58 protein-coding genes (1 of these 58 cut by a window edge) are annotated in these 55,757 nt (G+C 69.1%); 34 read left to right on the top strand and 24 right to left on the bottom strand.

The window, feature by feature from the left end:
• Window positions 1-491, bottom strand: the 5' portion of a protein-coding gene (locus C8K38_RS01410) for a dipeptidase (protein ID WP_097209887.1). The gene continues 700 nt to the left of window position 1, outside the view; 491 of the gene's 1,191 nt are visible here — the first part of the coding sequence; the start codon lies at window positions 489-491; the stop codon falls past the left edge of the window.
• A 314-nt stretch (window positions 492-805) separates the two neighbouring features.
• Here C8K38_RS01410 and def point away from each other — a divergent pair, with 314 nt between their 5' ends.
• The 3 genes from def to C8K38_RS01395 are packed head-to-tail and all read left to right on the top strand — an operon-like array spanning window position 806 to window position 3,733.
• On the top strand, window positions 806-1,345 hold the full coding sequence (gene def / locus C8K38_RS01405; RefSeq protein ID WP_097209886.1) for a peptide deformylase: 540 nt from the start codon (window positions 806-808) through the stop codon (window positions 1,343-1,345).
• Window position 1,346: 1 nt separating this feature from the next.
• Complete coding sequence (fmt, locus tag C8K38_RS01400; protein ID WP_097209885.1) at window positions 1,347-2,270, top strand: methionyl-tRNA formyltransferase; 924 nt, start codon at window positions 1,347-1,349, stop codon at window positions 2,268-2,270.
• Window positions 2,267-3,733 carry an RsmB/NOP family class I SAM-dependent RNA methyltransferase gene (locus tag C8K38_RS01395; RefSeq protein WP_097209884.1) on the top strand — a complete coding sequence of 489 codons (1,467 nt, stop codon included), beginning with the start codon at window positions 2,267-2,269 and terminating at the stop codon, window positions 3,731-3,733. Before fmt ends, C8K38_RS01395 begins: the two co-directional genes overlap by 4 nt.
• Window positions 3,734-3,742: 9 nt before the next feature.
• On the opposite strand, the gene C8K38_RS01390 is transcribed toward C8K38_RS01395, so the two are convergent.
• A complete protein-coding gene (locus C8K38_RS01390; RefSeq protein ID WP_097209980.1) occupies window positions 3,743-4,099 on the bottom strand; it encodes an Rv2640c family ArsR-like transcriptional regulator in 357 nt (118 codons plus the stop codon).
• 90 nt (window positions 4,100-4,189) lie between these two features.
• Between C8K38_RS01390 and C8K38_RS01385 the strand changes: the two genes are divergently transcribed.
• Window positions 4,190-4,675: an ArsI/CadI family heavy metal resistance metalloenzyme gene (locus C8K38_RS01385; protein ID WP_097209883.1), complete on the top strand. Its 486-nt coding sequence runs from the start codon at window positions 4,190-4,192 to the stop codon at window positions 4,673-4,675.
• Between the two features lie 15 nt (window positions 4,676-4,690).
• Here the strand turns inward: C8K38_RS01385 and C8K38_RS01380 are convergent, their stop codons facing one another.
• Entirely contained in the window at window positions 4,691-5,341 is a 651-nt protein-coding gene (locus tag C8K38_RS01380) for a hypothetical protein (protein ID WP_097209882.1), read from the bottom strand.
• Between the two features lie 62 nt (window positions 5,342-5,403).
• Here C8K38_RS01380 and C8K38_RS01375 point away from each other — a divergent pair, with 62 nt between their 5' ends.
• From C8K38_RS01375 to C8K38_RS01340, 8 genes are all read left to right on the top strand, one after another.
• Complete coding sequence (locus C8K38_RS01375) at window positions 5,404-5,760, top strand: MmcQ/YjbR family DNA-binding protein (RefSeq protein WP_097209881.1); 357 nt, start codon at window positions 5,404-5,406, stop codon at window positions 5,758-5,760.
• Between the two features lie 11 nt (window positions 5,761-5,771).
• Window positions 5,772-6,455: a ribulose-phosphate 3-epimerase gene (rpe, locus tag C8K38_RS01370; RefSeq protein ID WP_097209880.1), complete on the top strand. Its 684-nt coding sequence runs from the start codon at window positions 5,772-5,774 to the stop codon at window positions 6,453-6,455.
• Between the two features lies 1 nt (window position 6,456).
• The gene (gene ribD, locus C8K38_RS01365) at window positions 6,457-7,548 is read left to right on the top strand and encodes a bifunctional diaminohydroxyphosphoribosylaminopyrimidine deaminase/5-amino-6-(5-phosphoribosylamino)uracil reductase RibD (protein ID WP_097209879.1); all 1,092 of its coding nucleotides are present in this window, start codon (window positions 6,457-6,459) and stop codon (window positions 7,546-7,548) included.
• Between the two features lie 13 nt (window positions 7,549-7,561).
• A complete protein-coding gene (locus tag C8K38_RS01360) occupies window positions 7,562-8,173 on the top strand; it encodes a riboflavin synthase (RefSeq protein WP_097209878.1) in 612 nt (203 codons plus the stop codon).
• A 93-nt stretch (window positions 8,174-8,266) separates the two neighbouring features.
• Complete coding sequence (locus C8K38_RS01355; protein WP_097209877.1) at window positions 8,267-9,520, top strand: bifunctional 3,4-dihydroxy-2-butanone-4-phosphate synthase/GTP cyclohydrolase II; 1,254 nt, start codon at window positions 8,267-8,269, stop codon at window positions 9,518-9,520.
• Window positions 9,517-10,014 carry a 6,7-dimethyl-8-ribityllumazine synthase gene (ribH, locus tag C8K38_RS01350; protein WP_097209876.1) on the top strand — a complete coding sequence of 166 codons (498 nt, stop codon included), beginning with the start codon at window positions 9,517-9,519 and terminating at the stop codon, window positions 10,012-10,014. The genes C8K38_RS01355 and ribH overlap by 4 nt, the downstream gene beginning before the upstream one ends.
• Complete coding sequence (locus C8K38_RS01345; RefSeq protein WP_097209875.1) at window positions 10,011-10,460, top strand: PH domain-containing protein; 450 nt, start codon at window positions 10,011-10,013, stop codon at window positions 10,458-10,460. The genes ribH and C8K38_RS01345 overlap by 4 nt, the downstream gene beginning before the upstream one ends.
• Before the next feature lie 224 nt (window positions 10,461-10,684).
• Window positions 10,685-10,945 (top strand): hypothetical protein, encoded by a 261-nt coding sequence (locus tag C8K38_RS01340; protein WP_143548365.1) that lies wholly within the window; start codon window positions 10,685-10,687, stop codon window positions 10,943-10,945.
• 24 nt (window positions 10,946-10,969) lie between these two features.
• Here C8K38_RS01340 and ggt read toward each other — a convergent pair whose 3' ends face one another.
• Entirely contained in the window at window positions 10,970-12,895 is a 1,926-nt protein-coding gene (ggt, locus tag C8K38_RS01335; RefSeq protein WP_097209979.1) for a gamma-glutamyltransferase, read from the bottom strand.
• 131 nt (window positions 12,896-13,026) lie between these two features.
• On the opposite strand from ggt, the gene uvrC reads away from it, so the two are divergent.
• The 8 genes from uvrC (at window position 13,027) to C8K38_RS01295 (ending at window position 21,826) form a co-directional block, all read left to right on the top strand.
• Window positions 13,027-15,168: an excinuclease ABC subunit UvrC gene (uvrC, locus tag C8K38_RS01330; protein WP_097209873.1), complete on the top strand. Its 2,142-nt coding sequence runs from the start codon at window positions 13,027-13,029 to the stop codon at window positions 15,166-15,168.
• 29 nt (window positions 15,169-15,197) lie between these two features.
• Window positions 15,198-16,064 carry an RNase adapter RapZ gene (gene rapZ / locus C8K38_RS01325; protein WP_077041525.1) on the top strand — a complete coding sequence of 289 codons (867 nt, stop codon included), beginning with the start codon at window positions 15,198-15,200 and terminating at the stop codon, window positions 16,062-16,064.
• Entirely contained in the window at window positions 16,061-17,077 is a 1,017-nt protein-coding gene (locus C8K38_RS01320) for a gluconeogenesis factor YvcK family protein (RefSeq protein ID WP_097209872.1), read from the top strand. Before rapZ ends, C8K38_RS01320 begins: the two co-directional genes overlap by 4 nt.
• Complete coding sequence (gene whiA, locus C8K38_RS01315) at window positions 17,068-18,051, top strand: DNA-binding protein WhiA (RefSeq protein WP_077041526.1); 984 nt, start codon at window positions 17,068-17,070, stop codon at window positions 18,049-18,051. Before C8K38_RS01320 ends, whiA begins: the two co-directional genes overlap by 10 nt.
• A gap of 184 nt (window positions 18,052-18,235) precedes the next feature.
• Window positions 18,236-19,255, top strand: a complete 1,020-nt coding sequence (gene gap, locus C8K38_RS01310; protein ID WP_077041527.1) for a type I glyceraldehyde-3-phosphate dehydrogenase — start codon at window positions 18,236-18,238, stop codon at window positions 19,253-19,255.
• Window positions 19,256-19,261: 6 nt separating this feature from the next.
• Window positions 19,262-20,473, top strand: coding sequence for a phosphoglycerate kinase (locus C8K38_RS01305; RefSeq protein WP_097209871.1), 1,212 nt, complete (start codon window positions 19,262-19,264; stop codon window positions 20,471-20,473).
• 3 nt (window positions 20,474-20,476) lie between these two features.
• A complete protein-coding gene (gene tpiA / locus C8K38_RS01300; protein WP_097209870.1) occupies window positions 20,477-21,262 on the top strand; it encodes a triose-phosphate isomerase in 786 nt (261 codons plus the stop codon).
• Window positions 21,263-21,376: 114 nt separating this feature from the next.
• Window positions 21,377-21,826: a nitroreductase family deazaflavin-dependent oxidoreductase gene (locus tag C8K38_RS01295; protein WP_257016976.1), complete on the top strand. Its 450-nt coding sequence runs from the start codon at window positions 21,377-21,379 to the stop codon at window positions 21,824-21,826.
• Between the two features lie 69 nt (window positions 21,827-21,895).
• Here the strand turns inward: C8K38_RS01295 and C8K38_RS01290 are convergent, their stop codons facing one another.
• Entirely contained in the window at window positions 21,896-22,786 is an 891-nt protein-coding gene (locus C8K38_RS01290; protein ID WP_257016975.1) for a tyrosine-protein phosphatase, read from the bottom strand.
• A 251-nt stretch (window positions 22,787-23,037) separates the two neighbouring features.
• Here C8K38_RS01290 and secG point away from each other — a divergent pair, with 251 nt between their 5' ends.
• The 5 genes from secG (at window position 23,038) to C8K38_RS01265 (ending at window position 27,983) form a co-directional block, all read left to right on the top strand.
• Window positions 23,038-23,271: a preprotein translocase subunit SecG gene (secG, locus tag C8K38_RS01285; RefSeq protein WP_097209867.1), complete on the top strand. Its 234-nt coding sequence runs from the start codon at window positions 23,038-23,040 to the stop codon at window positions 23,269-23,271.
• A gap of 64 nt (window positions 23,272-23,335) precedes the next feature.
• The gene (gene ppc / locus C8K38_RS01280) at window positions 23,336-26,152 is read left to right on the top strand and encodes a phosphoenolpyruvate carboxylase (RefSeq protein WP_097209866.1); all 2,817 of its coding nucleotides are present in this window, start codon (window positions 23,336-23,338) and stop codon (window positions 26,150-26,152) included.
• A 38-nt stretch (window positions 26,153-26,190) separates the two neighbouring features.
• On the top strand, window positions 26,191-26,811 hold the full coding sequence (locus C8K38_RS01275; RefSeq protein WP_097209865.1) for an isochorismatase family protein: 621 nt from the start codon (window positions 26,191-26,193) through the stop codon (window positions 26,809-26,811).
• A 72-nt stretch (window positions 26,812-26,883) separates the two neighbouring features.
• The gene (locus tag C8K38_RS01270; RefSeq protein ID WP_143548364.1) at window positions 26,884-27,396 is read left to right on the top strand and encodes a hypothetical protein; all 513 of its coding nucleotides are present in this window, start codon (window positions 26,884-26,886) and stop codon (window positions 27,394-27,396) included.
• A 41-nt stretch (window positions 27,397-27,437) separates the two neighbouring features.
• Window positions 27,438-27,983, top strand: a complete 546-nt coding sequence (locus tag C8K38_RS01265; RefSeq protein ID WP_097209863.1) for a DUF2716 domain-containing protein — start codon at window positions 27,438-27,440, stop codon at window positions 27,981-27,983.
• A 52-nt stretch (window positions 27,984-28,035) separates the two neighbouring features.
• Here C8K38_RS01265 and C8K38_RS27465 read toward each other — a convergent pair whose 3' ends face one another.
• From C8K38_RS27465 to tkt, 6 genes are all read right to left on the bottom strand, one after another.
• Window positions 28,036-28,455: a cold-shock protein gene (locus C8K38_RS27465; protein ID WP_257016974.1), complete on the bottom strand. Its 420-nt coding sequence runs from the start codon at window positions 28,453-28,455 to the stop codon at window positions 28,036-28,038.
• Window positions 28,456-28,728: 273 nt separating this feature from the next.
• Window positions 28,729-29,478, bottom strand: a complete 750-nt coding sequence (gene pgl / locus C8K38_RS01255; RefSeq protein WP_097209862.1) for a 6-phosphogluconolactonase — start codon at window positions 29,476-29,478, stop codon at window positions 28,729-28,731.
• The gene (gene opcA / locus C8K38_RS01250; RefSeq protein ID WP_097209861.1) at window positions 29,471-30,379 is read right to left on the bottom strand and encodes a glucose-6-phosphate dehydrogenase assembly protein OpcA; all 909 of its coding nucleotides are present in this window, start codon (window positions 30,377-30,379) and stop codon (window positions 29,471-29,473) included. The genes pgl and opcA overlap by 8 nt, the downstream gene beginning before the upstream one ends.
• A gap of 19 nt (window positions 30,380-30,398) precedes the next feature.
• Window positions 30,399-32,003, bottom strand: a complete 1,605-nt coding sequence (zwf, locus tag C8K38_RS01245; protein ID WP_257016973.1) for a glucose-6-phosphate dehydrogenase — start codon at window positions 32,001-32,003, stop codon at window positions 30,399-30,401.
• The gene (gene tal / locus C8K38_RS01240; protein ID WP_097209977.1) at window positions 31,948-33,081 is read right to left on the bottom strand and encodes a transaldolase; all 1,134 of its coding nucleotides are present in this window, start codon (window positions 33,079-33,081) and stop codon (window positions 31,948-31,950) included. The genes zwf and tal overlap by 56 nt, the downstream gene beginning before the upstream one ends.
• Window positions 33,082-33,086: 5 nt before the next feature.
• Window positions 33,087-35,189 carry a transketolase gene (gene tkt / locus C8K38_RS01235; protein WP_097209859.1) on the bottom strand — a complete coding sequence of 701 codons (2,103 nt, stop codon included), beginning with the start codon at window positions 35,187-35,189 and terminating at the stop codon, window positions 33,087-33,089.
• 265 nt (window positions 35,190-35,454) lie between these two features.
• Here tkt and C8K38_RS01230 point away from each other — a divergent pair, with 265 nt between their 5' ends.
• A complete protein-coding gene (locus tag C8K38_RS01230; protein WP_097209858.1) occupies window positions 35,455-36,438 on the top strand; it encodes a heme o synthase in 984 nt (327 codons plus the stop codon).
• Window positions 36,439-36,960: 522 nt separating this feature from the next.
• On the opposite strand, the gene C8K38_RS01225 is transcribed toward C8K38_RS01230, so the two are convergent.
• Window positions 36,961-37,926, bottom strand: a complete 966-nt coding sequence (locus C8K38_RS01225; RefSeq protein WP_097209857.1) for a quinone oxidoreductase family protein — start codon at window positions 37,924-37,926, stop codon at window positions 36,961-36,963.
• A 33-nt stretch (window positions 37,927-37,959) separates the two neighbouring features.
• On the opposite strand from C8K38_RS01225, the gene C8K38_RS01220 reads away from it, so the two are divergent.
• Window positions 37,960-38,325 (top strand): hypothetical protein, encoded by a 366-nt coding sequence (locus C8K38_RS01220; RefSeq protein WP_097209856.1) that lies wholly within the window; start codon window positions 37,960-37,962, stop codon window positions 38,323-38,325.
• Window positions 38,326-38,407: 82 nt separating this feature from the next.
• Here C8K38_RS01220 and C8K38_RS01215 read toward each other — a convergent pair whose 3' ends face one another.
• The 6 genes from C8K38_RS01215 to mptB all read right to left on the bottom strand — a co-directional run bounded on the left by C8K38_RS01215 (window position 38,408) and on the right by mptB (window position 44,906).
• Window positions 38,408-38,815 (bottom strand): hypothetical protein, encoded by a 408-nt coding sequence (locus tag C8K38_RS01215; RefSeq protein WP_245220919.1) that lies wholly within the window; start codon window positions 38,813-38,815, stop codon window positions 38,408-38,410.
• 52 nt (window positions 38,816-38,867) lie between these two features.
• Entirely contained in the window at window positions 38,868-39,842 is a 975-nt protein-coding gene (locus C8K38_RS01210) for a COX15/CtaA family protein (protein WP_097209855.1), read from the bottom strand.
• 63 nt (window positions 39,843-39,905) lie between these two features.
• Window positions 39,906-41,324, bottom strand: a complete 1,419-nt coding sequence (locus tag C8K38_RS01205) for a hypothetical protein (RefSeq protein WP_097209854.1) — start codon at window positions 41,322-41,324, stop codon at window positions 39,906-39,908.
• Window positions 41,325-41,410: 86 nt separating this feature from the next.
• Window positions 41,411-42,202 carry an ABC transporter permease gene (locus C8K38_RS01200; RefSeq protein WP_097209853.1) on the bottom strand — a complete coding sequence of 264 codons (792 nt, stop codon included), beginning with the start codon at window positions 42,200-42,202 and terminating at the stop codon, window positions 41,411-41,413.
• Window positions 42,199-43,143 carry an ABC transporter ATP-binding protein gene (locus C8K38_RS01195; RefSeq protein WP_097209852.1) on the bottom strand — a complete coding sequence of 315 codons (945 nt, stop codon included), beginning with the start codon at window positions 43,141-43,143 and terminating at the stop codon, window positions 42,199-42,201. Before C8K38_RS01195 ends, C8K38_RS01200 begins: the two co-directional genes overlap by 4 nt.
• On the bottom strand, window positions 43,140-44,906 hold the full coding sequence (mptB, locus tag C8K38_RS01190) for a polyprenol phosphomannose-dependent alpha 1,6 mannosyltransferase MptB (RefSeq protein WP_179800408.1): 1,767 nt from the start codon (window positions 44,904-44,906) through the stop codon (window positions 43,140-43,142). The genes C8K38_RS01195 and mptB overlap by 4 nt, the downstream gene beginning before the upstream one ends.
• Window positions 44,907-44,979: 73 nt before the next feature.
• On the opposite strand from mptB, the gene C8K38_RS01185 reads away from it, so the two are divergent.
• From C8K38_RS01185 to C8K38_RS01155, 7 genes are all read left to right on the top strand, one after another.
• A complete protein-coding gene (locus C8K38_RS01185) occupies window positions 44,980-45,753 on the top strand; it encodes a helix-turn-helix transcriptional regulator (RefSeq protein ID WP_097209851.1) in 774 nt (257 codons plus the stop codon).
• A 62-nt stretch (window positions 45,754-45,815) separates the two neighbouring features.
• Window positions 45,816-47,273 carry a Fe-S cluster assembly protein SufB gene (sufB, locus tag C8K38_RS01180; RefSeq protein ID WP_097209850.1) on the top strand — a complete coding sequence of 486 codons (1,458 nt, stop codon included), beginning with the start codon at window positions 45,816-45,818 and terminating at the stop codon, window positions 47,271-47,273.
• Window positions 47,273-48,472, top strand: a complete 1,200-nt coding sequence (gene sufD / locus C8K38_RS01175; protein WP_077041546.1) for a Fe-S cluster assembly protein SufD — start codon at window positions 47,273-47,275, stop codon at window positions 48,470-48,472. The genes sufB and sufD overlap by 1 nt, the downstream gene beginning before the upstream one ends.
• Before the next feature lie 35 nt (window positions 48,473-48,507).
• Window positions 48,508-49,299 (top strand): Fe-S cluster assembly ATPase SufC, encoded by a 792-nt coding sequence (sufC, locus tag C8K38_RS01170; RefSeq protein ID WP_097209849.1) that lies wholly within the window; start codon window positions 48,508-48,510, stop codon window positions 49,297-49,299.
• Window positions 49,300-49,303: 4 nt separating this feature from the next.
• Window positions 49,304-50,599 carry a cysteine desulfurase gene (locus C8K38_RS01165; RefSeq protein ID WP_097209848.1) on the top strand — a complete coding sequence of 432 codons (1,296 nt, stop codon included), beginning with the start codon at window positions 49,304-49,306 and terminating at the stop codon, window positions 50,597-50,599.
• 2 nt (window positions 50,600-50,601) lie between these two features.
• The gene (sufU, locus tag C8K38_RS01160; RefSeq protein WP_097209847.1) at window positions 50,602-51,111 is read left to right on the top strand and encodes a Fe-S cluster assembly sulfur transfer protein SufU; all 510 of its coding nucleotides are present in this window, start codon (window positions 50,602-50,604) and stop codon (window positions 51,109-51,111) included.
• The gene (locus C8K38_RS01155) at window positions 51,108-51,527 is read left to right on the top strand and encodes a metal-sulfur cluster assembly factor (RefSeq protein WP_097209846.1); all 420 of its coding nucleotides are present in this window, start codon (window positions 51,108-51,110) and stop codon (window positions 51,525-51,527) included. The genes sufU and C8K38_RS01155 overlap by 4 nt, the downstream gene beginning before the upstream one ends.
• Before the next feature lie 71 nt (window positions 51,528-51,598).
• Here C8K38_RS01155 and C8K38_RS01150 read toward each other — a convergent pair whose 3' ends face one another.
• The 6 genes from C8K38_RS01150 to C8K38_RS01125 form a co-directional block, all read right to left on the bottom strand.
• The gene (locus C8K38_RS01150; protein WP_245220920.1) at window positions 51,599-51,952 is read right to left on the bottom strand and encodes a hypothetical protein; all 354 of its coding nucleotides are present in this window, start codon (window positions 51,950-51,952) and stop codon (window positions 51,599-51,601) included.
• Between the two features lie 268 nt (window positions 51,953-52,220).
• Entirely contained in the window at window positions 52,221-52,604 is a 384-nt protein-coding gene (frdD, locus tag C8K38_RS01145) for a fumarate reductase subunit FrdD (RefSeq protein ID WP_097209845.1), read from the bottom strand.
• Window positions 52,601-53,011 (bottom strand): fumarate reductase subunit C, encoded by a 411-nt coding sequence (locus C8K38_RS01140; protein ID WP_097209844.1) that lies wholly within the window; start codon window positions 53,009-53,011, stop codon window positions 52,601-52,603. The genes frdD and C8K38_RS01140 overlap by 4 nt, the downstream gene beginning before the upstream one ends.
• Window positions 53,008-53,757 (bottom strand): succinate dehydrogenase iron-sulfur subunit, encoded by a 750-nt coding sequence (gene sdhB, locus C8K38_RS01135; protein WP_097209843.1) that lies wholly within the window; start codon window positions 53,755-53,757, stop codon window positions 53,008-53,010. The genes C8K38_RS01140 and sdhB overlap by 4 nt, the downstream gene beginning before the upstream one ends.
• A gap of 3 nt (window positions 53,758-53,760) precedes the next feature.
• Window positions 53,761-55,518 (bottom strand): fumarate reductase (quinol) flavoprotein subunit, encoded by a 1,758-nt coding sequence (gene frdA / locus C8K38_RS01130; protein WP_097209842.1) that lies wholly within the window; start codon window positions 55,516-55,518, stop codon window positions 53,761-53,763.
• Window positions 55,519-55,521: 3 nt separating this feature from the next.
• Window positions 55,522-55,755 (bottom strand): hypothetical protein, encoded by a 234-nt coding sequence (locus C8K38_RS01125; protein WP_097209841.1) that lies wholly within the window; start codon window positions 55,753-55,755, stop codon window positions 55,522-55,524.
• Between the last annotated feature and the right edge of the window lie 2 nt (window positions 55,756-55,757).

The raw sequence follows: 55,757 nt of genomic DNA, 5'->3' as shown, positions 1-55,757 counted from the left end.
AACCGGAGCTGACCGTCCGAATCCGCTGCCGCGTTCTCGAGCTTCTCCGCGTGATAGAGCGATCGCTGGAGAAGCGAGCCCCAGGTCCGCGGCGGCTGCAGCTGGGCGATCGTGAGGAGCTCGATGTTGTCGGTCTCGTCCGAGTTGGCGTCGTAGTTCTGGCCCTTCGGCGACTTGGAGACGGACGAGAAGACCTGCAATGCCACGTTGCCGTCCTGGAGGCGAGGCAGGTCCATGTGGCCCCGGCCGGAACGCTTGAGGAGGTCGCGATCCCACATCAGGGTGTCCGAGTGCATGTCCGCGATCTGCAGGCTGTCGTGGAGGCTCCGCGTCTGCGCGGTCACCTCAGGAAGATCGGCGGGCACCACCTTGTTCATGCTCCGCTCGATGGCGCCCGGCGCGATGGTGAAGAAACCGACGAGTGCCACGACGATCAGGACCAGGGAACCGAGCAGGACACGACGGGGCCACTTGCGCTTCGGGGACGACATGCCGCGAATCCTAAGGTGCGCGAACCAGTTTTGATCGAGTGTTGTGGGAACCCGAACGGATGCCGAGATCGGCCACGGTGGTTCCCGCCACTGTGACCTCCATCTGAGTTGGAACTTCACGGTCGGCGCACCGAAGTTCGGCACTCGGATTGCGCCAGGGCCCAGTCAATACCCCTTCGGGTGCGGTGTACATCACCGCGGCCGGAGTGTTTCTCGTGGTCGTGGAGCGCGCGGGTGTCATGGGGGACCCGCGGGCTTCCCTAGACTGTTCGTGACGTCGGACCAGACATGACGAGAACCGTGGGAGCAGATTCGTGAGTATTCAGCCCGTTCGCCTGTTCGGCGATCCCGTTCTGCGAACCCGCGCGGACGAGGTGGTCGACTTCGACCGGGAACTGCACAAGCTCGTCGCGGACCTCGAGGACACCATGGACGATGAGGGCGGGGCAGGTATCGCGGCACCTCAGATCGGCGTGAGCCTGCGGGTGTTCGCCTACAACTGCGGGGGCGCCGCGGGACACCTGATCAACCCGACCGTTCGCGTGATCGGTGACGAGGTCCAGACCGGGGTCGAGGGATGCCTGTCGATTCCGGGCGTGCGCGCCGAGTGCACCAGGGCGATGAACGCCGTCGCCACGGGCTTCTCGAAGTACGGCGAGCCGATCACGATCGACGGCACCGGGATCCTGGCCAGGTGTTTCCAGCATGAAACCGATCATCTCGACGGGGTCCTGTTCCTGGACCGGCTGGACCAGGAGGCCAGGAAGGACGCCATGCGCACCATCCGTCAGTCGCAGTGGTTCGGTACCCCGGAGCCGGCGCAGGCCGGTCCGTTCGGCAGGACGGTGCGCTGACATGCGGATCGTCTTTGCCGGTACCCCCGAGCCCGCCGTGCCGTCATTGGCACGGCTGCTGAAGTCCTCCCGGCACGAGGTGGTCGCGGTCGTGACCAGGCCGGACGCCGTCGCCGGTCGGGGCAGGAAGGTCGCCCGATCGCCGATCGGGCAGCTCGCAGACGAGCACGGCATCGAGGTGCTCACGCCAGCGCGAGCCTCCGACTCGCAGTTCCTGGATCGGCTGCGCGCACTCGAGCCGGACTGCTGCCCGGTGGTCGCCTACGGCGCGCTGCTGCCGCGACCGGTGCTTGACGTGCCGCGGCACGGTTGGGTGAACCTGCACTTCTCCCTGCTGCCCGCGTGGCGCGGAGCCGCGCCCGTGCAGGCGGCGATCGCCGCGGGCGACGACATGACCGGCGCGAGCGCCTTCCTGTTGGAAGAGGGTCTCGACACCGGGCCGGTGTTCGGGGTGATGACCGAGCGAATCCGCGACACCGACACCGCGGGCGAGTTGCTCGGCCGCCTCGCGGAGGGCGGCGCGGTGCTGCTCGAGTCCGTGCTCGACGGCATCGAGGACGGCGCGACGACGCCGGTGCCCCAGCCGACCGAGGGCGTGTCGCACGCGCCGAAGGTGACCGTCGAATCGGCCCGGATCCGGTGGGATCAGCCTGCGCAGGCGGTCGATCGGCTGGTCCGGTCGGTAACCCCAGCGCCCGGTGCGTGGACGCAGGTGGGGGAGCTGCGGCTCAAGGTCGGTCCGGTGCAGGTCACCGACGAGACCCTGGAGCCGGGACAATTCCTGGTCCGCAAGGACGGCTGCTATGTCGGAACCGCGACGACCGCGGTCCGGCTGAGTCAGGTTCAGCCACAAGGTAAGAAGGCCATGGCGGCCGCCGATTGGGCGCGGGGAGCGCGCCTCGAACCCGAGGTGCGTGCACTGTGACCGAATCCCGTAGGCCCGCACGAGGAAAGCGCGATCAGTCGCGCGGCGGCGACAAGCAGGGCGCGAAGGGCGGCCCGAACACCCGGCCGCGCCAGGCCGGCAGGCCCGACCCGTCCGCGAGCGGGGTCGATCGGCCCCGGGTCGCGGCCCGCGACGTGCTGCGCGCGGTGCGCGAGCGCGACGCCTACGCAAACCTGGTGCTGCCCGGTCTGCTTCGCGACCGGAAGATGGACGGCCGGGACGCGGCCCTGGCGACCGAGCTCGCCTACGGGGCCTGCCGCGCGCAGGGCCTGCTCGACGCCGTCATCGCCAGCGGCGCGGGACGGCCGATCGACGAGATCGACGGACCTCTGCTCGATGTGTTGCGCCTTGGCACCTACCAGCTGCTGCGCACCCGGGTCGCCCCGCACGCGGCGGTGGCCACCTCGGTGGACCTGGTCCGCAGCGAATTCGGTGGCGGCAAGGCAGGTTTCGTGAACGCGGTGCTGCGCCGGGTGGCCGAGAAGAGCGAGGAGCAGTGGGTGTCCGAGCTGGCGCCCGATGCGAGCTCGGACCCGGTGGGACACCTGGCCTTCGAGTACGCGCATCCGGTCTGGATCGCGCAGGCGTTCGCCGATGCGCTCGGCCCTGACGCGGGCGAGATCGAGCGGGTGCTGGCGGCGGACGACGCCCGGCCGTCGGTGCATCTGGTGGCGCGACCGGGGGAGATCTCGGCGGAGGAGCTCGCCCTGGTGACCGGGGGCGAGATCGGCCCCTACTCGCCGTACGCGGTGCACCTCGACGGCGGCGACCCCGGCCAGCTCGACGCGGTCCGCGAGGGCCTCGCGGGTGTGCAGGACGAGGGCAGCCAGCTCGTGGCCAGGGCGCTGGCGCTGGCGCCGCTGCTCGGTGCCGACGGTGGACGCTGGCTCGATCTGTGCGCTGGACCGGGCGGCAAGGCGGCGCTGCTCGGCGCCCTCGCCGATATCGAGGGCGCGCGGCTGGATGCCGTCGAGCCGGCCGAGCACCGGGCGGACCTGGTCCGCAAGACGACCAAGGGCCTGCCGGTGGACGTACACGTCGCGGACGGTCGGGAACCCGGCCTCGCACCCGGATTCGACCGGGTGCTGGTGGACGCGCCGTGCACCGGCCTCGGCGCGCTGCGGCGTCGCCCCGAGGCGCGCTGGCGCCGTCAGCCCACCGATGTGGCTGCGCTGGTCAAGCTGCAGCGCGAGCTCCTGGCGTCGGCGATCTCGCTGGTCCGGCCCGGTGGGGTCGTCCTGTACTCGACGTGTTCCCCGCACCTGTCGGAGACCGTCGGCGTGGTCGCCGACGCGGTCCGTAGGCACGGCGTCGTGGCGCTGGACACCAGGGAACTGGTGCCGGGCGTGCCCGAGCTGGGTGACGGTCCCGGTGTGCAGCTGTGGCCGCACCGGCACGGCACCGACGCGATGTTCATGGCGGCGCTGCGCAAGCCGGAGTAACCGGACCGGTCAGCAGCAGTTCGGGTCGAGCACGAGGCGCAGCGCCTCGAGCGAGTCGGCGCGGGCGCGGTAGTAGACGTTCATGCCGCGCCTCGTCGACTCGACCATGCCCGCCTTCTTCAGCTGGGCGAGGTGGTGGCTGGCCGTGGACTCGGTCAGCTCGATCGCCGCGGCGAGGTCGCAGGTGCAGGCCTCGCCGTCGGGGTTGGTGAGCAGGATCGACATCAGCTTGATCCGGGTCGGGTCGGCGAGCGCCTTGAGTCGCAGCGCCACGTGCAGCGCGGCCTCGTCCGTCATCGGGCCCGCCGCCACCGGGGCGCAGCAGATCGGTGCGGACACATCCAGCAATGGCAGGGCCTTGGGCATGCCGTCCATCATGCCAGTCTGTTGACATATGTCAAAAAGGTGCCATAGTTGGCGGTATCTAATTCGATATATGTCTCACTGGAGGTTCTCATGTCCCGAGTACAGCTCGCCCTCAACGTCGACGACCTGACCGAATCGGTCGCGTTCTACTCGAAGTTGTTCAACACCGAACCGGCCAAGCTGCGCGAGGGCTACGCGAACTTCGCCATCGCCGAGCCGCCGCTGAAGCTGGTGCTGCTGCAGAACCCAGGCAAGGGCGGCAGCATCAATCACCTTGGCGTGGAGGTGGAATCGAGCGAGGTGGTGCACGAGGAGATCGCCCGGCTGACCGGCGAGGGCTTGTTCACCGACGAGGAGATCGGCACCACCTGTTGCTTCGCGACCCAGGACAAGGTGTGGGTCACCGGCCCCGCGGGCGAGAAGTGGGAGGTGTACACGGTGCTCGCCGACAGCGAGACCTTCGGCACCGGACCGTCCTCGCTCGAGTTGGCCGCGAGCGCGGCACCCGCTGGCGGAGTGTGCTGCGCCTCGACGTCGGCGGAGGAAGCCGCGCCCGCGCAGGGCTCCTGCTGCTGAACCGGCCCGGCCGGGTCAGGACACCGGGGCCGGCGCTCCATCCGCGTGGATGGAACGCCGGCTCAGCAGCGCCGCGGCGAGGAAGCACAGCGCGCCGAGGAAGGTGCCCAGGTTCGCCCAGAACAGGCTGAGGAGGTCGCCGGTCGTGGGAAGCGCGTACGCGCCGACCGCCGACAGCCCGAAGAAGACCGAGCCGAGCATGTTGAGCCAGGTGCCGTGCCAGGTGCGGGCGTGGGTGTCCCACAGGGTGTGGCGATCCCTGGTGGCCACGACGGCGAGTCCGCTGGAAACCAGGAAGCAGATCGATCCGAAGGCATCTGGGCGCCAGCCGTCCGACAGGTGCGCATCGGCATCCATGACCGTGAGCAGGGCCTCCGTCGTGCTCACGTTGAAGCAGAGCGTGCCTGCGAACTGGATGGCGGCGGCCCACCAGTCCGCCCGGTCGGCGGGGTTCGTGCCGCGCCGAGGCGGCTGCCTGCCGCTGAGGACGAGCTGGATCAGGGCGGCGAGGGTGAAGAAGATGGCGCCGACGAAGAACGTGAGGTTGGTGGCCACCACGCCGACCGCCTCGGCGTACTGCGGTACCGCCCCGACGGCGAAGAAGATCGATCCGATGGCGAATCCCCACGCCTCGCGCCGGAGGCGGATGATGCGGTCGCGCGTCACCGTTCGAGCGTAACTGCCCATACGTCCAAGCCCGGGGATGCTGGCGGGTGCAATCTGAACTCATGCACACCTGGGAAGACGTCGTCGACATCGCGGAGCGCCTGCCGGAGGTCGAGGTGTCCACCTCGTACAACACCCCCGCGCTCAAGGTCGGCGGCAAGGGGTTCGCGCGGCTGCGCAGCGAGGCTGAGGGCGGGCTGATGCTGCTGTGCGCACTGGAGGAGAAGGAGGCGCTGCTGGCCTCCGGCGACCCCGCGTTCTTCACGACGCCGCATTACGACGGCTACGGCGCGATCCTGGTCGACCTAGAACGGGTGGATCGGCAACAGCTGATCGAACTCGTGGCCGAGGCCTGGCGGATCAGGGCGCCCGCGAGGTTGCGCAAGCGCCACGTCGAAGAGGCTTCGCGCACCAACTAAGCTGGCGACTTGTGGCTCACCCGATGATCGCTCCGTCCATTCTTTCCGCAGACTTCGCCCGGCTCGCCGAGGAGGCCGCCGCCGTGGCCGGTTCCGACTGGCTGCACGTCGATGTCATGGATGCGCACTTCGTGCCGAACCTGACGCTCGGGCTCCCCGTCGTGCAGAGCCTGCTCAAGGCGACCGACATCCCGCTCGACTGCCACCTGATGATCGACAACCCCGGCCGCTGGGCGCCGCCGTACGCGGAGGCGGGCGCACACAACGTCACCTTCCACGCCGAGGCCACCGACGATCCGATCGCGGTCGCGCGCGACATCAGGGCGGCGGGCGCGAAGGCGGGCCTCAGCGTCAAGCCCGGCACCCCGATCGAGCCCTACCTGGAGATCCTCAAGGAGTTCGACACCCTGCTCGTGATGAGCGTCGAGCCCGGCTTCGGCGGGCAGTCCTTCATGGCCGAGGTGCTGAGCAAGGCGCGCGCGGTGCGCAAGCTGGTCGATTCGGGTGAGCTGACCCTGCTGGTCGAGATCGACGGCGGGATCAACACCGACACCGTCGAGGCGGCCGCGGAGGCGGGCGTCGACTGCTTCGTCGCCGGCTCGGCCGTCTACGGGGCCTCGGACCCGGCGGAGGCCGTTCGCGCGCTGCGCGCGCAGGCCGCGTCGGCCTCGCCGCACCTGACCCTGGCCCACTAACGTGCCCGGTCCCCGTCGCGCCCCCGGGTCGGAGCCGACCGAGTCCGAGTCGGCGGCATTGCGGCTCGCCGTCGATGCCGCCGAGCGGGTGCGCGGGACCACCAGCCCCAATCCGCCGGTCGGCGCCGTGATCCTCGACGAGAGCGGCGCGGTCGTCGGCGTCGGGGCGACCAGCCCGGTCGGCGGACCGCACGCCGAGGTGATGGCGCTGCGCGCCGCGGGCAGCCGGGCCAGGGGCGGCACCGCGGTGGTCACCCTCGAGCCCTGCAACCACCAGGGCCGGACCGGCCCCTGCGCGCTCGCCCTGATCGAGGCCGGGGTGTCCCGGGTGCTCTTCGCGGTGGACGATCCCCATCCGCAGGCCGCGGGCGGCGCGCAGACCCTGCGTTCGGCGGGGATCGACGTGCTGCCCGGTTTCGGTGCCCACGACGTCGAACTCGGGCCGCTGCGCGCCTGGCTGCACCGCCAGCGCACCGGACGATCCCATGTCACCTGGAAGTTCGCCGCGAGCCTCGACGGACGCAGCGCGGCGGCCGACGGCACCAGCCAGTGGATCACCGGCCCCGAGGCGAGGGCGCGGGTACACCGGGAGCGCGCCAAGCTTGACGCCATCGTGGTCGGCACCGGCACCGTCCTCGCCGACGACCCGTGGCTGACCGCCCGCAATCCGGACGGCAGCCTCGCCGATCACCAGCCGGTGCGAGTGGTGGTGGGGGAGCGCGAGATCCCGGCCTCGGCCCGGGTGCTCGACGACGCGGCGCCGACCCTGGTGCTGCGGACCCGTGACCCCCGCGAGGTGGTCGAGGCGCTGGCCGATCTGCCCGATGTCCTGCTCGAGGGCGGACCCCGTCTGGCCGGCGCGTTCCTCGAGGCGGGATTGGTGGACCGGATCCTGGCGTTCCTCTCACCGGTACTGCTCGGCGCGGGGGCGGCCGCCGTAGAGGATGCTGGGGTCACGAACATCGCGCAGGCGCTCCGGTTCCACCGGGAGTCCGTCGAGACGCTCGGGCCGGATCTGCTGCTGAGCCTGACGCCCGGCGACCGCGGCGTGCGAGCCGAGGACGAGAATGAACAGAACAGCACCAACAACTGAGGAGCGGACTGAAGTGTTCACCGGGATCGTCGAAGAACTGGGTGAGATCGTCGCCAAGGAGGACCTGGCCGATGCCGCCCGCTTCACCGTGCGTGGCGCGCTGGTGACCTCCGATGCCGGGCACGGCGACTCGATCGCGGTCAACGGCGTCTGCCTGACCGTGGTGGAGGTGCTCGGCGGCGACTCCTTCACCGCCGATGTGATGGCGGAGACGCTGAACCGCTCCAGCCTCGGCGCGCTGGACGTCGGCAGTCGGGTGAACCTGGAGCGGGCCGCGGCGCTGAACAGCCGCCTCGGTGGCCACCTGGTGCAGGGACACGTCGACGCCACCGGATCCGTCATCAGCCGGTCGCCGTCGGAGAACTGGGAGGTCGTCCGGATCTCGCTGCCCGACACGATCGCCCGCTACGTGGTGGAGAAGGGCTCGATCACGGTCGACGGCGTCTCGCTGACCGTGTCTGCCCTCGGTCGCGACGCGGACGGCGGCGAGTTCTTCGAGATCTCGCTGATCCCCACCACCCTCGAGATGACCACCCTCGGCGGTGCCGCCCCCGGTACCCCGGTGAACCTGGAGGTGGACGTGATCGCGAAGTACGTCGAGCGTCTGCAGACCGCCGGCCGGTAGCCGAATTTCGGGCCCGAGGAGTCGGGGTCGTACTGTTGAGGTGCACTTACGGGTGCACGGAGAGCTATTCATGACTTTGATGGAGCGCACCACGTGACCAGGTTCGACAGTATCGAGCGCGCAGTCGCCGATATCGCCGCAGGCAAGGCCGTCGTCGTCGTCGATGACGAGGACCGCGAGAACGAGGGCGACCTCATCTTCGCCGCCGAGAAGGCGACCCCGGAGCTGGTGGCCTTCATGGTCCGCTACACCTCCGGTTACCTCTGCGTCCCGCTCGACGGTGACGACTGCGACCGACTCGGCCTGCCGCCGATGTTCTCCAGCAACCAGGACAAGCACGGCACCGCGTACACGGTGACGGTCGACGCCAAGGAAGGCATCGGCACCGGCATCTCGGCCTCCGACCGCGCCGCCACGATGCGCCTGCTCGCCGACCCGAACTCGGGCGCGAGCGATTTCACCCGCCCCGGCCACGTGGTGCCGCTGCGCGCCAAGGAGGGCGGCGTGCTGCGCAGGCCAGGCCACACCGAGGCGGCCGTCGACCTGGCCCGGATGGCTGACCTGCGTCCCGCGGGCGTCATCTGCGAGATCGTCAGCCAGAAGGACGAGGGCCACATGGCCCAGACCGACGAGCTCCGGGTCTTCGCCGACGATCACAACCTGGCCATGATCTCGATCGCGGATCTCATCGCCTGGCGTCGCAAGCACGAGAAGCACGTGGTGCGGATCGCCGAGGCGCGGATCCCGACCAACCACGGCGAGTTCAAGGCCGTCGGCTACCAGAGCATCTACGACGAGGTCGAGCACGTGGCCCTCGTGCGCGGCGACCTGGCCGGTCCGGACGGCGACGGCAGCGACGTGCTGGTCCGCGTGCACTCGGAGTGCCTGACCGGAGACGTGTTCGGTTCGCTTCGGTGCGACTGCGGCCCGCAGCTCGACGCGGCGCTCGACATGGTTGCCCAGGAGGGTCGAGGCGTCGTCCTGTATATGCGCGGTCACGAGGGCCGGGGCATCGGCCTGATGCACAAGCTGCAGGCGTACCAGCTGCAGGACGCGGGATCCGACACCGTCGACGCGAACCTGGAACTCGGGCTGCCCGCGGATGCCCGCGACTACGGCATCGGCGCGCAGATCCTCGTCGATCTCGGCATCTCGTCCATGCGGCTGCTGACGAACAACCCGGCCAAGCGGGTCGGGCTGGACGGCTACGGCCTGCAGATCACCGAGCGGGTGCCGATGCCGTTGCGCGCCAACGCCGAGAACCTCACCTACCTGCGCACCAAGCGGGACCGGATGGGTCACGACCTGATCGGTCTCGACGACTTCGAGAGCGGGGGCGCGGTATGAGCGGCGAGGGGCTGCCACAGCTCCAGCTCGACGAGGCGAAGGACCTCAAGCTCGCGATCGTGGCCGGGCAGTGGCACGCCGAGATCTCCGAGGCCCTCGTCGCGGGCGCGCAGCGGGTGGCCGAGCAGGCCCAGCTCGAGGACGTCACGCTCGTCCGCGTCGCCGGCGCCATCGAGCTGCCGGTGGTGGCGCAGGCGCTGGCCCGCACCCACGACGCGGTGGTCGCGCTCGGTGTCGTGATCCGTGGCGGCACCCCGCATTTCGAGTACGTCTGCGACGCCGTCACCGCCGGCCTCACCCGGGTCTCCCTCGACGAGAGCACCCCGGTCGGCAACGGGGTGCTCACCACCGACACCGAACAGCAGGCCAGGGACCGCTCCGGACTCCCCGGCTCCGTCGAGGACAAGGGCGGTCAGGCCTGTGCCGCCGCGCTCGACACCGCGGTGACGCTCCGTCACCTGCGTCAGCCCTGGACAGAGCAGTCGTTCCGATGAGCGCGTGGGAGATGGACGTACGGTCCAAGCGGTCCGCCCGCTACGCGATGGCGGTCGCGGCTGTGTTCGTGCTGGTGTTCGTCGTGCTCGCGGTGCTGCTGCGCAGCTCGGCGACAGGCGTGTACTTCCGGCTGATCGATCAGCTCGCGATGGTCGGCATCGGCGGGATCCTCGCCGGCGGCGCGCTGCTGCTGACCCGCCCGCGGCTACGCGCCAACGCCAGTGGAGTCTCGGTGCGCAACGCGTTCACCGAGCGGTTCGTAGAGTGGGATCTGGTGCGCGGCCTGACCTTCCCGGGCGGGGCGGCGTGGGCGCGGATCGAGCTGCCCGACGACGAGTACATCCCGGCCATGGCGATCCAGGCGAACGACCGTGAGTACGCCGTGAACGCGGTCAGGAAGTTCCGCGAACTCGAATCGAAATACGCGCAGGCGGACGCCGAATAGATCTGCCAGGCGCCCCGCTCGACCACCACGGCCCGACGTGCCAAGAGCGCGTCGGGCCGTTCTCGTATCCGAAAAGGTGTGTCCCATCCCACGTCCGGATCGGCCCGAGTTCACGCGGCTGTGACCTTTTGGTGCGTACCAGCCCACTAATGTGGATCGAGTCAAGTACGTCGAATTCGAGACCGCTCGGATCGGGTGCCCGACTCAATTGCATTGGAGGTCCAGTGGAAATCCTCCTTGTCCTCGCATGCGGCCCGATGATCATGGCCGCCATCTACGTCGCGATCAGCGCGGTCTACTTCGTCGAGCTCCGTCGGCTCGACCGCGCCCGCGCCGCCGTGACCGCCGCGTCCCAGCCGTCCGGTTGTCAGCCGTCCCAGCGGCTGGCCGACCTCCGTCGGGCCGACGGTCGCCGCGCCCCCGCAGGGCGTGGCAACCAGCCGCACGCACCGAGTCGGCGGAAATTGGTCTCCACCTCCGCGTAAGTCGCTGCGCCCCTGGCACTTCGGCTACCCGACGACGTCGCCGGTCACCGCGCCCTCCCGGCGCGGGTCCGCGCCGCCGATCCAGCCCTCGTCGTGACGCCCCAGCACGCTCAGCCCACTCGATTGCGGTTCCGTCGAAACCTGGTGGCCCATCTCGGTCAACGCCCGCACCAGTGGGTCCGTGGCGCCATTGTCGGCGGCCTCGATGTTGGGGTGCTCGCCGCCGACGTTCGTTTTCGGTGTGTTCGCCGCGCCGAAATCGACCATGGACACGGCCTGTTGCGGGTCGAGTTCCCAGTCGAGCATGCCGACCAGCGTCTTGACCACGAACTGGATGATCACGGAGCCGCCGGGGGACCCCACGGCCAGCAGCACCTCGCCGCGGTGCCCGTTGCCCCGCTCGAACACCAGGGTCGGGGCCATCGAACTGCGCGGCCGCTTTCCCGGCTCCACCCGGTTGGCGAGCGGCGAACCGTCCGGCGCGGTCGGCTGCGCGGAGAAGTCGGTCAGCTGATTGTTGAGCAGGAAGCCGTCGACCATGTGGAAGGAGCCGAACGCCGACTCGATGGTGGTGGTCATCGCCGCGACGTTGCCGTACCGGTCGGCCACGGTGATCTGACTGGTGCCGTGGTCGTTGCCCGGCTGCGTACCCATGGCGACCGGGCCGAAGTCGCCGGGCTGGGCGGTGCCCATGCTCCGGCGCGGGTCGATCAGCGCCGAGCGGCCCCGCAGGTAGTCCGGATCGATCAGGGTGTCGGGGGAGTTGCCAGGCAGCGGCACGAAGTCCGAGTCGGCGACGTACTTGTCCCGGTCCGCGTAGGCCAGTCGTTCCGCCTCGGCGATCAGGTGTACGCCCGTGGCGTCGGGTTCGCCGCCGTCCGCATCGAGCGCCGTCGGCGGGTACGCCGACAGGTCGAAGTTGCTCAGGATCCCCAGCGTGGCGGCCACCGCGGTGCCGCCGGACGACGGGCTCGGCATCCCGCAGACCTCGCGCCCTCGGTAGTCCGTACACAGCGCGGTGCGCTTCTTGGCCTGGTATCCCGCGAGGTCCGCGGTGGTCATCGCGCCGGGTGTGCGACCTCCGCTCGGGTCGTCGGTCGCCGCCACGATCGCCTCGGTGATGGGCCCCGTGTAGAACGCGTCGGCACCCTCCGCGGCGATCACCCCCAGCGTCTTCGCCATCGCCGGGTTCGTCAACACGGTGCCCTCCGGTTTCGGTGACCCGTCCGGATTGAGGAAGTACGTCCGCGCATCCTCGTCGACGGCCAGGTCCCTGGCCGAGCCCGCGATCGAGCTCGCCATCCGGGGACTGATCTCGACCCCGTTGTCCGCGAGCGCGATCGCGGGCTCGAACAGGGTGTCCCATGGCTGCTTTCCGTGTTCGCGATGGCTCATCTCCAGCATGCGCAGCACCCCGGGAACGCCGATCGAGCGGCCGCTCGCCCGCGCCGAGGGTGTCGGCTCGGTCCGGTTGGCGTCGTCGATGAAACGCAGGTAGTTCTCGGTGGCGGCCATCGGCGCGGTCTCACGTCCGTCGTAGGCGTCGACGGTCCCGGTCGCCGCGTCGTGGTACAGCAGGAAGGCCCCGCCGCCGATGCCCGACGACTGCGGCTCGACCAGACCGAGCACGGCCTGCGCCGCGATCAGCGCGTCCGCCGCGGTGCCGCCGTCGTCGAGTACCCGGCAAGCGGCCTCGGTGGCGACGGGGTTCGCGGTGGACACCGCGAACGTGGCCGTCGTGACGGGGGTCATCCCGGCGCGGTATCCGGTGGCGATCTCGGGATGAGTGGACAGGTTCGCGCTGGTGGGCGGCTGGGTCAGGGGTGCGGCGGCGATGGGCGTGCCGTTCGCCGCGATGGTGCACGGGCCTGCCGCACCGTCGTCGGTGGCGGAGCATCCGACCGCCAGCGTCAGTGTCAGGACCGTCGCGGTCGCCGCGGCGAGACGCATCGCATCGCCTGTGCTCACACCGATCACCCCAGAACGAGTGGCCTACGTGCCCCGGCTTCCGACGCTAGCAGGCGAAGGGGCCCTCGGTGCGGCTGTCCGGGGTGGTCGGTGGGGACGACTAGCCTGGTGTTGTGCCCGATCCAGCCACCTATCGCCCCGCCCCGGGAACCATTCCGGTGGCGCCAGGCGTCTACAAGTTTCGCGATCCTCACGGCCGGGTCATCTACGTCGGTAAGGCGAAGAGCCTGCGGAGCCGGTTGAGCTCCTATTTCGCGGACGTCGCGTCCCTGCATCCGCGCACCCGGCAGATGGTCACCACCGCGGGCAGCGTGGAGTGGACCGTGGTCGGCACCGAGGTCGAGGCGCTGCAGCTCGAGTACAACTGGATCAAGGAGTTCGATCCACGCTTCAACGTCCGCTACCGGGACGACAAGACCTATCCGGTCCTGGCGGTGACCCTGAACGAGGAGTACCCGCGACTGTTCGTGTACCGCGGTCCGCGCCGAAAGGGAGTGCGGTACTTCGGTCCGTACGCGCACGCCTGGGCGATCCGCGAGACGCTCGACCTGCTGCTCCGGGTGTTCCCGGCCCGCACCTGCTCGGCCGGTGTGTTCAAGCGGCACAACCAGATCGGCAGGCCCTGCCTGCTCGGCTACATCGACAAGTGCTCGGCCCCGTGCATCGGCCGGGTCAGCGCCGACGAGCACCGGCGCATTGTCGAGGACTTCTGCGACTTCCTGTCCGGGCGCACCGACAAACTGGTGCGCGAGCTCGAGGCGAAGATGCTGCGCGCCTCCGACGACCTGGACTTCGAGAGCGCGGCGCGGCTGCGCGACGATCTCGGGGCGCTGCGCAAGGCGCTGGAGAAGCAGGCGGTGGTGCTCGGCGACGGGACGGACGCCGACGTGGTGGCCTTCGCGGCCGACGAGCTCGAGGCCGCGGTCCAGGTGTTCCACGTCCGGGGCGGCCGGGTGCGCGGTCAGCGCGGCTGGGTGGTCGAGCGCTCCGGGGAGAGTGGATCCGAAGACCTGGTCGAACAGTTCCTGACCCAGTTCTACGGCGAACAGGCCGCGATGACCGATCAGCCCGGGCTGACCGCGGACAAGACGACGGTGGTGCCGCGCGAGGTGCTGGTGCCGGAGTTGCCGCCGAACGCCGAGGAACTCCAGGTCTGGCTCAGCGGCCTGCGGGGGTCGGCGGTGACCCTGCGGGTGCCGCAGCGCGGCGACAAGAAGGCCCTCGCCGAAACGGTGCAGCGCAACGCCAAGGAGTCGCTCGCGCAGCACAAGCTCCGCAGGGCGGGCGATCTCACCTCGAGATCGGCGGCGCTGCAAGGGATTCAGGAAGCGCTCGACCTCGACCAGGCGCCGCTGCGGATCGAGTGCGTGGACATCAGTCACGTCCAGGGCACCGACGTGGTCGCCTCGTTGGTGGTCTTCGAGGACGGCCTGCCCCGCAAGTCCGACTACCGGCACTACTCGATCAAAGAGGCTGCGGGGGACGGTCGTTCGGACGACGTGGCCAGCATCGCCGAGGTCACGCGTCGACGTTTCCTGCGGCACGCGGCGGACGTGGCAGGTACGGACGCCGCCGGCCATGCGGACGCGGGCGACGGGGGAGACCAGGCGCCCGAAGCGGCACTCGACCCGCAGACCGGTAGGCCGCGGCGGTTCGCCTATCCGCCGAACCTGTACGTCGTCGACGGTGGCGCGCCACAGGTCGCGGCGGCGGCGGCCGTCCTGGATGAGTTGGGGATCACCGATGTCGCCGTCGTCGGCCTCGCGAAGCGGCTCGAGGAGGTCTGGGTGCCGGGCGACGAGGACCCGGTGATCCTGCCGCGCACCAGTGAATCGCTGTACCTGCTGCAGCGGGTGCGCGACGAGGCACACCGATTCGCGATCACCTTCCATCGGAGCAAGCGTTCGCGTCGGATGACGGCCTCGGCGCTCGACTCCGTCCGCGGGCTCGGCGAGGCCAGGCGCACCGCGCTGGTCACCCATTTCGGGTCGGTGGCCAAGCTCAAGCAGGCGACCGTGGAGGAGATCATCGAGGTGCCCGGGATCGGGGTCACCACCGCGAAGGCGGTGCTGGTCGCGCTCGGGGCCGAACCCGATCCGGCACTAGCCGCGACATCAATGGGCGCGGATGACCCGGTGGTGGACGCCGCGGTGGGGGATGATGGTCCCAGCGTGACCGCCACGACGGCGGGTGAGGGTGAGTTCGGGGGCTCCGACCAGCACGGAAACGGACTGAGGAGGGCGGGAGTCGAGTGAGTGACGTGACGGGGCAGGGGGAGTCGGACATGGAGGTGGCGTTGGTCACCGGCCTGTCCGGCGCCGGAATGAGTACCGCGGCGAACGTGCTCGAGGATCTCGGTTGGTACGTCGCGGACAATCTGCCGCCCGAACTGATCTCCCGGATGGTCGACCTCGGCCTCGAACCCGGATCGCGTATCCCCAAGCTCGCCGTCGTGATCGATGTCCGGAGTCGCCGGTTCACCGGCGACCTCGTCTCGGTCATCAAAGAGGTGGAATCGAAGGCGACGCGGACCCGGGTGCTGTTCCTGGAGGCGACCGATCAGGTGCTGGTCCGACGGTTCGAGCAGGTCCGGCGCAGCCACCCGCTGCAGCAGGACGGCGTCGACGGCACCCTGATCGAGGGGATCGAGGCCGAACGGGTGCAGCTCGCGCCGGTCAAGGCCGACGCGGACCTGGTGATCGACACCTCGTCGCTGTCGGTGCACGAGCTGCGGCAGAAGATCGAGTCCGCGTTTGGCGGCGAGACGACCGGGGCGATCGCGATCACCGTGCAGTCCTTCGGTTTCAAATACGGGCTGCCGATGGATGCTGATCTCGTGTGCGACGTGCGGTTCCTGCCGAATCCGCACTGGATTCCGGAACTGCGCGAACACACCGGGCGGGATGCGGCGGTGAGCGACTACGTCCTCTCTCAGGACGGCGCAAGGGACTACCTGGACACCTACCGGCATTTGTTGGAGTTGACGACCAACGGATACCGTCGGGAAGGCAAGCGTTACATGACAATTGCGGTGGGGTGCACCGGCGGGAAGCATCGGAGTGTGGCAATGACTGAGGCCCTTGCGGGCATGTTGGAGCGGGAGCAGGGTGTGACCGTCAAGGTCGTGCACCGGGACCTGGGGCGCGAATGACGTCCGACTCCTTCGCGGAGGTTCCCGCCGGCCCCACGATCGTTGCCCTCGGCGGCGGTCACGGTCTCTACGCCACCCTCGGTGCAGCGAGGCGAGTGAGCTCCGACGTCACCGCGGTCGTGACGGTCGCAGACGACGGCGGCTCCTCGGGTCGGCTGCGGTCCGAACTCGGCGTGATCCCGCCCGGCGACCTTCGGATGGCGCTGGCAGCTTTGGCGGCGGACACACCCGAGGTGCGGACCTGGACGGCGACGCTGCAGCACCGCTTCGGCGGCACCGGCGCGCTCGCGGGTCACTCGGTCGGCAACCTCATCCTGGCCGGGCTCAGCGAGGTGATGGGCGGCACCGTCGCCGCCCTCGACGAGATGGGCCGGGTGCTCGGCATCCACGGTCGCGTGCTGCCGATGTCGCCGATCGCGCTCGACATCGAGGCCGACGTGGTGGGTCTGGAGAGCGACCCGCGGGTCAGTCGGTGCATCCGCGGGCAGGTGGCCGTCGCCACCACTCCGGGGAAGGTGCGCCGTGTGCGGTTGCTGCCGCCGGATCCACCTGCCTGCCCCGAGTCGGTCGCCGCCATCGAGCGGGCCGACCTGGTGCTGCTCGGTCCCGGCTCCTGGTTCTCCAGTGTCATCCCGCACGTGCTGGTGCCCGAGCTGGTGCAGGCCCTGATGGAGACCAGGGCGCGCAAGACGCTGATCCTGAACCTGGTGGCCGAGCCGGGCGAGACGACGGGGTTCTCGGCGGAGCGCCATCTGCACGTACTGTCCCAGCATGCGCCCGAGCTGACGGTCGACGACATCATCGTCGACTCGGCGTCGGTGCCGGAGGGCAGCGAGCGCGACTATCTTCACCGGGCCGCCCAGCTCCTGGGGGCCGAACTGACCTACGCCGACGTTGCGGACAACGGCGGTGCGACACACCACGCGGGCAAGCTCGCCGCGGTCCTCGACCGCCTCGCGGTGCCGAAGGAACGCCAGACAACCCCCGGAAGGGAGACCACTTCGTGGCAATGACAGCGGAGGTCAAGGACGAGCTGAGCCGGCTTGCGGTGACCCAGGTCTCCGCCCGCAAGGCCGAGGTCTCGTCCCTGCTTCGGTTCGCGGGCGGGCTGCACATCGTCGGTGGGCGCGTGGTGGTCGAGGCGGAGGTGGACCTCGGCAACACCGCGCGCCGGCTCCGCCGCGAGATCTTCGACCTGTACGGCTACTCCTCCGACGTGCACGTGCTCGGCGCGGGCGGGCTGCGCAAGAGCTCCCGCTACATCGTGCGGGTGGCCAAGGAGGGCGAGGCCCTCGCACGCCAGACGGGTCTGCTGGACCTGCGTGGCCGTCCGGTGCGTGGGCTGCCCGCCCAGGTCGTCGGCGGCAGCGTCGTCGACTCGGAGGCGGCGTGGCGGGGTGCGTTCCTCGCGCACGGCTCGCTGACCGAGCCCGGTCGTTCCTCGGCACTGGAGATCAGCTGCCCTGGCCCGGAGGCGGCGCTCGCACTGGTCGGCGCGGCTCGCAGGCTCGGTGTGGCGGCCAAGGCCAGGGAGGTCCGCGGCACGGATCGGGTCGTGGTGCGCGACGGCGAGGCGATCGGCGCGCTGCTCACCCGGATGGGCGCCCAGGACACGAGGCTGACCTGGGAGGAGCGCCGGATGCGCCGGGAGGTCCGGGCAACGGCGAACCGGCTGGCGAACTTCGACGATGCGAACCTGCGGCGGTCGGCGCGGGCCGCGGTCGCCGCGGCGGCGCGGGTCGAGCGGGCCCTGGAGATCCTCGGCGACGACGTGCCCGATCATCTCGCCGCCGCGGGCAGCCTGCGGGTGCAGCACCGGCAAGCCTCGCTGGAGGAGCTCGGCCAGCTGGCCGATCCGCCGATGACGAAGGACGCGGTCGCGGGCCGGATCCGTCGCCTGCTGTCGATGGCGGACCGCAAGGCGAAGGACACGGGGATCCCGGACACGGAGTCCGCGGTGACCGCCGACCTGCTGGACGAGGCGTAGCGCAGCGGAGCCGACCATCGGCACTGAGGCGTAGCGCGGCGGAGCCGGCCGTGTATTGAGCCTCACCTCGGGTGCAGTGGGTGATCCATCCCACTGGGCCACCTGTCTTTGCGTCCCGCGCGGAGCACTAGTGTGGGGCACACATCTGATCGATGAACACTGAGAATGGTCAAAGGAGCGAATTGTGACTGTCCGGGTAGGCGTGAACGGCTTCGGTCGTATCGGACGTAACTTCTTCAGGGCGGTCGATGCGCAGAAGGCGCTCGGCACCACCGACATCGAGATCGTGGCGGTCAACGACCTGACCGACAACGCGACCCTCGCCCACCTGCTCAAGTACGACTCGATCCTGGGCCGTCTGCCGTACGACGTCTCCCTCGACGGCGACGACACCATCGTCGTCGGCGACCAGCGGATCAAGGCGCTTGCGCACCGCGGCCCGCTGGACGAGCTGCCCTGGGGCGACCTGGGCGTCGACGTGGTCGTCGAGTCCACCGGCATCTTCACCGATGCGGCCAAGGCCAAGGGTCACCTCGAGGCCGGCGCCAAGAAGGTCATCATCTCCGCGCCCGCCAAGGGCGAGGACATCACCATCGTGATGGGCGTCAACGACGACAAGTACGACGGCAGCCAGAACATCATCTCCAACGCCTCGTGCACCACCAACTGCCTCGGCCCGATCGCCAAGGTCCTCGATGACGAGTTCGGCATCGTCAAGGGCCTGATGACGACGATCCACGCGTACACCCAGGACCAGAACCTGCAGGACGCCCCGCACAGCGACCTGCGTCGCGCCCGCGCGGCCGCCCTGAACATCGTTCCCACCGGCACCGGTGCGGCCAAGGCCATCGGCCTGGTCCTCCCGCAGCTGCTCGGCAAGCTCGACGGCTACGCGCTGCGGGTGCCGATCCCCACCGGCTCGGTCACCGACCTCACCGCGAACCTGCGCAAGTCGGCCACCGCCGACGAGATCAACGCCGCGATGAAGGCCGCCGCCGAGGGCCCCCTCAAGGGCATCCTCAAGTACACCGACGCGCCGATCGTGTCCTCGGACATCGTCACCGACCCGCACTCGTCGATCTTCGACTCGGGCCTGACCAAGGTGATCGACGACCAGGTCAAGATCGTCTCCTGGTACGACAACGAGTGGGGCTACTCCAACCGTCTGGCGGACCTCATCGGTCTCGTCGCGAAGTCCCTGTAGATCCACGTGGCTGTTCAGACACTGAAGGATCTGCTGGACGCCGGGGTCGCGGGCCGCACCGTGCTGGTGCGCTCGGACCTCAACGTCCCGCTGGACAACGGCACGATCACCGACCCGGGCCGCATCATCGCGTCCGCACCGACGATCCGCACGCTGGCCGAGGCAGGCGCCAAGGTCATCGTGATGGCGCACCTGGGCCGCCCCAAGGGCGAGCCCGACGCGGCGCTGTCGCTGGCACCGGTCGCGGCCCGGCTCGGCGAGGAGCTCGGACGCAACGTGCAGCTGGCAGGCGATGTCGTCGGACAGGATGCGCTGGCCCGTTCCGAGGGACTCACCGACGGCGACGTGCTCCTGCTGGAGAACATCCGCTTCGATCCCCGTGAGACCAGCAAGGACGACGCCGAGCGGGAATCCCTCGCCAAGGCGCTCGTGGAGCTGGTCGACGGCGACGGCGCGTTCGTCTCCGACGGATTCGGTGTGGTGCACCGCAAGCAGGCGTCGGTTTACGACGTGGCGAAGCTGCTGCCGCACTACGCGGGCGCCCTGGTCGCGACCGAGGTCGAGGTGCTGCAGAAGCTGACCGAGGACTCCGAGCGGCCTTACGCGGTGGTGCTCGGCGGCTCGAAGGTCTCCGACAAGCTGGCCGTGATCGAGGCGTTGGCCACCAAGGCCGACACCCTGGTCATCGGCGGCGGCATGTTCTACACCTTCCTCGCCGCGCAGGGGGTGTCCGTCGGTAACTCGCTGTGCGAGGAGTCGATGATCGACACCTGCAAGTCGCTGCTCGAGCGGTACGCCGACGTCATCCACATCCCGCAGGACGTGGTGATCGCCGACTCGTTCTCCGCCGACGCGGAGTCGAAGACGGTGTCGGTGCTCGAGATCCCGGACGGCTGGATGGGCCTGGACATCGGACCGGAGTCGGTGGAGCGCTTCGCGGCGATCCTGTCCGGCGCCAAGACGGTGTTCTGGAACGGGCCGATGGGCGTGTTCGAGTTCGAGAAGTTCTCGGCAGGCACCAAGGGTGTCGCCGAGGCGATCATCGGGGCCACCGGCAAGGGCGCGTTCAGCGTCGTCGGCGGCGGCGATTCCGCGGCCGCGGTGCGGCTGCTCGGCCTGCCCGAGGACGGCTTCTCGCACATCTCGACCGGCGGCGGCGCCTCCCTGGAGTACCTCGAGGGCAAGGCCCTTCCCGGCATCGAAGCGCTGGAGGGCTGAGCGATGGCACGTAAGCCGCTCATCGCGGGCAACTGGAAGATGAACCTCAACCACTTCGAGGCCATCGCCCTGGTGCAGAAGATCGCGTTCTCGCTGCCCGCGAAGTACTTCGACAAGGTCGACGTGACGGTGATCCCGCCGTTCACGGATATCCGCAGCGTGCAGACGCTGGTCGAGGGCGACAAGCTCCTGCTCACCTACGGTGCGCAGGATGTCTCCGCTCACGATTCCGGCGCCTACACCGGCGAGATCAGCGGTGCCATGCTGGCCAAGCTGGGCTGCACCTTCGCGGTGGTGGGCCACTCGGAGCGTCGCACCCTGCACGGGGAGTCGAACGAGACGGTGCTCGCCAAGACCAAGGCGGCGCTGAAGAACGGCCTGACCCCCATCGTGTGCATCGGTGAGGGTCTGGAGATCCGCGAGGCAGGCAATCAGGTGGAGTACAACCTGGAGCAGCTGCGTGGATCCCTCGCCGGCCTGTCCGCGGACGAGATCGCCAAGGTCGTCGTCGCATACGAGCCGGTGTGGGCCATCGGCACCGGCCGGGTGGCGACTCCGGCGGATGCGCAGGAGGTCTGCAAGGCGGTTCGCGGCGAGCTCGCGACGCTGGCGTCGGCGGAGGTCGCGGCGGGCGTTCGCGTCCTCTACGGCGGCTCGGTGAACGCGAAGAACGTCGGCGAGATCGTCGGCCAGTCGGACGTGGACGGTGCCCTCGTCGGCGGCGCCTCGCTCAAGGCTGACGAGTTCGCGACGCTCTCGGCGATTGCTGCGGGCGGTCCGCTGCCGTGATCTGACGGTCGCAGAACGAACGCCGGTGGGCGCGTGGTCTTCGGATCGCGCGCCCATCGGCGTTTTATGTGTCGAGAGGTAACATTTAGTTGTCGTCGACTAGAGGAGCGTCCGGTGAAGTTCGAGGAGATCCCCGCGGTCAAGAAGATCGGGGTCCAGGTGTTGAAGGCGCATCAGTGGGTCTACGAGCGCACGAACGGCCGGATCGGCCACCGGATCCTCGGGGTGCCGTGCCTGCTGCTGGACACCGTCGGCGCGAAGACCGGGCAGGCGCGGGTCAACAGCCTCACCTATGTGCAGGACGGTCGGGACTACGTGGTGGTGGCCCCCAACGGCGGCGCACCGCGATCGCCCGGCTGGTACTTCAACCTGCGGGCACGTCCGGATGCCTCGGTCCGGGTCGGCACCACCACCGTGCCGGTCACCGCCCGCCTGATCGGGCCGGAGGACGCGGACTACGCGCGGCTGTTCGCGGCGGCCGACGCGAACAACGGCGGCCGCTACAGCGGCTACCAGCGGCACACCGACCGCCCGATCCCGCTGGTCGTGCTCACCCCGCGGTAGCGGAACGCGGAACGCCGGTGGGCGCGTGGCTTCGGGCCGCGCGCCCACCGGCGTTCCGCGAGGGTCACATCAGCGGAGCAGCTTGGCCTTCAGCTTGCCGATGGTGGCCTGATCCAGGCCGAGGCCGTCGGTCAGGTACTTGTCGACGGTGCCGTAATCCGCCTTGACCTGGTCGAGGCCGGCCTGCAGGAAGCTCGACTCGACGGTGACCAGTGGGATGAAGTTGACGTATGCGTCACCGAATGCGCGCTTGAGGCCCTCGGTGTTCTTGGCGATCGAGTCCTTGGCGTACTCGTTGGTCAGCAGGTAGTCGTCCATGATCGTCTGGCTCGACACGCCCGCGATGCTGAGCAGCAGGGCCGAGGTCCAGCCGGTGCGGTCCTTGCCCGCGGTGCAGTGGAAGACCTGGCCGCCGTCGGTGTTCGCCATGTCGGTGAGGAGTTCGTTGAACTTCGACCGCTCGACCGAACCAGTGACGAAGGCGCGGTTCATGTCCTGCATCATCTTCCGGGCGTCCTCGGGGGACTTGATCTTCCCGAGCATCTCGTTGATGTTGCCGGAGAGGATCGGGATGCGCTTGTAGGTGACGCCTGCGGGCAGCACGTCCTGCTTCTGGGCGACCTCGTCGTCGGCGCGGAGGTCGTAGACGGTGGAGAGCTTCAGTCCGGTCAGCGTCGCCATGTCGGCGTCGTTCGGGACGATCGCGTTGGCGCGGTAGAACAGGCCCTTGTTGACGTTCTTGCCGTGCGCTCCCGCGTACCCGGCTCCGGTGCCTGCGACATCGCGGAAGTTGTCGATGCTGGCGAGCCGCGGTGCGTCCGGCGCGGTCTGGCCGGCGCCGACGCTACTGAGGCCGGCGGACCCGGAGTTGAGCAGTTCGGCGAGCGCCGGGGGAAGGATCGGGTCGGCCTGCGCGAGCCCGGCGCCGCTGAAACCGGCGAGCAGCACTCCGCTCGTCACCAGCAGAGATCCCGCGATCCTGGAACCGTGTCGAGACATGAAGAACCTTCCGGTCGGATTTGTGGTCTGTCGGGAGGCGAAGGTAGTCACGTGGGCGCTCCGCTGTCTCGAATGACGGCCGTTCCTCCCGCTCAGCGGTCACAATTCGTGTTGGACGGCTCACAATCCGGTCCGATACGAGTCCATGGCGGGCCGAACGGTAGGCTTGGGCGACTTGTGGCCGTATCCGTCAGCGAAGGCGTGGAGAATACATGGAACTGTTCCTGGACATCCTGCTGGTGATCACCAGCCTGCTGCTGATCCTGCTGGTGCTGCTGCACCGTGGTAAGGGCGGCGGCCTGTCCAGCCTGTTCGGCGGCGGCGTGCAGTCCAGCCTGTCCGGTTCCACGGTCGTCGAGAAGAACCTCGACCGGCTCACCGTGTTCACGGCCATCATCTGGCTGATCGCGATCCTCGGCATCGGTCTCCAGATCAAGTACAGCTGACGACACCACCGCATCTGGGCGTCCTGATCCTGCCGGGACGGGGCTGAGCACCGATACTGGTTCCATGAACCCGTTGCCCGTGCACGAGGGTCCGCGTCCCCACCACCCGGCCGAGCCTCCGCGGGAGGCCACCGAACCGCTGCGCGAGGACATCCGGCTGCTCGGCGGGATTCTCGGCGAGATCATCCGCGAGCAGGCGGGCGACGAGGTCTTCGAGCTGGTCGAGCGCGCCCGGGTCGAGTCGTTCCGGGTGCGCCGATCGGAGATCGATCGCGCCGAACTGGCCGCCCTGTTCTCGAGCGTCGATGTCGGCGTCGCGATCCCGGTCATCCGCGCCTTCAGCCACTTCGCCCTCCTGGCGAACCTCGCGGAAGACCTGCACCGCGAGCGGCGCCGGGCGGTCCACGTCCGGGCGGGCGAGCCGCCGCAGGACAGCAGCCTCGCCGCGACATACCGGAAACTCGATGCGGCGCAACTCGATCCGGCGACCGTGTCCCATGAGCTCGAGGGCGCGTCGGTGGTGCCGGTGATCACCGCGCACCCGACAGAGACCCGCCGCCGGACGGTCTTCGAAACCCAGCACCGGATCACCGAGCTGATGCGATTCCGCGAGCGCACGGAGCTGGACCCGGGCGAACTGGCGGGAGTCGACCGCGACCTGCACCGGCAGATCCTCACCCTGTGGCAGACGGCCCTGATCCGGCTCTCGCGGTTGCGGATCCAGGACGAGATCGAAGTGGGTCTGCGGTACTACGACGCGGCCCTGTTCGAGGTGGTTCCGAAAATCAATGCCCAGCTGCGCGCGGAACTCCGGCGACGGTGGCCGGAGGCGAACCTACTGGCCGAGCCGATGCTCACCCTCGGATCCTGGATCGGCGGCGACCGCGACGGGAATCCCTTCGTGACGGCGGACGTGGTGCGCCGGGCGACCCGGCGGGCCGCGGCCACCGCGCTCGAACACCATCTCGGTGAGCTCGAGCTGCTCGAGCGGGAACTGTCCATGTCGGATCGGCTCGTCGACTCCTCGGCGGCGCTGCGGGCCCTCGCGGACGCGTCGGGCGACGACTCGCCGTTCCGGTCGGACGAGTCGTATCGGCGTGCGCTGCGCGGGATCCGGGGGCGGCTCACGGCGACCGCGGTCCGCATCCTCGGCGGGGCCGAGGTCGCGCTGTCGAGGTCGGCCCTTCATCAGCCGGGCCTGGAGCCGTTCGGCACGGCGGCGGAGCTGCTCACCGAGCTCGACGTGATGGACGCCTCGCTGCGCGGGCACGGCGACGAACTGGTAGCCGAGGACCGGCTCGCGACGATGCGTGAGTCGGTGCAGGCGTTCGGATTCCACCTGTCCGGACTGGACATGCGGCAGAACTCGGAGGTGCACGAGCAGGTGATCGCGGAGCTGTTCGCATGGGCGGGTGTGCATCCGGACTACCCGTCGCTGTCCGAGCAGGAGCGGGTCGCGTTGTTGACGGCCGAGCTCGGGATGCGGCGGCCGCTGGTGGGTCCCGGGGCCCGGTTCGGCGAGTTGACCACCTCCGAACTGGCGATCCTGGCGGCGGGGGCGGAGGCCGTCAAGAGCATCGGGGCGGGGTCGATCCCGAACTACATCATCAGCATGTGCACCTCCGTCAGCGACATGCTGGAGGCGGCGGTGCTGCTCAAGGAGGTCGGCCTGCTCGATCCGGGGGCGAATGGGTCCGCGCCGTCGTGCCCGGTCGGGATCGTCCCGCTGTTCGAGACCATCGAGGACTTGCAGGGCGGGGCGGCGACGCTGACCGCGGTGCTGGATGTGCCGGTGTACCGCGCGTTGCTGACCGCCCGCGGCGGTCGGCAGGAGGTGATGTTGGGGTACTCGGACTCGAACAAGGACGGCGGGTACCTCGCGGCGAACTGGGCGCTGTACCGGGCCGAGCTCGACCTGGTGGACGCGACGCGGTCGGCGGGAATTCGGCTGCGGCTCTTCCACGGTCGTGGCGGCACCGTCGGGCGTGGTGGGGGACCGAGCTACGAGGCGATCCTCGCGCAGCCGCCGGGCGCGGTGGCGGGGTCGCTCCGCATCACCGAGCAGGGCGAGGTGATCGCCGCGAAGTACGCCGAACCCCGACTGGCGCACCGCAATCTGGAAACCCTGCTCGCGGCGACGCTCGAGTCCACGCTGCTGGATGTGGAGGGGCTCGGCACGGACGCGGAACCGGCGTACGCGGTGCTCGACGAGCTGGCCGCGGCGGCCCGGGTCGCGTACAGCGACCTGGTGCACGACACACCCGGGTTCGTGGAGTACTTCACCACCTCGACGCCGGTCGCCGAGATCGGCGCGCTGAACATCGGCAGTCGGCCGGCCTCGCGGAAGGCCACCAAGTCGATCGCGGACCTGCGGGCGATCCCGTGGGTGTTGTCCTGGAGCCAGTCCCGCGTGATGCTGCCGGGCTGGTACGGCACGGGGACGGCATTCGAGGAGTGGGTCGGCGGCGATCCGGCGCGCCTGGCGAGGCTCACGGAGTTGTACGGGCGGTGGCCGTTCTTCCGTACGGTGCTCTCGAACATGGCGATGGTCATGTCGAAGTCGGACATGGGCCTGGCGGCGCGCTACGCGGAGCTGGTGCCGGATGTGGCGTTGCGGGAGAGGGTGTTCGGCAAGATCACCGCCGAGCACGCGCGGACGATAGCGATGTACAAGGCGATCACCGGCAACGACGACCTGCTGGCCGACAACCCGGGACTGCGGAGGTCGGTGCACAACCGGTTCCCGTACCTCGAGCCGCTGAACCATCTGCAGGTGGAGCTGCTGCGTCGGTATCGTTCCGGCGACGACAGCGATCTGGTGCGGCGCGGAATCCAGCTGACGATGAACGGCCTGGCCACGGCGCTGCGCAACAGCGGGTAGCGGATCGACGTTCGGGCGAGGGAGGGGACGATCCGCCGATGGCGACCTTTGACGTGACGGTCGAGGACTACGATTCGCGTGATCTGCTCGCGATGCCCGCAGGTCCGGGGTGGACGTCTGACGTCGAGCGGTCGGCGCTGCTCGTCCACGACCTCCAGCCGTACTACGCGGATGTGCTTGCGAGCGGGGTTCGTTCGAGAGTGGTCGCCGAGACGTCCAGGTTGGTGAACTGGGCCGCAGACCGGGGAGTCCCCGTGATCGGGAGCGCCCCTCGCGCGGCCACCGAGCCGAGGCAGCGCGGCCTGCTCGGGGAACTGTGGGGGATGGGCCCGACGGAGTGCCAATCGGCCGAGACGGCGATCGACTCGCTCGCATCGGGCGTGACGTGGGTGCGCAAGCGCAGCTACAGCGCCTTCTTCGCGACCGATCTCGCCGAGGAGCTGCGCCGCACCGGCCGTGACCAGTTGGTCGTCGCGGGCGTCTTCGCGTCGGCGGGCATCCTCGCGACGACCTTTGATGCGTTCGCGCGAGACGTGCAGTGCTTCGTCGCCGTCGAGGCGACCGCCGACCATACGAAGGGCAGGCACGCGGCGGCGCTCGAGCTCATCGCGGAGCTCACCGGCCGGGTGGTGTCGGTTGCCGAGATTGTCGCGAGGTGAGGGTGCGCCCGATATTTGCCCAGCACAGCGGCCTCCAGGACGTCGAGCATGGAACCGACATAGTGTGACGCAATGGCTGAACCGGCGAGCAGAACCCTCCTGCTGAAAGCAAGAGGCGGTTGGCACCGTCGCGACAGCGTCCACGTGATCTGGGTTGCGTTGCTGCCGTTGATGCTTCTGGTCGTGTCGTTACTGGGCGCCTTCGTCGAGGACAATCGCGGATCGTGGGTCGGCGATGTGCTGGCGATGTGGAATCTCATCGGCATCTTTGGTCTGGTGGTGTTCGTTCCGTTGGTTGCGGTCTCGCTGTTCGGCGCGGGTGTACTGCCCTGGAAGTTCCACCTTGGTCGCTGGCTGTCTTCGCTCGGGAGCTCGGCGATGATGCTCGTAGCCGGTGCGCTTGCCGTCGGCGCTATCGCCGATCTGACCACTCCGCCCGAACATCACGACCCGAACAGTTGGGCAGGACCGCTGTCGTTTCTCGGGACAGCGCTGTTTGTCGTCCCCTACCTTGTGATGGTTGCGGCAAACACGTTAGTGATCGTGTGCCTCTGGAAGCGTCCTGCGCTGGTTCGGGCAGGCTAGAAGGTTCTCGCCGTCGCGCTGTCGACCACGGACGGACACACATGAGATACACGCTCGACTTCGGTAGTCCACTACCGCCGGGATGGGCCGCACTGACCGAGGACGACCGGCAAAGGCACTGGACCGCCTTCGTCGACAGGTTCGGCGGCTTCCGCCCAGGCGTGTCGCCCGAGGCGTGGCCGGCGGTCGCCGAGCCGACGCCGTCGGTGACCTTCGATCTCGCAAATATCGGTGGTGCCCCGGGGTCCGGGTCCGCTCGATGCGACGCGGTCAATGCCGAGGCCTTGCGATGCTTCGTCACCGAGTTCGCCGATGACCCGACGTTCGTTGTCCTCGATTGGCAGCATCCGGGTTACTCGTTCGACGCCGCCACCCATGCCGCGACACGAGATGCCGAGTGGCGAGTACCGGTCTACCCGAATGGTGACTACTACATCTTCGCGAGAGAAGGGTTCGCGGAGGGTACGTTCGGGCATCCCTGGGAGCGCACGTTGTGTGTGTTCGGCGAACGCCTCGTCGCGACACTCGGCCGCACGTTGGCGACCTGGCTACCCCAGAAGCGCATCAACGGTCAGCAGTGCCAATGAGATGACCTGCCCCGGGCGCGGTGCTCGAGACTCGGCCGCAGCTCTCGCCTTGTCAGCTGTCGTGCTGTTCCACCCGTGTGGCGCGATACCGGTAGCCATCCTGATCGATCACCTGTTCCCACTCGAGTGAGACGGTCGCCCCGACAGTCAACGTGCGGAACCCCTCGCCGACAATGCTGCTGTAGAAGGCCCAGCAACCATCCGGTGTCTGTGCGGAGTCAATGACTCCCCACCCCTCCTCGGCGTTCCACGTCTGCACCGTGCCGGTCGTCTGGCCGGTACGAGTCATCGCGTGGTCTGGCATCGGCCGGGTGTCTCGTGTGTCCTGGTCGGAGGCAGAAATGGGGACAAGCGCGACCACTGCCACCCCTGATACCACCGCGGCCGCGGCTAGCAGGAGCTCGCGCAGCTTCCGACCGATCACAGAGAAGGACTCCAATCCGGTGTTGCAGGGGCGGGTGTACGCAGTCAACTCCGTAGCCGACCTAACGGTGGAACCGCTGCGCACGTTCTCGCGTCAAACTCCCCAACGGTCGCAAAAGGCCGAGGAGGGAGTCCCGCGATGACCGACTGCTCAGGAGCGCAGGCAGCATGGCGTGGGGGAATCGACAAGCGGTCACGCAACCGCCCCGCGATCCGCAGCGGCTGCCGATCGGCGGCGGTGCCGCGCGAGGTGTGGGGTGCGCCCGAGATACACCCGGTCCGTCCTCCCGTTGTGGAGGACGAACCGGATGAGGGCTGAGCGTCAGCTCGCGGGCAGGTCCGCGGCAGCGGCCTTGTCGAGCATCCAGATGGTCGACTCGGAACCGATCGCACCGGCCGACGGAATGTCCACGGGGAGAGCGCCCGACAGCGCCGCGCTCACGGCCTCGGCCTTGTCCGCGCCCGCGACCAGCAGCCACACGCGCTTGGCCCGCCGCACGGCCGGAAGCGTCAGGGTGACCCGCTGCGCAGGCGGCTTGGGGGAGTCGGTGACCCCCACGACGAACCGCTTGTCCTCGCGCACGGCATCGGTGTCGGGGAACAGCGAGTTGATGTGACCCTCGCCGCCCATGCCGAGCAGGTGGACGTCGAACTCGGGGATCGAGTTCGACCCGGCGTGCGCGCTGAGCAGGTGGCTGTAGGCGACGGCCGCGGCATCGGGGTCGCCCGCGTACAGCCCGTCGCCGTAGGGCATCGGGTGCAGGCGGGCAGGCGTCACCGGCACGTGGTCGAGCAGTGCCTCGTGCGCCTGGACCTCGTTGCGGTCCGGATCTCCCCGGGGCAGGAATCGCTCATCGCCCCAGTAGAAGTCGACCTTGGACCAGTCGACGGCGCCCGGATTCTCCCGGACCTTGCGCAGCAGCCCGATCCCGTTCCCGCCGCCGGTGAGCACCACCGCGGCCTCCCCGCGCTCGGCCTGCGCGGCGACGATCACGTCGACGAACTGGGCGGCCGCGGCCGTCACCAGCTCATCGGAATCGGCGTAGGTCTGCACGCTCACGTTGTCACTCATAGTTCACCTTCGTCAGCCCGGAGAGCGCCGCGTGGTAGATCTCGTCCGGGTCGAGGCGGCGCAGCTCCTCGGCCAGGCAGTCGCGGGTCTCTCGACGAGCAAGCGAGACAAGGGAATCCGGTGCCCCGAGTCGGCTCAGGGTCGCGGTCTTGCCGGTCTGCGGCCTGCTGAGCGTCACCGACCCGGTCTCGCGCTCCAGGACGACCCTCAGCTCGCCTGCCACCCGTCGGACCGGCCCGTCGATGCGGCTGGCCAGCCACCCGGCGATCATGTCGACGGCGGGTTCCTCGGCGAGGCCGGACACCGTCGCGGAGACGATCCGCTCGTACGGCGGTTGGTCGAGCGCGGAGGTGAGCAGCGCCCGCCAGTAGGTGATGCGACTCCACGCGAGGTCGGTGTCGCCGGCGGTGTACGACTGCAGCCGCGACTTGATGGTGGCCAGCGGGTCCCGCGCCCCGGTCGCATCCGTGATGCGGCGGATCGCCAACCGCCCCACCGGATCCAGCGCGGGGAACGGCGGGCTCTTGTCGGGCCACCACGCCACCACCGGGGTGTCGGGGAGAAGGAAGGGCACGACCACGCTGCTCTCGTGGTCGGCGAGCTCACCGTGGAGCCGCAGCACCACGACCTCCGACGCGCCCGCGTCGCCGCCGACCCGGATCTGCGCGTCGAGCCGCGTCTCGGCCGACCGGTCGCCGCGCGCGACCACGATCACCCGACACGGATGCTCGCGACTCGCCTCGTTGGCCGCGTCGATGACGTCCTCGGCGTTCTCGCTGTCCAGGGTGCAGACGACGAGCGTCAGCACCCGACCGAGGGTCACCGCACCGCCGGTCTCGCGGACCTCGACGAGCTTCTTGTTGATCTTCTCGGTGGTCGTCGAGGGGATGTCGATGATCACTGGAGCGCCTCCACGATTGTCACGGCCTTCTCCATTCACGTCCGGTGCGACGGAGCATCTCCTGCGCCGACTCCGGACCCCAGGTGCCGGCCTCGTACGGTTCGGGCTTGCCGGACTCGGCCCAGTGCTCGAGCACCGGGTCGAGGATCTTCCAGGACAGCTCGACCTCGGCGTTGACGGGGAACAGCGACGGCTCGCCGAGCAGCACGTCGAGGATGAGGCGCTCGTAGGCCTCGGGGGAGGACTCGGTGAACGCCTGGCCGTAGCTGAAGTCCATGTTGACGTCGCGGACCTCCATGGAGGACCCGGGCACCTTGGAGCCGAACCGCATCGTCACGCCCTCGTCCGGCTGCACCCGGATCACCAGCGCGTTCTGGCCGAGTTCCTCGGTCATGGTCTTGTCGAACGGCAGGTGCGGTGCCCGCTTGAACACCACCGCGATCTCGGTGACCCTGCGGCCCAAACGTTTTCCGGTGCGGAGGTAGAACGGGACGCCCGCCCAGCGGCGGGTGTCCACCTCGAGGGTGATCGCGGCGAAGGTCTCCGTGGTGGAGTCCTTCGAAAAGCCATCCTCGTCGAGCAGGCCGACCACTCGCTGGCCGCCCTGCCACCCGCCCGCGTACTGACCGCGCGCGGTGGTCTCGTCGAGGGGCTCCGCGAGCCTGGTCGCGGAGAGCACCTTGATCTTCTCGGACTGCAGCTCGGAGGGCTCGAAGCTGACGGGCTCCTCCATCGCGGTGAACGCGAGCAGCTGCAGCAGGTGGTTCTGGATGACGTCGCGGGCGGCACCGATGCCGTCGTAGTACCCCGCCCGGCCGCCGAGCCCGATGTCCTCCGCCATGGTGATCTGCACGTGGTCGACGTAGTGCGCGTTCCAGATCGGGTCGAACAGCTGGTTTGCGAAGCGCAGCGCCAGGATGTTCTGGACCGTCTCCTTGCCGAGGTAGTGGTCGATGCGGAACACCGAGTCCTCGGGGAAGACCGTGTTGACGACCGCGTTGAGCTCCTTCGCGCTCTCCAGGTCGTGCCCGAACGGCTTCTCGATGACCACCCGTCGCCACTGGTCCTCCACCGGCTGGGCCAGCCCGGATTTGGACAGCTGCTCGCACACGGTGGGGAACGCGGCGGGCGGAATGGCCAGGTAGAACGCGTGGTTGCCGCCGGTGCCGCGCTCCTCGTCGAGATCACGCAGGGTCTTGGTCAGCTCGACGAACGCCGCATCGTCGTCGAAGCTGCCCTGCACGAACCGGATTCCCTCGGCGAGCCGCTCCCACACCTCCTCGCGGAAGGGGGTGCGGGAGTGCTGCTTGACCGCGTCGTGGACGACCTTGCCGAAGTCCTCGGCCGCCCAGTCCCTTCGGGCGAAGCCGACCAGGGCGAAGCCCGGCGGCAACAGGCCCCGGTTGGCCAGGTCGTACACGGCAGGCATCAGCTTCTTGCGTGCGAGATCGCCGGTGACCCCGAAGATCACCAGTGCGCACGGGCCCGCGATTCGCGGCAGTCGTTTGTCCCTCTCGTCCCGGAGTGGGTTGTCCCACCGCGGAGCGGAGCCCGTGCCCGGCACCGGGTCAGCCCTTGTCGGACGCGGCCGCGAGTTCCCCGGAAATGGCTTCGAGAAGCTCATTCCAGGAGACCTCGAACTTGTCGACTCCTTCGGTTTCCAGCTTCTCGAACACCTCGGGAAGCGAGACGCCGGCCGCGGCAATCGCGTCGAAGACCTGCTGCGAGGCGGCGGCGGTACCGGTGATGGTGTCGCCGGTGATGACGCCGTGATCGGCCACCGCGTCCATCGTCTTCTCCGGCATCGTGTTCACCGTGTTCGGTGCGACAAGCTCCGTCACGTAGAGCGTGTCGGAGTAGTCGGGGTTCTTCACGCCGGTCGAGGCCCACAGCGGACGCTGCACGCGGGCGCCCGAGGCCGCCAGCGCCGCGTAGGTGCTGCCGCCCTCGAACACCTCCTGGTATGCGGCGTAGGCGAGGCGCGCGTTCGCGAGCCCGGCCTTGCCGCGCAGGGCCAGCGCCTCCTCGGTGCCGATGGCCTCGAGGCGGGCGTCGATCTCCGAGTCAACGCGGGAGACGAAGAACGAGGCGACCGAATGGATCTGGGAGAGGTCGTGGCCCGCGGCCTTCGCGGCCTCGAGGCCGGCCAGGTACGCGTCCATGACGGCCTTGTGCCGCTCCACCGAGAAGATCAGCGTGACGTTCACGCTGATGCCCTCCGCGATCACCCGGGTGATCGCGGGCAGCCCGGCCAGGGTGGCCGGGATCTTGATGAGCAGGTTCGGGCGGTCGACGATCTTCCACAGCTCGATCGCCTGCGCGACGGTCGCGTCCGTCTCGTGGGCCAGCCGGGGATCGACCTCGATCGAGACGCGGCCGTCCACGCCCGCGCTGGCCTCGAACTGCGGGGCCAGCACGTCGCAGGCGTCGCGGACGTCGTCGGTGGTCAGCGCGCGGACCGTGTCATCCACGTTCGCGCCCCGGCCTGCGAGCTCCTTGAGCTGGATCGTGTACTCGTGACCCTTGGTGATGGCGCCCTGGAAGATGGTCGGGTTGGTGGTGACACCGACGACGCTCTTCTCCCGGACGAGTGCCGCGAGGTTGCCGGACTCGAGGCGGCCACGGGACAGGTCGTCGAGCCACACCGACACGCCGGCCTGCGACAGCGCGGCGAGATTGGCGTTCTGTACTGAATCGCTCATCGAGATCAACCCTTCACTCGGTCGAGGGTGCGGCGGGCAGCGGCGGTGACGGCCTCGGCCGTGAAACCGAACTCGCGGAACAGTGTCTTGTGGTCGGCGGACGCACCGAAGTGCTCGATCGAGACGGCCTCACCGGCGTCGCCGATGATCCGGTACCACGGCATCGCGATGCCGGCCTCGACGGAGACGCGGGCGCGGACCGCGGGCGGCAGCACCGAATCGCGGTACTCCTGGTCCTGCTCCTGGAACCAGTCCAGGCAGGGGACCGAGACGACCCGGGTGGCGATGCCCTCCGCCTCGAGGGCCTCCCTGGCCTCGACGGCCAGGTACAGCTCGGAGCCGCTGGCCAGCAGGATGACCTCCGGCGTGCCGGTGGAGGCCTCCGTGAGGACGTAGGCGCCGCGCGCAACGCCGTCGACGGATCCGGCCTTGGTGCCCTCGAGCACCGGGATGTCCTGGCGGGTCAAGGCGAGCGCGGTCGGCCCGGTCTTGTTCTCCAGGGCGGTCTTCCATGCGTGCGCAGTCTCGTTGGCGTCACCCGGACGGATCACCGCGAGGTTCGGGATCGCGCGTAGCGCGGCGAGGTGCTCGATCGGCTGGTGGGTCGGGCCGTCCTCGCCGAGCCCGATGGAATCGTGCGTCCAGACGTAGATCGCGGGCGTCTTCATCAGCGCGGCCAGCCGGACGGCCGGACGCATGTAGTCGCTGAACACCATGAAGGTGCCGCCGTACGGGCGGGTCGGGCCGTGCAGTGCGATGCCGTTGAGGATCGAGCCCATCGCGTGCTCACGGATGCCGAAGTGCAGGGTGCGGCCGTAGGGCTGCGCGGTCCAGTCCTTCGTCGAGATCGACGCCGGGCCAAAGGAGTCCGAGCCGTCGATGGTGGTGTTGTTGCTGCCCGCGAGGTCGGCGGAGCCGCCCCACAGCTCGGGCAGGATCGGGCCGAGCGCGTTGAGCACCTTGGCGGAGGCCTTGCGGGTGGCGGCGCCCTTGGCATCGGGCTCCCAGGTCGGCAGGATGTCGGTCCAGCCGGCGGGGAACTCGCCTGCCTGCAGGCGGTCGAAGAGCGCCTTGCGCTCGGGCTCGCGGGCCGCCCAGGTCGCGAACTCGGAATCCCAGGCCGCACGCGCGGCGGCGCCGCGGACCGCGACCTCACGAGCGTGCGCCAGCGCGGCCGGGTCGACGTCGAACGACTTCTCGGGATCGAAGCCGAGCGCCACCTTGACGCCCGCGACCTCGTCCGCACCGAGCGCCGCGCCGTGCACGTCGCCGGTGTTCATCTTGGTCGGGGCGGGGTAGCCGATGATGGTGCGGAGCACGATGATCGACGGCTTGTCGGTCACGGCCTGCGCTGCGGCGACGGCGTCGAGCATCGCGGAGACGTTCTCGCCGCCCTCCACGCGCTGCACGTGCCAGCCGTACGCCTCGTAGCGCTTGGCGACGTCCTCGCCGAACGCGATGGCGGTGTCGTGCTCGATGGAGATCTCGTTGTCGTCGTAGAAGACGATCAGGTTGCCGAGCTGCTGGACACCCGCGAGCGAGGAGGCCTCGGAGGTGACACCCTCCTGCAGGTCACCGTCGGAGGCGATGACGTAGATGTTGTGGTCGAACGGGCTGGCGCCCTCGGCGGTGTCCGGGTCGAACAGCCCGCGCTCGCGGCGTGCCGCCATCGCCATGCCGACGGCCGAGGCCAGACCCTGGCCGAGCGGGCCGGTGGTCATCTCGACGCCGACGGTGTGGCCGTACTCGGGGTGGCCGGGGGTCAGCGAACCCCAGGTGCGCAGTGCCTCGATGTCGGAGAGCTCGAGGCCGTAACCCGACAAGTAGAGCTGCAGGTACAGCGTGAGGCTGCTGTGTCCACAGGACAGGACGAATCGGTCGCGGCCGACCCATTCGGCGTCCGACGGGTCATGCCGCATCACACGCTGGAAGAGCGTGTACGCGAGCGGCGCGAGGCTCATCGCGGTGCCGGGGTGGCCGTTCCCCACCTTCTGCACGGCGTCGGCGGCGAGGACACGGGCGGTGTCCACGGCCTTGGTGTCTAGCTCCGTCCAGTCGGTGGGGTGCACCGGCTGGGTGAGGACGCGGATCTCGTCTGTGATCGACACGAGCAGAAGTCTCCTGACAGTGGGGGTACGGCGACGCGGTAACGCCAAGGGTAGTTCCGCGACAACACTAGTGCTCGGGCGCATCCCGGTCGATCGGTCGAAGGGCCGTGTCGAGACCGGGCGGTCTGTGCAGGAACCGGCGTTAGTGCGACCTGCGGTTCGGATCTGTTCGCCGTGCCGTCTACCATCTTGTGTAGTAGTGCGAAGTCAGGCGCGCAGCGGTGCGCGACAGGATCAGGTGGTCACTCGCGTGTCGCAAGGAGAAATGGTGCGGATTGTGGAGCATGGCGGACACGGTCTCGCTGGTGGCTCCGAGCCCACCCAGGTGAAAAGGCCCGACACCCTCTGGGGCCGGGCGATCGGGAAGGTTCTCGCCTACCTCGCCCTGACGAAGCCGCGGGTGATCGAGCTGCTGCTGGTCGCGACGATCCCGGCGATGCTGCTCGCGGATCGCGGCAACGTGAACTTCCCGCTCATCCTGAGCACGCTGTTCGGCGGCTGGATGGGCGCGGCGAGCGCCAACACGCTCAACTGTGTGGTCGACGCGGACATCGACAAGGTGATGAAGCGGACCGCCCGCAGGCCATTGGCCCGCCTGGCGGTGCCGACCTCGCACGCGCTCGTCTTCGGACTCGTCCTCGGCGCCGGTTCCTTCGCCTGGCTGTGGTGGGCGACGAACCTGCTGGCGGCCGTGCTGATCGTGCTCACCATCGCGTTCTACGTGCTCGTGTACACGATGATCCTCAAGCGCCGGACCTGGCAGAACGTGATCTGGGGCGGTGCAGCCGGTTGCATGCCGGTGATGGTCGGGTGGGCCGCGGTCACCGGCTCGATCAGCTGGGAGCCGATCGTGCTGTTCCTGGTGATCTTCTTCTGGACGCCGCCGCACACCTGGGCGCTCGCCATGCGCTACAAGGAGGATTACAAGGCGGCAGGCGTGCCGATGCTCCCGGTCATCGCGACCGAGGAGCGCGTCACCAAGCAGATCCTCGTCTACACCTGGCTGACCGTGCTGACCACGCTGGCCCTGGTCCCCGCGGCGGGCGTCGTCTACGCCGCCATCGCCCTGGTCGCAGGTGCCTGGTTCCTGCTGATGGCGCACCAGCTGTACGCGGGCGTGCGCCGCGGCGAGCCGGTGAAGCCGCTGCGCCTGTTCCTGCAGTCGAACAACTACCTCGCCGTGGTGTTCTGCGGGCTCGCGGTGGACTCGGTGCTGGGCATGGACACGATCGGCTCCTTCTTCAGCTGATCGCGGGGGCAGTCGCTTCGTCCCCTCATCTCTCTCGAGTGTTCCTGCATCCGGTGGTGCGCCAGGTCCACCAGCTCGCTCTTGCTCGGGGTGTAGGTGCACAGGGTCATATCCGTGCGCCCGAGCCGTTCACTCACTGATCGCGTCGACAGACCTGTGTCGCCCCGGCCTCGTTCGCTACTCGATCGCGGGTCCGCGACGATGTCGTCCAGGGTCAGCCTTGGCTTGGGACGAGGTCCGGTTCTCGGGTCCCCGGCGGCGGGCGCCAGCCGCAGCATTGCGATAGAGCGCGCGGAATCGCCCTGAACTGCACATACGCACACTGGCCGTATCTCTTTACGACGTAAGGGATCGCTGCTTTACGTCGTAAGGAGATTGCGAGGCCGCGCGTGCCCGGGCCACACCCCTGCGCGCACACCTTCTGGCAAGGACGCATACACACTGCGGGCACAAAGGGGGTGCGACGTTGTCACAAGGTGTGCGCCGACCGCTGGCGCCGCCTGGGTTGTGCGGCCGGCGCGCCTAGGGGACCAGCACGATCGAGCCGGTGGTGCGGCGGCCCTGCAGATCGCGGTGTGCCTGCTCGGCCTCGTCGAGCGGGTACTGCGCGCCGACCCGGATCTTCAGCGAGCCGTCCCTGATCGCCTCGAACACCTCGCCCGAGCGCCACAGCAGCTCGTCGCGGTCGCGGGTGTAGTGCGCGAGGGTGGGTCGGGTCAGGAACACCGAGCCCGCCGGGTTGAGCCGCTGCGGATCGAACGGCGGCACCGGCCCGCTGGCGGCCCCGAACAGGGCGAGCGTGCCCCGGATCCGAACCGACGCGAGGCTGGCCTCGAAGGTGTCGGCGCCGACGCCGTCGAACGCCGCAGCCACGCCCTCGCCGTCGGTGAGCGCCCGGACCTGCTGCGCGAGGTCGTCGGAGTAGCGCAGCACCTCCGCCGCGCCTGCCTCCCGGGACAGCAGTTCCTTCTCGTCCGAGGACACGGTGGTGATCACGCGCGCGCCCCTGGCGACCGCGAGCTGCGTCAGCACCAGGCCGACCCCGCCCGCGCCCGCGTGCACGAGCACGGTGTCGCCGGGCTCGACGTAGTACACCGAGTTCATCAGGTAGTGCGCCGTCATGCCCTGCAGGAGCACCGAGGCGGCCTCGGGGGCGCCGACGCCCTCCGGCACCGGCACCGCCACCGCGGCGGGCACCACGACCCTCTCCGCGTAGCTGCCCGGCGCCGAGGACCACGCCACCCGGTCGCCGGCGCGGACGCCGGTGACGTCGGAGCCCACCGCCTCGACCACGCCGCTGCCCTCGAGCCCGGGGACGTACGGCAGGTCCACGGCGTAGGCGCCGGTCCGGTAGTAGGTGTCGATGTAGTTCACGCCGATCGCGTCCGTGCGAACCAGCAGGTCCGCGGCGCCCGGTGCCGGGTCGGGGATCTCGGACATTCGGAGTACCTCGGGGCCGCCGAACTCGGTCACGGTGATTGCGCGCATGACCCTATTTCTACTCTCCAGTATTCTGACGCCATGACTGTGGACACCCAGGACTCCGGCGCGAGCGCCCCGGCCGTATCGCTGCCCCCGCGGACCGTCGCCGCGGTGAAGAAGTTCGTTGCCGAGCACGGCGGTTCGGCCTCGGCGGTGATCCAGCCGGTCGGCCTCGACGGCGTCCGGATCACCCTCGTCGGCGCCGACGGCGTCCTCGGCGATCAGGTCGTCGACGACCTCGCGACGGCGAACGCCGTGGTTGCCGCGGTCGACAACGTCACCGTCTCCGAGTGGGAGCGCGCGATCACCAGCATCGTCACCCCGCGTGTCGGTCACTGGCGGAAGATGGCCGGTTGGGTGGCGAACCAGACCCGCTTCCCGAAGGCCCGCAACGGTCTCGGCTGAGCAAGACCGGCAACGAATGCGGGCCCCGGTCATGGACCGGGGCCCGCATTCGTCGAGGACGTGTTTCTCTCCCCATGCCGAATCAGGGAACGAAGAAGGTCCCGAAGCCTGGTGACGCGATCGCCTGTGGGTCGACCAACGCAACTACCTGACCAGCGCCCGGATGGATGGTCACGGGCGCAGCGTTCAATGTCGGAAACGACGCGGACCCTGACGCGCCGGTGGCGAGACTGACCCAGTGGACAACCGCACTGTGCGGGTTTCCGCTTCCGGGAGTTCTGAGCACACTCAAGGTGGCCACGCCCGGTTGTTCGCCCACAGTCGCGGCGAGCCTGGGAGTGGGTAGCTCGACCAGCGGGATAAAGGGATCTAGCTGGAACGGAATGGTGCTCGGCGCAGCTGCCGCGGGACCCACCGCCAGCAGACCGACGGTCGAGAAGGACAGGGCTGCGGCGATGGCGACACGCTTGACTGTTCTGGATCGGGTCATGCGGATTGACGGTACCCGCGCTCCACCAGATCGGCCGTTTCTTCGGCCGTGATCACCGGATTCCCGACTTCATGGGCTCCTGCTCGGCCGGGGCGACCTCGCGAACCCGACCGGCGGCGTACAGCGCGGCGGTGGCGGCCGTGCAGGCGGCCGCCAGCGCGACGTGCACCGTCACCAGGGCGGCGGGGACATCGGTCCAGAACTGGACCAGGCCGACGCAGGCCTGCGCCACCACCACGCCCACGACGACCTTGAGTCGAAGCTTCACCGCGGCCCTGGCTCCGACCGCGTACAGCCCGAAGCCGAGACCCACCAGCAGCGCGAGGTAGGCGACCAGCAGTTCGGCGTGCAGGTGCACCAGGTTGGTGATGTCGAGGTTCAGGCGCTCGACCGTGCGCTCGGGGTTCTTGTCGCCCGCGTGCGGTCCCGCGCCCGTCACCATGGTGCCCGCGACCAGCGTCCCGGCCAGCGCGACGCCGGACAGTGCGGTCAGCCAGCGCAGCTGCTTCGGCACGGTGATGACCTCGACGCCGTCGTCGGGCTGGTCGATCTTGTGGTACAGGATCACCGACAGCCACACCATCGCCATCGACACCAGCAGGTGCACCGCGACGGTCCACCACAACAGGCCGGTGAGCACGGTGATGCCGCCGATCACCGCCTGCGCGACGGTCGAGAGCGGCATCAGCCAGGCGTAGGCGAGCACCTCGCGGCGGCGGGCCGCGCGGGTCACCGCGAGCACCACCACCGCCGCCGTCGCCACCACCAGGAACGACAGCAGCCGGTTGCCGAACTCGATGGCCTGGTGGAACCACGGCGCGGTGGCGGTGCCGGTGGGCACGAAGCTGCCGGGATGGCACTGCGGCCAGGTGGTGCAGCCGAGGCCCGACGCGGTCACCCGGACCACGGCGCCGGTCACGGCGATACCGCCCTGGGACAGGATCACCGCGACGGCGATCCACTTCTGCACCGCCAATGAGGGGAGCGGCAGACGGTTGACCAGGCTCAGGAACCCTCGATACAGCACGCCCCCGATGGTAGATGCCCGTCAACTACAGAGCGTCGTTGGGGCTGGCCGCGCCCCGGAACCTCAGCTTCCGGAGCTCCCCGCACTGCCGAGGCTGCCGGAACCGTTCGCACCGACCTTGAGCATGCCGGTGATGGTGCCCTGCAGGTAGTCGCCCTGCCCGGTGATGAGCGCCGACATCTGCAGGGTGTCGTTCGCCGTGGTGCCGGGGAGCCCGGTGCGGTTCAGGATCGAGCCGTTGCTCGGGTCGATGGCGGCGAACGCATAGCCGTCGAGGGGACCGCCGGTTCCGTCCCGCAGCACCGTGTAGAGGTGACCGTCCGCAGTCGACAGGTGCGGCACCGCGGAGCTGCGTAGCGCGTTGTCCCACACCTGATGGCAGCCGGCCCCGTCGAGGTCGACGCGGGTCATGCCGCCGGTGAACGGGGCGGTCGCGGGCACGGCCGGTCCGGCGCCCTCGGGCACCTTCGGGTACGGGTAGCCGTAGGTGCCCGCGATGAAGACGGAGTTGCCAACGCCGATCGGGGAGTTCTCGCTGCCGGGTCCGCCCGCGCCGAGCACCGGGATCTTGCAGACCTCCTGCCCGGTGTCCGTGCGGTGCACCAGCAGGTTCACCCGGGTGTCGGCGCTGTCGACGATCGCGACGTACTCGTAGCCGTTGGTGGGACCGAAATAGGTGGGGGTGGACCCGGTGCCCCAGCTCAGCTGCCCGGGTTTGCGGGCCGATCCCCGGTCGTACTCACGGCGCCAATCGATCTTCGGGGTGCCGTCGGCGGCGAGGCTCAGCTGGTACAGGGCGTGGGTGGTGGCCACCGAGGTGCCCGCAGGGGAGGTGGAGATGCTGTTCTGCACCTGCTCGCCCGCCGGGACCGCGACGGTCTTCGCGACGCCCGCCGCATCGACGGAGCCGATCACCCCGCCGCCCGTCGCGAACCAGACGTTGCCCTGCCAGTCCGGCGCGAGGCCCGTCACCGCGTCGCCGTCCGGGATGGCCCCGGACAGGTCGACGGTCGAGTCGATGAACAGCGCGTTGTTCGCGTGGCCGACCCGCTGGAGCTTGCGGTCACCGTCGACCGCGACCAGCCGGTTCTGGTTGTCCAGGAATGCGTACACCCCGCCGAGCAGGCTGCCCTTGGCCAGCTTGAGCTGGGCGAGCGATCCGCCCACCGGCGCCGCAGGCGCGGCGGGATCGATCAGGTGCACGGTCGGGTCCTGGCCGAGCACCGAGGTGCACAGCGCGACCACCAGTCCGTCGGAGCCCTGCAGCACGGTCGGGCACGCGGCCAGGAGCGGGTACGAGGTCACCCCGACGGCTCCGGCGCCGGGACCGTCCAGCGGTGTCGCGTCCGAGGACCCGGCGTCGCCGTGCATCGTCGAGGTGCCCATAGGTCCGAGGAACGGGTTGGGCGGTGCGAGCGGGCCCCATGTGGGCTGGGCGGAGGCGAGTCCGCCGCCGAAGGTGATCGCGGAGACGGCGGCCATGCAGGCGAGGGCGCGGAGTGTTTTCGGCACGGCTTCGCATATTGCCGCTTCGCGGCGGAAATGAATACGTTTTGGAACGATCCGTATCAGGTGAACTTGAAGTATCGGGTCGCCAGCCATGCGGCGACGGAACCCCACACCACGAGCACCGCGACCGCGAACAGGTCGAGCGAGCCGCCGATCGCCTGTTGCAGGGCCTCGGCGAGGGCGCCGGACGGGATCAGCCGGGCCGCCGTGTGCAGCGGTCCTGGGATGTCATCGGAGAACACGACGGAGCCGATGCCCGCCATCACGAACCAGAGGACGTTCGCCAGCGCGAGCACGATCTCGGCCCGCAGGGTGCCGCCGAGCAACAGCCCGAGCGAGGCGAATGTGATGGTCCCGAGCGCGATGATGAGCGCGCCCAGCAGCAGGCCGGTCGGCTCGGGTCGCCAGCCGAGCGCGAAGGCGATGCCACCGAGGAGGACCGATTGCATGGCGACCACGATGATGACCGCGGCGCTCTTGCCCACGATGATTCCCCAGCGCGGCAGGGGGGTCGCACCGAGCCGCTTGAGCGCGCCGTAGCGCCGATCGAAACCGACGGCGATGGCCTGCCCGGTGAACGCGGTGGACATGATCGCCACCATCATCACGGCGGGCAGGACGGTGTCGACGCGGGGGTCGCCGAGGTCGCCGATCGGGAGCAGACACAGCCCGATCAGGAGGGTGATCGGGATGAACATGGTGAGCAGCAGTTGTTCACCGTTGCGCAGCAGCAGGGTGAGCTCGAGCCGGGTCTGGGCCGCCAGCATGGGCAGCGCGGCGCTCGGCCTGGGATCGGGGGTGAAGGTCCCCGCCTCGAACCTGTTGTCGGCGAGCCGGTCTTGCACGTTCATCCCCTCAGATCCCGTCCGGTGAGGTCGAGGAAGACATCCTCGAGCCTGCGCTGATCGACCCGCAGTTCGGTGGCGAGCACATCGAGCTCGGCGCACCACGCGGTCACCGTCGCCAGCACCTTCGGGTCGACGATGCCCTCGACCAGATACGACCCGGGGGAGACCTCCCGTGGGGTGAATCCGGTGGGCAGGGCGGCGCGCAGCCCACTCAGGTCCAGGTTCTCGGGCGCGAGGAACCGGAGTTGTCCGGCCGAACCGTGTCGCGTCAGCTCCGTCGGTGTGCCCTCGGCGACGATCCGGCCGTGGTCGATGATGATCAGGCGGTCGGCCAGCGCCTCCGCCTCGTCCATCAGGTGCGTGGTCAGCAGCACGGCGACGCCGTCGCGGCGCAGCGCGTCGATGAGCTCCCAGACCAGCAGCCTGGCCTGGGCATCGAGACCCGCGGTCGGTTCGTCGAGGAACACCAGCTCGGGCCGTCCGACGAGCGCGCAGGCCAGCGCGAGGCGCTGCTGCTGTCCACCGGAGAGCCGGCGGTACGGGGTGCGGGCGGCGTCGGTGAGGCCGAGGGTCCGCAGCAGCCATGCCGGGTCCAGCGGATCGGCCGAGTACGCCGCCACCAGGTCCAGCATCTCGCCCGCCCGGGACCCCGGGTAGGCGCCGCCGCCCTGCAGCATGACGCCGACGCGCGCCCGGACCGCTCCGGAATCGGCGATCGGGTCGAGGCCGAACACGCGGACGGTGCCGCTGTCGGGGCTCAGGAAGCCCTCGCACATCTCCACGGTCGTGGTCTTGCCCGCGCCGTTGGGGCCGAGCAGTGCCAGCACCTCGCGGCGGTGCAGGGACAAATCGAGGCCGTCGACGGCGGTGACGCTGCCGAAGGACTTGACCACGCCATCGAGCCGAAGAACCGGATGCGCCGTGTCGGACGCGGAGGAGCTCACGGGGCCTCAGCGTATTCGGCGCTCGATCCGCGGCCGTTCGGTGCCCCGGTCCCGGCCCGCCAGGGCAGCCGGTCTCGGGTCAGGAACATCGCCAGTCCCACCACGAGGATGGTGGCGACGGCGGCCTGGACGATCATGAACGGCTGGTACTCGCCGCCGTTGGGCATCACGATCAGACTCACCGCCGACGAGAAGACGATCGCCGGGATGCGGAAGACCGGCCGGGTCGCCCACGCGGCCAGCGGGATGACCGCCCACAGCAGGTACCAGGGCTGGACCACGGGGAAGAGCAGCACCAGGACGCCGAGGGAGACGCCGAGCGCGCCCACCGGGTGCACGCGCCCGACGAGCACGGCGACCAGCATGCGCAGCGCGACGAAGGCCGCGGCGAGGGAGGCGATCGGCCGGGTCAGGTTGAGGACGGCGGTGGTGTGGTCGCCCAGTCCGAGGAACACGCCCGCCAGGCCGGTGCCGAGGCCGAGCAGTGTCGGCAGCGACATCCAGCTGCGCACCTCGTTCGCGGTGCCGAGGGTGTCCGGGGAGAGCCAGCCGAAGCCGAGGCCGCTGGCCAGGCTCACCACCAGGATGACCACCGCGGTCACCGCCATCAGCAGTCCGGCGGCCGCCAGCACGGATCGGACGGTGCCACCCCAGCGCCGCGCCAGCGCCATGCCGAGGAACCCGAGTGCCAGCAGCGACGGGATCTTGACCGTCGCCGACAGCGCTATCAGGCCGGACCCGGCCAGCAGATACGTCAGGTTCCTGCCGCCCGCGGTGGCGCCGCGGATGTCGAACCGGATCGGGTCGGCGCTCTCGACGGCGCGCAGCGCCAGTTCCATGCCCGCCAGCATCAGGCCGAGCATCAGCGCCTCGTTGTGGATCCCCGCGACCAGGTGGAACAGCAGCAGCGGGTTGGCGGCGCCGAGCCAGAGCGCGGTGACGCTGGCGACGCCGCATCGGCGCGCCAGCCGGGGGAGTGCCCAGACGATCAGCGCGACGCCCGCGAGCGCGAGCAACCGGTGCAGGAAGATGCCTGCGACGATGTTCTCGCCGGTGACCGCGGAGATGCCGCGACCGATCCAGAGGAAGAACGGCCCGTACGGCGCGGGGGTGTCGCGCCAGATGGTCGGGACAGTCCTGGTCAGCACGTGGTCGACGCCGAGGGCCTGGGCGGGCCCGATCGCGTACGGGTCCAGTCCTCGTGCGGTGATCTCGCTCTGCGCCAGGTACGAGTAGACGTCCTTGCTGAACATCGGGGGTGCGATCGTCAGCGGGATCACCCACAGCAGCAGGGTGCGGTCCAGCTGGGAGCGGGTCAGCCGCCGGGGCGCGGCGCCTTCCCCTCGGTAGCGGCCGATCGCGAACCGGCCGAGCAGCAGCCACGCCAGCACCACCATCACGCTGCCGGTCATCGTCAGCGTGAGCGCGGTCGCGCCGAGGCGCGCAGGCAGTCCGAGGATCCGCAGGCCCTGCACCGGGTTCTGCAGCACCGGCTGCGCGCCCGCACCGAGCGCGCCGATCGCCATCAGCACGGCCCCGGTCGCACCGAAGCGCCTGATCCCCTTGAGCTGACCGGTCTCGCGCTTGTTGAGCCCGGGTGCCTCCGCCTCGTCGCCGTGCAGGCTCGAGACCTCGAAGCCGTGGTGGGGGCCGTCGATTCCCAGCCCTCGCTTGGCGAGGGTCACCGCCCGTTCGCGGAATCTGGTCGCCGGGCCGGCGCTTGGGGTGTCACCGGAGTCCGGTGCGTCGTCGGTCTGCGGCACATGGGGCAGCGTAGCGGTGTAATACAGGGCACCCTTGGTGGACCAGCTCCGATAATTCCGTCACACTTGTGTTGTGAAAACGGCACCGGCTCGGGACGCGCGCAGTGAAGGCGCAGGTCATGCACCTGTTTCGCCTGCGCTCAGTGGTGCCCCGACCGCAACCGTTGTGGGCCACGAAGGGCACACCAGGGCCGCCGTCGTCCAGCTTCTCCTCGAGCAGGGCCCGATCACGGCCCCCGAGATCGGAGTGAAGCTCGGTCTGAGCGCCGCGGGTGTCCGACGTCACCTCGAGGCGCTGATCGATGCGGGCGAGGCGCGATCCTCGAACGCCGCGAGCTGGCAGCACAAGGGTCGCGGGCGCCCGGCGAAGCAGTTCCAGCTGACCGCTGCGGGCCGTTCGCGCCTCGGCCACTCCTACGACGATCTCGCAGGCGCAGCCATGCGGCACCTCCGCGAGGTCGGCGGCGAGGAGGCGATCGTGGAGTTCGCACGCCGCCGGGTCCAGACGATCGTCGCCGACATCGATCCCGTCGCCCCGCACACCCCTGGTGAAGTGGCCGACACCGCTGACGCCATCGCGGACGCGTTCACCTCGGCCGGCTTCGCCGCCACCACCCGCCCCGTGGGCAACGGCGTCCAGATCTGCCAGCACCACTGCCCTGTCTCGCACGTCGCCTCGGAGTTCCCCGAGCTGTGCGAGGCGGAGACGCAAGCCTTCGCCGAGTTGCTCGGCACCCACGTGCAGCGCCTGGCGACCATCGCCAACGGTGACTGCGCCTGCACCACCCACATACCCATCGCTCCACCGGACGAGCCCGACTCGTCGCCAGACGCATCCCCGAAGTAAGCACCACCCACGCCGATGCCCAGCCCGCACCGGCACGCAACAAGACTCCGGAAGGAGCTCGCATGACAGTCACCCAAGATCAGGCATCCGGCAGCACGGAGAAGTCGCCTGCACTGACGCAGGACGAGGCCATCGCCTCGCTCGGCCATTACGGCTACGGCTGGTCTGATTCCGACGTGGCAGGCGCCAGCGCGCAGCGCGGGCTGTCCGAGGCCGTCGTGCGGGACATCTCCGCGAAGAAGAACGAGCCCGAGTGGATGCTCGACATCCGGCTCAAGGCGCTCAAGACCTTCGACAAGAAGCCGATGCCGCACTGGGGCTCCAACCTCGAGGGCATCCACTTCGACAACATCAAGTACTTCGTGCGCTCGAGCGAGAAGCAGGCCGAGTCCTGGGAGGACCTGCCCGAGGACATCAAGAACACCTACGACCGGCTCGGCATCCCCGAGGCGGAGAAGCAGCGCCTGGTCGCCGGTGTCGCCGCGCAGTACGAGTCCGAGGTCGTCTACCACTCGATCCGTGAGGATCTCGAGAAGCAGGGCGTGATCTTCCTCGACACGGACACCGGGCTCAAGCAGCACCCGGAGCTGTTCAAGGAGTACTTCGGTTCGGTGATCCCCGCCGGCGACAACAAGTTCTCCGCGCTCAACACCGCGGTGTGGTCGGGCGGCTCCTTCATCTACGTGCCGCCGGGCGTGCACGTCGACATCCCGCTGCAGGCCTACTTCCGGATCAACACCGAGAACATGGGCCAGTTCGAGCGCACCCTGATCATCGTCGACGAGGGCGCCTCGGTGCACTACGTCGAGGGCTGCACCGCGCCGATCTACAAGTCCGACTCGCTGCACTCCGCGGTCGTCGAGATCATCGTGAAGAAGGGCGGCCACTGCCGCTACACGACCATCCAGAACTGGTCGAACAACGTCTACAACCTGGTGACCAAGCGCACCAAGGTGGACGCGGGCGGTTCCATGGAGTGGGTCGACGGCAATATCGGATCCAAGGTCACCATGAAGTACCCGGCTGTGTGGATGATGGGCGAGCACGCGCGCGGCGAGGTCCTCTCGGTCGCGTTCGCGGGCGAGGGCCAGCACCAGGACACCGGTGCGAAGATGCTGCACCTGGCGCCGTACACGTCCTCGACCATCGTCAGCAAGTCGGTGGCCCGCGGCGGCGGGCGCGCCTCCTACCGCGGCCTGGTCCAGGTCAACAAGGGTGCGCACGGCTCGAAGTCGACCGTGAAGTGTGACGCCCTGCTGGTCGACCAGATCAGCCGTTCCGACACCTACCCCTACGTGGACATCCGCGAGGACGACGTGTCGATGGGTCACGAGGCGACCGTCTCGAAGGTCAGCGAAGACCAGTTGTTCTACCTGATGAGCCGCGGCCTCACCGAGGACGAGGCAATGGCCATGGTGGTGCGCGGGTTCGTCGAGCCCATCGCCAAGGAGCTGCCGATGGAATACGCCCTCGAGCTCAACCGCCTGATCGAACTGCAGATGGAAGGGGCCGTGGGTTAGTGGCCAACGCAAACGAGGCGACGACCGGGGTCAAGGCCGCCGTCGCCGGTGAGAACATCGTGCCCGCCACCAACAAGGGCGAGGTGTTCACCTCATACGACGTCAACGCTTTCGAGGTCCCCGCGGGACGCGACGAGGCGTGGCGCTTCACGCCGCTGCGCAGGCTGCGCGGCCTGCACGACGGAACCGCGGTCCGCTCCGGCGCCGCGACCGTCGAGGTCCAGGCGGTCGAGGGTGTCAGCGTCGAGACCGTCGGCCGTGACGATGCCCGTCTCGGGCAGGCCGGTGTGCCCGCCGACCGCATCGCCGCGCAGGCGTACTCCGGCTTCGAGTCGGCCACGGTGATAACCGTGGCCAAGGAGCATGAGGTCGCCGACGCCGTCAACATCGTGGTGACCGGGCCCGGCGTGGACAAGGTGGCCTACGGCCACATCCAGGTTCGGCTCGAGGCCTTCGCGAAGGCCACCGTGGTCCTCGACCAGCGCGGCAGCGGCACCTACGCGGAGAACGTCGAGTTCATCGTCGGCGACAGCGCCAAGCTGACCGTGGTCGCGGTGCAGGACTGGGCCGATGACGCCGTGCACGTCGCGGCGCACCACTCGCGGCTCAGCCGCGACGCTGTCCTCCGGTACACCTCGGTGAGCCTGGGCGGCGACCTGGTGCGACTGACCCCGACCGTGAAGTACGACGGGCCCGGCGGCGACGCCGAGCTGCTCGGCCTGTACTTCGCCGACGCGGGCCAGTTCTTCGAGCAGCGCCTGCTGGTGGATCACTCGCAGCCGCACTGCAAGTCGAATGTCGTCTACAAGGGCGCGCTGCAGGGCGATCCGCACTCCGGCAAGCCGGATGCGCACACCGTCTGGGTGGGCGACGTGCTGATCCGCGCCGCGGCCGAGGGCACCGACACCTTCGAGCTCAACCGGAACCTGGTGCTCACCGACGGCGCCCGCGCCGACTCGGTGCCGAACCTCGAGATCGAGACCGGCGAGATCGTCGGCGCGGGCCACGCCAGCGCAACGGGCCGGTTCGACGACGAGCAGCTGTTCTACCTGCGTTCGCGGGGCATCCCGGAGGACCAGGCCCGTCGCCTGGTGGTCCGCGGGTTCTTCCACGAGATCATCAACCGCATTGCCGTCCCGGAGGTGCGCGAGCGCCTCGAAGCAGCCATCGAGGTCGAGCTCGCCGCGGTCGGCGTCTGAGATCGCCGACACCACACTTCTCTAAGGAACATTGAATGACCACCTCTGAAAACTCGGTTCTGGAAATCAAGGACCTGCACGTCAACGTCGCCACCACCGACGAGAACGCCGAGCCGATCAACATCCTCAAGGGCGTGAACCTCACGGTCCGCTCGGGGGAGACCCACGCGATCATGGGCCCGAACGGCTCCGGCAAGTCGACCCTGTCGTACGCCATCGCCGGCCACCCCAAGTACGTGGTGACCTCCGGCAGCATCACCCTCAACGGTGAGAACGTGCTCGAGATGAGCGTCGACGAGCGGGCCCGCGCCGGCCTGTTCCTCGCCATGCAGTACCCGGTCGAGGTGCCCGGCGTCTCGATGTCGAACTTCCTGCGCACCGCGGCGACCGCGGTCCGCGGCGAGGCCCCCAAGCTCCGGCACTGGGTCAAGGAGGTCAAGGAGTCCCTGACCGAGCTCGAGATCGATCCGTCGTTCAGCGAGCGCAGCGTCAACGAGGGCTTCTCCGGCGGCGAGAAGAAGCGCCACGAGATCCTTCAGCTGGGCCTGCTCAAGCCGAAGATCGCGATCCTCGACGAGACCGACTCCGGCCTCGACGTGGATGCGCTGCGCATCGTGTCCGAGGGCGTCAACCGATACAAGGAGCGTGAGCACGGCGGCGTCCTGCTGATCACGCACTACACCCGCATCCTGCGGTACATCACCCCGGAGTTCGTGCACGTTTTCGTCGGTGGCCAGATCGTCGAGTCCGGCGGCGCGGAGCTCGCCGACGAGCTCGAGGAGAACGGCTACGTCCGATTCACGCAGGCTGCAGCGACAGGAGCCTAGTTCCATGACCACCTCGGTGAAGGAACTCGACATCACCAGGATCCGGAAGGACTTCCCGATCCTCGGCCGTACGGTGCGCGACGGTAAACCGTTGGTGTACCTGGATTCCGGGGCGACCTCGCAGCGCCCCGTCCAGGTGCTCGATGCCGAGCGGGAGTTCCTCACCACCTGCAACGCGGCCGTGCACCGCGGGGCGCACCAGCTCGCGGAGGAGGCGACCGACGCGTACGAGGGTGCGCGCGCGGCGATCGCCGATTTCGTCGGGGCCGACGCCGACGAGCTGACGTTCACCAAGAACGCCACCGAGTCGCTGAACCTGGTGACCTATGTGCTCGGTGACGAGCGCTTCGAGCGACACCTGCGCCCGGGCGACGAGATCGTCATCACCGAGCTCGAGCACCACGCGAACCTGGTGCCGTGGCAGGAGCTGGCCCGTCGGACCGGCGCGACACTGCGCTGGTACGGGGTGACCGAGGACGGCCGCATCGACCTGGAGTCGCTGGAGCTGACCGACGCGGTCAAGGTCGTGTCGTTCACGCACCAGTCGAACGTGACGGGAGCCGTGGCGCCGGTGGCCGAGCTGGTCCGCCGGGCCAGGGCGGTCGGCGCGCTGGTCGTGCTCGACGCGTGCCAGTCGGTGCCGCACATGCCGGTGGACTTCCATGCGCTGGACGTGGACTTCGCGGCGTTCTCCGGGCACAAGATGCTCGGGCCGTCGGGCGTCGGCGTGCTCTACGGCAAGCGCGAGCTGCTCGCGTCGATGCCGCCGTTCATCACCGGCGGCTCGATGATCGAGACCGTCACGATGGAGGCGACCACCTACGCAGCCCCGCCGCAGCGTTTCGAGGCCGGCGTGCCGATGACCTCGCAGGTCGTCGCGCTGGGTGCGGCCGTGCACTACCTGAACGAGCTCGGCATGGACTCCGTTGCTGCGCACGAACACGAGCTGACGGCGCTGGCGCTCGAACAGCTCGGGGCCATCGAGGGCGTGCGGATCATCGGTCCGACCACCCCCGAGAACCGCGGCGGCGCGGTGTCCTTCGTGGTGGACGGAATCCACGCGCACGACCTCGGCCAGATCCTCGATGACGAGGGCATCGCGATCCGGGTCGGCCATCACTGCGCCTGGCCGCTGCACCGCCACTTCGGCGTGGCGGCGACCGCCCGCGCATCGTTTGCCGTCTACAACACCGCCGACGAGGTGTATGCGCTGGCGGCGGCCATCCGTCGGGCGCAGGACTTCTTCGGTACGCACCCCTCGCCGGGTGCTACCGACGACTCGGTCGACGGGGCTTCGTAGACATGCGGATGGAGCAGATGTACCAGGAGGTCATCCTGGATCACTACAAGCATCCGCACGGGCGGGGGCTGCGGGAGCCGTTCGGCGCCGAGGTGCACCACGTCAACCCGACCTGTGGCGACGAGGTCACGCTGCGGGTCGCGCTGACCGACGACGGCAGGGTGGGGGACATCTCGTACGACGGGCAGGGCTGCTCGATCAGCCAGGCCTCGACCTCGGTGCTCACCGATCAGGTCGTCGGGCTGAGCGTGCGGGATGCGCTCGCGACGGTCGACGCGTTCGATGCGATGATCACCAGCCGCGGCAACATCGAGGGCGACGAGGACGTGATCGGCGACGGGATCGCGTTCGCGGGCGTCTCGAAGTACCCGGCCCGCGTGAAGTGCGCGTTGCTGGGATGGATGGCATTCAAGGATGCCGTTGTTCAAATAGTCGACGGCGCCGACGCTGCGCCCACGAAGAATGTCATCGGCACCGCTGTGCCGGTCCAGACCGGAGGATCGTCATCATGACCGAGACCCAGGCAAACACCGAGTCCACCGAGGACCAGGCCGTGCAGGAGTCCGCGCCCGCCGCCGATGAGCAGGCAGTCATCGAGCTGACCCCCGACCAGCAGGCCGTGGTGGACGAGCTCGAGGAGGCGATGCGTGACGTCGTCGACCCCGAGCTGGGGATCAACGTGGTCGATCTCGGCCTCGTGTACGGCATCAGCGTCGACGCCGAGGATGTCGCCATCGTCGACATGACGCTGACGTCCGCGGCCTGCCCGCTGACCGATGTGATCGAGGAGCAGGCGCGCGGCGCCCTGGTCAAGAGCGGCCTCGTGAACGACTTGAAGATCAACTGGGTCTGGATGCCGCCGTGGGGCCCGGACAAGATCACGGAGGACGGCCGCGATCAGCTGCGGGCGCTCGGCTTCACCGTCTGATCCGAACGTGACAGAGAAGGCGCCAGACCCGAGTGATCGGGTCTGGCGCCTTTGTCATGCGGTCATGGGGATCAGTTGACGCGCACCGTACCGGTGCAGGACGTGGTCGGGATGCTCCACAGCGCATTCCGGTTGACCGCACTCCTGGTGATCTCGACGTCACCGGGACCGCTGTTGAGACGGAGGTTGACGGAGCTGCCCATACCGATCGGCGTGGTCGCGGTGAGAGTGCCCCTGGCCCCGGTGGTCTTGTTGTGCCAGTCGAGGCGGGTGTCCGACAGGTAGGGCGGGGCGAAGAACCAGAGGCTCGACACGTCGGCGAGGGTGAGGTTGCCGGTGCCGGGTCCGTCCTGATAGAAGAATGCCCTGCTGGCGATGTACGGCTGGTCGACGATGTACGGGCTCAGGCCGAAGCATGTGCTCATGGGTACGACCTGTGTTTCTGCCGCTGCCGATCCGGCGCCCGCGACGAGGCCCCCCGCGATTCCGGCCGATACCGCCGCAGCGGTTGCTATGCGTCGAAAGGTGTTGCCGTTCATGTACATAATCTCCCCTGTTTGTTGAAACTAACCGTTTCCGATCATGTCAAAGCCCCGCGATGATTCGGAGTGCCGACACACGAAAATCGGGAGAAACCGACAATTCGTTACGTGCGTCCAGAAGTACTCGGGCCGAGCATCCCGGGATTGCCTCTCACGCCGTGATCAACAGATACGCGGCCACGACGGAGCCGACCGCGGCGGTGCCGTAACACAACACCGCGAGCGGACCCCGCGCCCCGCCGAGCCGCAGGCCGTGCTGCAGCAGGAACCGCAAGCGGTGCGCCGCGTGGAACAGCGCGAGCACGCAGAGCCCGATGAGCACCAGCACCGTGATCGGGTTGCGCAGCACGGAGTGCAGGTGTTGATGGTCGGGCGCCTGGATCCAGCCGAGCGGTATCGCGACGCCGAACAGGATCAGCAGGGCGGGAGCGAGCAGGGCGGCGGCCATCCCGCCCCCGCTGAACAGCAGCCAGAACATCGGTTCGGGGGACCGCCTGGTGTTGGCCCGCCCGGTCGGATTCGGTGCCGTCGTCATCGCAGGATCACCCACACCGCGATGATCGAACACACGATCCACAGCAGGTAATGTGCGGCGACCACCGCGGCAGGCCGAACGGGGCGTCCGCCCAACCGGACCACCATCGCCTTGGGGGCCAGGTTGAACCAGGTCACGGCGTGCAGCAGCACGAACGCCGCCGCGATCACGTTGAGGGCGATCACCCATGGGCGCGCACTCCAGTCGAGGAAGTCCCGATAGGACTCGGGGCCGGAGCCGACCGCGACGACCAGCATCAGCGTGAACGCGACGAACCACGCCACGAACACGCAGGACAGCTCGCGCAGCGCGAACAGCAGGTAGGACCGGCGCCGCAGCCACCACAGCCGCGACACCGGCTGACGGTACCGGCGCGCAGGAACGATGCCGGTACCCTCGGCGGTCATCGCGCACCCCGGGGTAGCAGGAACTCCTTGAGCGACCTGGTCGCCGCGGTCAGCTTGTAGCGCTGGATCGCGCCTGCGGGGTCGACGCCCTTGGGGCACGCCACGCTGCACTCGCCGACGAGGGTGCAGGCCCACGCGCCCTCCGCCGAGGCCAGCACATCGCGCCGGTCCTCGGCGCCCTGGTCGCGGGAATCCAGGTTGTAGCGCTGACCGAGTGCGATCACCGCGGGCCCGAGGAAGGTGGGTTCGAGGGCGTACACCGGGCAGGCCGAGTAGCAGAGCATGCAGTTGATGCACATGCTGTAGCGCTGGTACGCGTCCTTTTCTTCGGGCGTCTGCAGGTACTCGCCGTCCTCTGGCTCGTCCTGGTCCGCGCGGATCAGCCAGGGCTTGACCTTGGGCAGCTTGGCCATGAAGTCGCTGATGTCGACGACGAGGTCGCGGATCACCGGGAAGTTCCGCATCGGTTCGACCCGAATCGATCCGGGGGCGTAGTCGGTCAGGAACGTCGAACAGGCCAGCTTCGGCTCGCCGTTGACCGTCATGCCGCAGCTGCCGCAGATCCCCATCCGGCAGGACCATCGGTAGGACAGCGTGCCGTCCAGCCGGTCCTTGATGTGGTTGAGTCCGTCGAGGATGGTCCACTCCTTACGCAGTGGGACCCGATAGCACTGCGGCGCGGGCACGGACTCCTGCTCCGGCCGGTACCGCGTGACCTCGACGGCGATGGTGTCGTGGTCGGCCATCGCTCACCTCCCGTATACCCGTTGCCCCGGGGGCCAGCGGGTGATCGTCACCGGCAGATACGAGACCCGAGCCTCGCCATCCGGTTGCCGGTGGATCAGTGAATGAGCCAGGTATCTGTCGTCGTCGCGGTCCGGGAAGTCGGTGCGCTGGTGGGCACCTCTGGACTCCTCGCGCCGCAGCGCGCTGTCGACGATGCACTCGGCGACGTCCAACATCCCCGAGAGTTCGAGAGTGGCGATCAGTTCTGTGTTGAACGTCCGGCTGTGATCATCGATGACGGCGGCCGCGTAGCGCTGCTTCAGTTCGCGGATCCGATCGATCGCCGTGCGCAGGGTGCGCTGGTCCCGGTAGATGCCGGCGCCGGACTCCATCGCCTCCTGCATCCCGGTTCGGATGTCGGCGATCCGGTCGGGCCTTGGACCGCCCGCGCCGTCGTGACGAGCGAGTTCGCGTTCGAGTCGACGTTGCTCGTCGCGTCCCTGCGCCTCGATCGCTGCGGTGGGACCGGCGGTGTGAGCCGCCGCAGCGTATGCGGTGGCGGCCTCTCCGGCACGGGCGCCGAAGACGAGCAGCTCCGGCAGCGAGTTCGAACCGAGACGGTTGGCGCCGTTGATGCTGACACAGGCGACCTCGCCCGCGGAGTACAGCCCGGTCAGATCGGTGGCTCCGTGCAGGTCGGTGTGGATCCCGCCCATCATGTAGTGCACGACCGGGCGTACCGGGACCAGCTCGTGGACCGGGTCGATGTTCTGGTAGCTCGCGCACAGTTCCCTGACGAACGGCAGCTTCGCGTCGATGACGTCGGCGCCGAGATGACGCAGGTCCAGGTGGACGATCGGTCCGTCGGGCGTGTCGATCGTCCTGCCCTTCTCCTGCTCGTGCACGAAGGCCTGGGAGAGCCGGTCCCGCGGCCCCAACTCCATGCTGCGCAGCACCGGTCCCGGCGTGGGCGTGCCGAGGTCGTAGTCCTGGAGGTAGCGATACCCGTCCTTGTTGATCAGCCAACCGCCCTCGGCCCGGGCGGCCTCCGTGATGAGGATGCCGGTGAACGGCAATCCGGTCGGGTGGTACTGGACGAACTCCATGTCCTTCAGACCTGCCCCGGCCCGGTAGGCCAGGGCCATCCCGTCGCCGGTCTTGATGGTGGCGTTGGTGGTGAACGGGAACACCCTGCCGCAGCCCCCGGTGCACACGATGACGGCGTCGGCGACGATCGTCTCGATCCGGCCGGTGGACAGCTCGATGGCCACCACGCCCCGCACCCGCCCGTCGTCGACGAGCAGCGTGGTGGCGAACCACTCGTCGTAGCGCACGATGTCCGGGTACGACAGCGCCTTCTGGAAGAGGGTGTGCAGCAGGTGGAATCCGGTCTTGTCGGCGGCGAACCAGGTGCGTTTCCTCTTCATCCCGCCGAACGCGCGCACGGCGATGTGCCCGTCCGGTTGTCTGCTCCACGGGCAGCCCCAGTGCTCCAGGCGGAGCAGCTCCTTCGGCGCTTCGTCGATGAATGCCTCGACGGCGTCCTGGTCGCAGAGCCAATCGCTGCCGGACACGGTGTCATAGGCGTGCTCGTCGAGGGAGTCGTCCGGGGCGATGACCGCGGCGGCGCCACCCTCCGCGGAGACGGTGTGGCTGCGCATCGGGTAGACCTTCGACACGATCGCAACGCTGCGGTTCGGGTCGGATTCCGCGATCGAGATGGCCGCACGCAGTCCGGCGCCACCGCCGCCGACGATGACGACAGAGTGGAATGCGGTCATCGCTCAGGCCTCGTGGTTGCCGCTGTGCTCATCCGCCAGGACCTTGCCGTCGTGCCGAATCGTCTTGATGCGCACGGATCCGTCGTGATACTCGTGGCGGATCACGCGGCAACCGCACGCGTAGACGCGGTCGTCGATGAGCAATCCCGCGTCGTCGTTCTCCTGGTGGCGTCGCCCGTCCACGGCGTGTCCGCACGGAGCCGGCTCCGCGGTGAAGGGGGAACTGGTGCTGATCATCG

Source organism: Rhodococcus sp. OK611 (assembly GCF_003050885.1).
Classification (GTDB): Bacteria; Actinomycetota; Actinomycetes; order Mycobacteriales; family Mycobacteriaceae; genus Rhodococcus_G; species Rhodococcus_G oryzae.
The sequence above is the reverse complement of the archived record's forward strand: the minus strand, read 5'-3'. Positions and strand labels throughout refer to the sequence as shown.

Excerpts from the sequence above, each read along its gene's own strand:
- fmt (WP_097209885.1), top strand. The coding sequence starts at position 1,347 with ATGCGGATCGTCTTTGCCGGTACCCCCGAGCCCGCCGTGCCGTCATTG.
- C8K38_RS01390 (WP_097209980.1), bottom strand. The coding sequence starts at position 4,099 with ATGCCCAAGGCCCTGCCATTGCTGGATGTGTCCGCACCGATCTGCTGC.
- C8K38_RS01385 (WP_097209883.1), top strand. The coding sequence starts at position 4,190 with ATGTCCCGAGTACAGCTCGCCCTCAACGTCGACGACCTGACCGAATCG.
- C8K38_RS01375 (WP_097209881.1), top strand. The coding sequence starts at position 5,404 with ATGCACACCTGGGAAGACGTCGTCGACATCGCGGAGCGCCTGCCGGAG.
- ribH (WP_097209876.1), top strand. The coding sequence starts at position 9,517 with ATGAGCGGCGAGGGGCTGCCACAGCTCCAGCTCGACGAGGCGAAGGAC.
- C8K38_RS01345 (WP_097209875.1), top strand. The coding sequence starts at position 10,011 with ATGAGCGCGTGGGAGATGGACGTACGGTCCAAGCGGTCCGCCCGCTAC.
- ggt (WP_097209979.1), bottom strand. The coding sequence starts at position 12,895 with ATGCGTCTCGCCGCGGCGACCGCGACGGTCCTGACACTGACGCTGGCG.
- rapZ (WP_077041525.1), top strand. The coding sequence starts at position 15,198 with ATGGAGGTGGCGTTGGTCACCGGCCTGTCCGGCGCCGGAATGAGTACC.
- C8K38_RS01320 (WP_097209872.1), top strand. The coding sequence starts at position 16,061 with ATGACGTCCGACTCCTTCGCGGAGGTTCCCGCCGGCCCCACGATCGTT.
- tpiA (WP_097209870.1), top strand. The coding sequence starts at position 20,477 with ATGGCACGTAAGCCGCTCATCGCGGGCAACTGGAAGATGAACCTCAAC.
- secG (WP_097209867.1), top strand. The coding sequence starts at position 23,038 with ATGGAACTGTTCCTGGACATCCTGCTGGTGATCACCAGCCTGCTGCTG.
- ppc (WP_097209866.1), top strand. The coding sequence starts at position 23,336 with ATGAACCCGTTGCCCGTGCACGAGGGTCCGCGTCCCCACCACCCGGCC.
- C8K38_RS01275 (WP_097209865.1), top strand. The coding sequence starts at position 26,191 with ATGGCGACCTTTGACGTGACGGTCGAGGACTACGATTCGCGTGATCTG.
- C8K38_RS01270 (WP_143548364.1), top strand. The coding sequence starts at position 26,884 with ATGGCTGAACCGGCGAGCAGAACCCTCCTGCTGAAAGCAAGAGGCGGT.
- C8K38_RS01265 (WP_097209863.1), top strand. The coding sequence starts at position 27,438 with ATGAGATACACGCTCGACTTCGGTAGTCCACTACCGCCGGGATGGGCC.
- pgl (WP_097209862.1), bottom strand. The coding sequence starts at position 29,478 with ATGAGTGACAACGTGAGCGTGCAGACCTACGCCGATTCCGATGAGCTG.
- zwf (WP_257016973.1), bottom strand. The coding sequence starts at position 32,003 with ATGAGCTTCTCGAAGCCATTTCCGGGGAACTCGCGGCCGCGTCCGACA.
- tal (WP_097209977.1), bottom strand. The coding sequence starts at position 33,081 with ATGAGCGATTCAGTACAGAACGCCAATCTCGCCGCGCTGTCGCAGGCC.
- C8K38_RS01230 (WP_097209858.1), top strand. The coding sequence starts at position 35,455 with ATGGTGCGGATTGTGGAGCATGGCGGACACGGTCTCGCTGGTGGCTCC.
- C8K38_RS01225 (WP_097209857.1), bottom strand. The coding sequence starts at position 37,926 with ATGCGCGCAATCACCGTGACCGAGTTCGGCGGCCCCGAGGTACTCCGA.
- C8K38_RS01220 (WP_097209856.1), top strand. The coding sequence starts at position 37,960 with ATGACTGTGGACACCCAGGACTCCGGCGCGAGCGCCCCGGCCGTATCG.
- C8K38_RS01215 (WP_245220919.1), bottom strand. The coding sequence starts at position 38,815 with ATGACCCGATCCAGAACAGTCAAGCGTGTCGCCATCGCCGCAGCCCTG.
- C8K38_RS01205 (WP_097209854.1), bottom strand. The coding sequence starts at position 41,324 with ATGGCCGCCGTCTCCGCGATCACCTTCGGCGGCGGACTCGCCTCCGCC.
- C8K38_RS01200 (WP_097209853.1), bottom strand. The coding sequence starts at position 42,202 with ATGAACGTGCAAGACCGGCTCGCCGACAACAGGTTCGAGGCGGGGACC.
- sufB (WP_097209850.1), top strand. The coding sequence starts at position 45,816 with ATGACAGTCACCCAAGATCAGGCATCCGGCAGCACGGAGAAGTCGCCT.
- sufC (WP_097209849.1), top strand. The coding sequence starts at position 48,508 with ATGACCACCTCTGAAAACTCGGTTCTGGAAATCAAGGACCTGCACGTC.
- C8K38_RS01165 (WP_097209848.1), top strand. The coding sequence starts at position 49,304 with ATGACCACCTCGGTGAAGGAACTCGACATCACCAGGATCCGGAAGGAC.
- sufU (WP_097209847.1), top strand. The coding sequence starts at position 50,602 with ATGCGGATGGAGCAGATGTACCAGGAGGTCATCCTGGATCACTACAAG.
- C8K38_RS01155 (WP_097209846.1), top strand. The coding sequence starts at position 51,108 with ATGACCGAGACCCAGGCAAACACCGAGTCCACCGAGGACCAGGCCGTG.
- C8K38_RS01150 (WP_245220920.1), bottom strand. The coding sequence starts at position 51,952 with ATGAGCACATGCTTCGGCCTGAGCCCGTACATCGTCGACCAGCCGTAC.
- frdD (WP_097209845.1), bottom strand. The coding sequence starts at position 52,604 with ATGACGACGGCACCGAATCCGACCGGGCGGGCCAACACCAGGCGGTCC.
- C8K38_RS01140 (WP_097209844.1), bottom strand. The coding sequence starts at position 53,011 with ATGACCGCCGAGGGTACCGGCATCGTTCCTGCGCGCCGGTACCGTCAG.
- sdhB (WP_097209843.1), bottom strand. The coding sequence starts at position 53,757 with ATGGCCGACCACGACACCATCGCCGTCGAGGTCACGCGGTACCGGCCG.
- frdA (WP_097209842.1), bottom strand. The coding sequence starts at position 55,518 with ATGACCGCATTCCACTCTGTCGTCATCGTCGGCGGCGGTGGCGCCGGA.
- C8K38_RS01125 (WP_097209841.1), bottom strand. The coding sequence starts at position 55,755 with ATGATCAGCACCAGTTCCCCCTTCACCGCGGAGCCGGCTCCGTGCGGA.